Genomic DNA, 56,529 nt, shown 5'->3' with positions numbered 1-56,529 from the left:
GCCGCAGGCTGCCGACGGATGACTTCGATGAACGGAATGCTGGCGCGCGACTGTGTCTGCACGGTCTCTTTGAACACCGGCGTCTCGTCAATGGCGAGCCGCAGGTACAGGGCGATGCCAAGGAACGGGAACGCGAGCAGGAAGGGGATACGCCATCCCCAAGTGGTCATGACGTCGGGCGCCACGACAGCGAGGATCAGGAACACCAGGGAGATGAGCATGGTGCCGACGGGGGAACCGAGCTGGGGAATCGAGGCGTACAGCGCGCGTTTACGCGGTTCGGCGTGCTCGGTGGCGATCAGGATGGACCCGCCCCACTCGCCGCCGAGGGACAACCCCTGGAGAAGACGGAGCACGGTCAGCAGGATGGGTGCCCAGACGCCGATCACGCTGTAGTCCGGGAGCAGGCCGACGGACCCGGTGGCCAGGCCCATCAGCACGATGGTCCAGATGAGGGTCTTTTTGCGGCCGATCCGGTCGCCGAGATGGCCAAACAGGATGGCACCCAGGGGGCGGGCGACGAAGCCCATCGCGAAGATCAGGAAAGCGGAGAGGGTGCCCGCGAGGGGATCCTGGGCGGCGAAGAACACCTGGTTGAAGACCAACGCAGCAGCGGTTCCGAAGACGTAAAAGTCGTAGGACTCGAGGGTGGTGCCTACAAACGAGGCGGCCGCGGACTTACGGGCCATCTTGCGGTTGGCGGCCGGGGAGGGGCCAGTGGTCGCGGGGGCAGTGGTAGTAGACACGTTTCGAAATTGTCCTCGTGCCGCAGGCCGAGGCGCCACCCCTGCCGGGCAAGATCACAACCCCCCGGGATGCACATCACACCGCCCGGAGGCACCACCCCGGGTCCGCCTGGGACCCGGGATGGTGCCCCGGGACCCAGGCGGGGAGTTACTTTCTCAGGGACTGAGCGATCTGAGCCATGATCGTCGGGTCGGACAGGGTTGACGAGTCGCCGACTTCCCGGCCCTCGGCAACGTCCTTGAGCAGGCGGCGCATGATCTTGCCGGAGCGGGTCTTCGGGAGCTCGGGCACCACCAGGATGTTGCGCGGCTTGGCGATCGGCCCGATCTCCTTGCCCACGTGGTTGCGCAGGGTGGTGACGATGTCGTCGTCGTCGACGGCCGAGCCACGCAGGATCACAAACGCGACCACTGCCTCGCCTGTCGTCTCATCGGAGGCACCGACGACGGCGGCCTCAGCCACCGACGGGTGGCTGACCAGCGCCGACTCGATCTCGGTGGTCGACAGCCGGTGACCGGAGATGTTCATCACGTCGTCCACGCGGCCCAGCAGCCAGATGTCGCCGTCCTTATCGCGCTTGGCGCCGTCCCCAGCGAAGTACATGTTGTCGAAGCGGGACCAGTAGGTGTCCTTGAACCGCTGCGGGTCGCCCCAGATGCCACGGAGCATGGACGGCCACGGTTCGCGGACCACCAGATACCCGCCCGAACCGTTGGGCACCGATTCGCCCATCTCATCCACGACATCCACCGAGATCCCCGGCACTGCCACCTGCGCGGAGCCCGGCTTGGCGTGCGTGACGCCCGGCATCGGGGCGATCATGTGCGCACCGGTTTCGGTCTGCCACCAGGTATCCACGATCGGTGCACTGCCCCCACCGATCATCTCCCGGTACCACATCCACGCCTCAGGATTGATGGGCTCACCCACGGAGCCCAGTACGCGGATCGAGGTGAGGTCGTATTTCTTGGGGATGTCGCGGCCCCATTTCATGAACGTCCGGATCGCCGTCGGAGCCGTGTACAGGATGGACACCTTGTACTTTTCCACCAGTTCCCACCACCGGCCCTGATGCGGGGTGTCGGGGGTGCCCTCGTACATGAGCTGGGTGGCGCCGTTGACGAGTGGCGCATAGGCGACGTAGCTGTGCCCGGTGACCCAGCCGACGTCGGCCGTGCACCAGAACACGTCGGTCTCCGGGCGCAGGTCGAACGTGTTCTTGTGGGTGAAGGCCGTCTGCGTCAGATACCCGCCGGTGGTGTGGAGGATGCCCTTGGGCTTCCCTGTGGTGCCCGAGGTGTACAGGATGAACAGCGGGTGCTCCGAGTCGTGTCCGACGGCGGTGTGGTCGGCTGATGCACCGCCGACGGCGTCACTCCACCAGACGTCCCGACCTTCGGTCCACTCCACCGGCTCGCCGTTGCGCTTGACCACCACGACGTTAGTGACGGTGTGCCCCTCGCGTTCCAGGGCGCCGTCGACGGCTGGCTTCAACGCGCTGGGCTTGCCGCGACGGTAGGTGCCGTCCGCCGTGACGACGAGCTTGGCTTCAGCGTCATCGATCCGGTTGCGCAGAGCCTCGGCGGAGAAGCCGCCGAAGACCACCGAGTGCACAGCACCAATCCGGGCACAGGCGAGCATGGTGATGACTGCCTCGGGGATCATCGGCAGGTATACCGCCACCCGGTCACCCTTCTCGACTCCGAGCGAGAGGAACGCGTTTGATGCTTTCTTGACCTCTTCCGTGAGTTCCGCATAGGTGTAGGAGCGGGTGTCGCCGGGCTCGCCTTCAAAATGGATGGCTACACGATCCCCTCGGCCGGCCTCAACGTGGCGGTCAAGCGCGTTGTAGGCGGCGTTCACCCGGCCTCCGACAAACCATTTCGCGAAGGGAGCGTCGGAGAAGTCGAGAGCCTGGGTGAAATCTTCGTCCCAGGTGAGCAGGTCGCGTGCCTGAGCGGCCCAGAACTCCGGCCCGGCCTTGCCTTCCTCATAGAGGGAGGGCTGAGCTACGGCATTCGCCGCGAACTCTTCGGTGGGAGGAAAGCTGCGCTCCTCCAGCAGCAGATTCTCAAATGCGTCGCCTTGCGTGGTCTGGGTGTTCTCAGTCATGTTCAACCCTTCATCGTGCCGGATAGCGTTAGGCGGCGAGCCACCCGGTTCGAAACCGGCACGCAGCACCGCGATACTGCTGACCAGACTAACCGCGCGCACCGACTTTGTGTGGGCGCGCTCACATCCGCAAATGTGAATGGTCGAATTTCTGCGGTGAGCGGCGGTGAGAAGGGCGCGAGTGGACCCGGATGGCTAGTGGAGGAGAGGCGGGTTGACTACTCTGGTGACAGGAAGCAAGGCTGGCCACTGCGGCCCGCCCGGCCGCTGCGACGAATGGAATCCCGAAATGACACATCCGCACACCGATCGGTTCGCTGGCAGCAGCAGCGACAGTTCACACCGCGCCAGCGAGGCGGTTCTGGGCCCATTCACTCTCCGGGAGGCGGTGATCGGCGGTTCGGTGTTGCTGATCTTCATCGGCTCGCTGCTTCCCTTCTTCGAGGCCAATGACTGGTTCGGCAACCTGTGGAACGCGTCCTCCCTCTTCTTCCTCGGAATCGGTATCATCCTCCCGGTAGCAACTGCGGGCTTGATTGCCGCCCGGCGGCTCGGGACCGACCTGCGGATCGGTTCGCTTTCGGTCGACCAGTTCGCGTCGGTGGTGGCCGCGCTTGCGACGACCTTCTTCTTCCTGCAGACGGTCACCTCCTTCCACATTGGGCCGCTCATCTGCCTCATCGGCGGGATTGGCATGCTGGCCGCCACCGTCGGAGGCCCGCATCTGCCGATGTTCGCCCGAGATTTTGCAGGCCGTCCCAGCTCAAACGCCCACCTGATGGCCCGTAGCATCCTGCCAGCCGCACCGAAAAAGCCCAAAGCCTCCGAGCCAGTTGCGGCCGAGCAGGTTACCGAGTTCACTCCCCAGCCAGGCTCGACGGCGGCGCAGGTGCCAGCGCAGCAGCAGCGGGCTTCGGCGCAGGTCACGCCGGGACCACATCGCAGCCTGCCGCGCAGAAGAAGAGCCCAGGCATTGCCGGCAAGTTCGGATTCGGCGCCGCAGCGAAGTCCTCTTCGGGCGACCAGGGCCCGAGCAGGCCCGAGGCGCATCTGAACAGCGGGGTGGGGGCAGCAGCCGGGGTCCAGGACAAGGAACTGGCCGACGCCGATTCATCCGGCTACCCGCGGTTCGCTGATGAGGATTTCGCCCCGTATGGCACGTCCCCCGACTCGGCGCAGTCCCCCGACTCGGCGCAGTCTCCTGACCCGGCTCAGTCCCCTGACGCGGCAAAGTCGCACGACTCCGCCCAGTCGCCCGACGGCAACTCCGACGCTGGTGTCAGCTCACCGACCGCGGATCAGGCTCCGGTGGATACCGGCCAGCAGGCAACTGCAACCCGGAAAGCCGCTACCCCCGAAACATCCTCCGCAACAACTGCTGCAACCGCCGCCGCGACAACTGCGCAGCCGGTCGTGAAACGCCAGCCCAGCGAGTCCCAGGACTCTATCTCAGCGACCAAGGACGCGGACGACGACGCCCCTGTGGTGGAAGCCTTCTGGTTCGCCGTCGGTTCACCCCGCCCGGTGGTCGACGAGGCCTCGGGTGTCGAACTCTTCGTCCTGCTTCCAGGTGACTGGGAGGTGGGCATCGAGGACCGTGGCGAGGAATTTCTGGTGCAGGACAAGCGCACGGGCCGGATCGGTGTCATGCGGGATCTCACCAACATCGAGCGCGCACCGAGCGACGGCTAGGCACCGACAGTGGTCGGTACGGTCTCCGCGGGTTCCCATGATCCGTCGCCGCTCGCCATCAAGCGGCGGGCCCGCAGGATTCAACGCAGGCTGGCCGAGGAATACCCCTACGCCGTTGCTGAACTCGACTTCACCAATCCCTTTGAGCTTCTCGTAGCGACCGTCCTGTCGGCCCAGACCACCGATGTCCGGGTCAACCTCACCACCCCGGCCCTGTTCGCCAGGTACCCAGACGCCCGCCGTCTTGCTGAAGCCGACGAAATGGACCTGCAGGATCTGATCCGGCCCACCGGATTTTTCCGCGCCAAGTCGAAGAGCCTGCTGGCCTTGTCCAACCGCCTCGTCGATGAGTTCGATGGGGTGGTCCCACCACGCCTGGAAGACCTTGTCACCCTCCCCGGGGTGGGTCGTAAAACCGCGAACGTGGTACTCGGTAATGCGTTTGGCATCCCCGGGATCACTGTCGACACCCACTTCGGCCGGCTCGCGCGGCGCTTCCGTTGGACCGAGTCCGACGACGCGGTCAAGGTGGAGGCCGACGTCGCCCGCTTGTTCGACCCGTCGGACTGGACCATGCTCTCCCATCATGTGGTGTTCCACGGTCGCCGGGTCTGCCATGCACGCAAACCAGCCTGCGGCGCATGCCCCCTGGCCGCCCTCTGCCCCGCCTATGGTGACGGCGAGGTGGACCCGGTCAAAGCCGCGAAGCTGCTGAAGTACGAGTTGGCGCCGGGGCGGGAAGAGTTGCTGCAGCTGATGCGCGGGGGCGCCACACGGCGCGAACTGCAGGCCGCCGGATACAGCCTCCGAGCATGAGTGCCCGTGAACAGTTGCTGGATCTGGCGAAGCGGTCCGTGTCGCAGCCGGGGACGCTGCGCGGCATCGACCCGGCAGAGGCGCGCCACGCAGCGGTCCTGATCCTCTTCGGTATCCTCGATGACCGGCCAGCTGAGTTCCATGCGGGCGCCGTGCCCGATGATCTGGACGTCCTGCTGGTGCTACGTTCAGGGTCGCTGACGGACCATCCAGGTCAGGTGGCGTTCCCAGGGGGCCGGATCGACGACGGCGACGACGGCCCGGTGGCGGCGGCGCTTCGGGAAGCGTGGGAGGAAACCGGCGTCGACACCGCCGGGATCGAGGTGCTGGGACCGCTCCCCGAGTCTGGGCTTCCGGTCAGTAACTTCCTGGTCACACCAGTGCTCGCCTGGTGGGCCGACCAGTCACCGGTCACGGTGGTCGACGAGGCGGAGTCCGAACACGTCTTCCGGGTACCCGTGGCGGACCTGCTCAACCCGGCGGGCCGACGTTCTGTGATTGGGCACCGCAACGGCGTCACCTGGACCACCCCGGCTTTCCTGGTCAGGGACGTCACGGTGTGGGGATTCACTGCGCTACTTCTGGACGCCTTGTTTGATGACCTGGGGTGGACCCTGCCGTGGGACAAATCGGATCAGATCCCACCACCGCTCTGACCGACCAAGGCACCCTATTTGGCGTCCGCGTAGGAATCCACCACCACCACATTGACCGCAAAGTCGATGGGTATGTCCCCGAACATCAGCCGGGTCGCCGACTGTGCCGCGTCGGCGACCACCCGGCAGACCTCGTCGACCTGGGATTCGGGGACATGCAGCATCACCTCGTCGTGCAGAAAGAACACCAGTAGGTCAACGGGGGCTGGAACCGCCTTCGCGCGCAATTGACGCCGCAGTTCCGCGAGCCAGCAGAGCGCCCATTCGGCGGCGGTCGACTGGACCACAAAGTTGCGGGTGAACCGGCCACGCGATCGGGCAAGACCTTCCGCACGACGCTGCTCATCAGCGGTGGAGCTTTGCTGCGACGCCAGCCACGCGTCAGTTGCTGGGGGGCAACCGCGTCCCAGGTAGCTGCTCACCACACCACCGGCCTCGCCCGTGCGGGCAGCACTCTCCACGACCCCGATAGCCTGCGGATAGGTGCGGGCCAGTTGGGGCATCAACCGGCCAGATTCGCCGGTAGTGGCTCCGTACATCGCGCCCAACATCGCAAGTTTGGCCTTGGCCCGGTCGCCAAAGCCCTGCTCGGCAATCCCCTGATACAGGTCTTTCCCCCGGGCCGCAGTTGCCAGCGCCGAATCACGGCCGAGCGCTGCCAGAACCCGGGGTTCCAGCTGCGCTGCGTCAGCCACCACAAACCGATAGCCCGGATCGGGTCGCACCGCGTCACGGATCTGTCGAGGAATCTGGAGGGCGCCGCCACCCCTCGAGGCCCACCGCCCCGATACCACTCCGCCCACCACATACTCGGGTCTGAAGCGGCCGCCCTGCACCCAGGCATCCAACCAGGTCCACCCATTGGCGGTCAGCAACCGGGAGAGCTTCTTGTAGCGCAGCAGGGGTTCAATCCCCGGGTGTTTGTGCTGTTCCAGCTCCCAGGACCGCGTGCTGGTTACCTCGATGCCTGCCCGGTGGAGCGCTCGCAGCAGCTCCTGCGGTGAGTCAGGGTTAAAACCGGGGTTGTTCAGGTGCACCCGTAGCTCACCGGCTATCCGCTCCAGCTCAGCAGGCCGCACGCCTTCACGGGGGCGGGGACCCAGCTGCGATTCCAGCAGCTCCTCATGGAGATCACGACGCACGGTATTCCTGCGTTCTCCATCTCGGCGGCCAGGAGGGCGCCAGCCGATTCAGCCGCTAGCAGCAGCGACAGCCGTTGGGGAAACCGCCCTTCCGCAACAGCCTGCTGCTGGTGGCGGAACTCGGTGAGAACCTCGTCCGGCCCGGGTCCGCCGGGGGCGGAGGGGGTCTCGAAGAGGCTGAACTGCCCTATCGATGCGGCAACCGGGGGAAGTTGCCGCGCGGGGGCCTGATCCTGTGCGTCGGCGCTGTCCTGCAGCTTGGTGATGTAGGGCAGGTCAGCTGCGAAGCGAGAGTGCCGCAGGATGTCCCGGCACAGGCTCAGGTCATGGCACCGCTCGACGCTGATCTTTTGGTGCAGGAGCTGCGGGTACCAGTTGCGGGTGGCATCCCACACCCAACGCACCTTCTGCGCCTCAAAGTGGCGGACGGCCGCGGCAAGTTCGTCGTGCCCGACGACGACGGCCGCACCAGTGGCCGATCCCGACGCATCCGCGGGCTGCAGTACGGCGACGGCGTCGTCTGTCGACCCCCCAGCCGGCCAGACAGGGCTGCCTGGAGCGGGCGGTGAGGACACGACAACATACATGGCTCTATTGTCTCCCGCCCCACAGACAATCCTGGTCGGGCTGGCACCCCGCAAACCGCTCCTGTGGAGGCACCCGTCCTCCACAGGAGCAATTGTCGGACGCCTGTCCACATACGCCCGCTATACTGCCCGGGCATCAGCTCCGGGGCCCCACGCTTGACCCATGACAGAAGGACGTCCCTGGCTCCCGGCTTCCGGGCGGGCAGGCGTAGCGTTGGTGACCAGTTCGCAACCCATCCGGGATGAAACCGCGAGGGTCGCGGCCGCGGCAGGGCTGGAGCTGACTGTGACGACCACGCTCCCCGAAGCCCGCCAACTGCACCCCGCCGTGCTGCTCGTGGGCAGCGACAGCGCCGAAACAGGATCAGCAACTGACGGTGAGCTGATCCTGGTGGGCCTATCTGGGGAAGACGGTGCAGTGTGGCAGACAGCAGCCCGCCTCAACGCCTCCCAGGTTGCCCTGCTACCCGCTGCTGCCGGCTGGCTGGTGGAACGCTTCGCTGGCCTTCGAGCAAGCGGCCCGCGCGGTCACGTCCTCGGCGTGATGGGCTGCACGGGCGGGGTCGGAGCCAGTTCGCTGAGCTGCTGGCTCGCACTCGCCGCCGCCCGGTCCGGTCGGTCGTGTCTGCTCCTCGACGGTGATTGTGCGGGCGGGGGACTGGATCTCGCCGTATCTGATTCGCTCTCCGGTATCCGGTGGGAAGATCTCGGTGAGGTCAGCGGCACGCTCAACCCAGATCAACTAGTGGATGCGCTCCCCGTGGTCAGGGGTGTATCAGTCCTGGCCATGGGAGGTTCGCCGGCGATTGAGGCAGGGATACTCGGCTCTTCAGCTGTTAAGTCAGTGCTGGACGCGGTCCGAAGCGGTTTTGACCTGACGATCGCTGACCTTCCGTCCGGGTGGCCCTGGGGCGGACCGCTGCTTCCCTTCTGCGACGAACTGGTGCTGCTCGTCCCGGGGCGCCGTCGCCCCCTCGCTGTGGCTCATTCGATCGTGCAACAAACCCAGTTTCTCCCCGTCGGTCTCGTGGCCCGCGGCCCATTCGCTCAGGGCCTGGATCCGCACCGGGTGGCCGAGCTGGCGGGTGGGCCCCTGATCGGGTATCTTCCGCAGCTGCGCGGCGTACCCACGGCTGAACGGCAGGGACGACTCCTAACCATTGGCAAGCACCGCCGGGTGCAGGCCCTCACCGCGCAGGCGTTGGCCACGGTGCCTTTCCATGCGAGGGGAGCCAGGCCGTGAGCGATCTGACACGCAGCCGACACCGTGACAATACGCACCGTGACAATACGCGCCGAGACAGCGCGGGGCCTGACAGCGCGGGCCGTGATGATGGGAACCGTGGTGCAGCCGCGGCGATGGTGAGCGAAGTGCGCCAAGCGGTCCTTGCCGACCAGCTACCGCTCACCGGGGCTCGTCTGGCTGCCGCCGTCCAATCGACGGGCAAGCTGCTGGGGGCCACCGGAATGCTCCGGACCGTTGACCAGGTGCAGGCAGAGCTGCAGGGGTTGGGGCCGCTGCAACACCTTCTCGAGGACCTCTCCGTGACAGACATCCTGGTCAACGGGCCCGATGAGGTGTGGGTGGACGGGGGCGCCGGACTGCGGCGAACCTCCCTCCGTTTCCGTACCGATGCTGAGGTGCGTGCCTTGGCAACCCGGCTCATTTCAGCCGCTGGTAGACGTCTCGACGACGGCAACCCGTGCGTCGACGTCCGCCTGGCTGCATTTCGCGTCCATGCTGTCCTGCCACCGGTGTCCAACCGGGGCACCCTGCTGTCTATCCGCGTTCAACGCCATCGTGAGTTCACCATGGACGAGCTGATCCAGTCGGGAACCCTTGATCCGCTGATGGCCGAGGTGTTGCACGCGGTAGTGGTGCGGCGGCTGAACTTCCTGGTCAGCGGTGCAACTGGCACCGGCAAGACCACGCTCCTGTCGACGCTGCTGGCCCTGAGCGCTTCCTCTGAGCGCCTGGTGACGGTTGAGGATGCGGCTGAGTTGAACCCGCGTCATCCCCACGCAGTATCTTTGCAATGCCGCCACAATAATGCGGAGAGCTCCGGTGCAATCGACCTGGCGGAACTGGTCCGACAAGCGATGCGGATGCGTCCCGACCGGCTGATCGTCGGGGAGTGCCGTGGCGCGGAAGTCCGGGAACTCCTCGCGGCGATGAACACTGGTCACTCCGGTGCCGGCGGCACGATCCACTCCAACTCAGCTGAAACCGTCCCCGCACGGTTGATGGCCCTGGGATCCCTGGCCGGCCTGAACCGTGAAGCAATCACCCTGCAAGCCGCCAGTGCGCTGGACGTCGTGGTGCACCTGGTGCGCAGCCCGGGGGGACGGCAGGTTGCGGTGATCGGCCTGGTGGAACTTGACGACGCCGGCGCGCTAAGAGTTCGCCCCGCCCTTGTCCGGTGCGGCGGTGGATGTGAGGCGGCGCCGGGCTGGGCGCGGTTGCAGGATCTGCTCAGGATTGGACCACAGTCATGACGGGATTCGCCGTCGGCGGGTTGATGCTTGTGGCCTTTCTCATCCTCGCCGTAACGGAGGTCCGGAGGGAGGGCCAGAACAACGCTGGGGAGCCAACCGGGGTCGGGTACCGGATCGCAGCGACGCGCAACCTGACCCGACCCGCCCAAGTAGCCCCGTCGGAGCTGCCCCTGTTCGTGTACCAGCTGACAGCGCTGCTGCAGGCGGGAAGGGCGCCGCACCAGCTATGGCAGGACATGACCGTGGTGTATTCGGCGGCCGGCAGGGAACGGATCCCGGGTTCCGGTCCTGGGTTCGAACAGGTTGCGCTGCCAGTTGTTCGCGCCGCCCAGCAGGCAGCAGCAATCGGGGCTGGGATCCCGGAGGTCCTCCGGCGCGCAGCAGCTGATCCGCACGGACGCGAACGCTGGCGCCTTGGCCGAGTCAGGACCCCACCAGCGGACTGTTCAGGCATGTGGCGGGACCTGGCGGTATGCCTGGAAGTATCCGAGCGAAGCGGCGCGCCACTGGTCGAAGTCCTGGGCCGGTATGCCGCCCAGTTGGAGCAATCACTCGGCGCCGCTGCGTCACGGGCAACGGCGCTGGCCGGGCCAGCCGCCACCGCGCGTCTCCTCGGCTGGCTCCCGATCTTCGGACTTGGGCTGGGCTACCTGACCGGCGCTCAACCCCTCGCTATCCTGTTCGGGTCGCTTCCCGGGCTGGTGTTGCTGTGTACAGGGAGCCTTCTGATGGTGGGCGGACGAGTCTGGTCCAATCGGCTTGTTGCCGCTGCGGCCCGGGACGGCTGAGGTGACCGGGCTGCTGGTCTTTAGCCTGACGGGCGCGGCTTTCCTCCTGCTGACAGCGTCCCACGGGCTGGTTGGTGTGAGGTGGGGTGGCAGGGAGGTTCCCGGGCACCGGACAGGGGCACCGCCGTGGCGGTGGCGCCGCGGCGGTGAGCCGCACGCGAAGAATCAGGACGCAGACGTCCTCGACACCGCATTGATGATTGATCTTCTCGCCGCAATTCTGACCGCCGGGGCGCCAATCGGAGTTGCTCTCACATCACTCGCTGGCTCCTGTCCACCGTCGTTGGCACGTGGCCTGCGAGCCGTGGCGAGTGCCCTGTCACTAGGCGCTGATTGGGACGTGGCGTGGAACTCAGCCGTCGCCCGCTCAGATGTCCGGACGGGGGAAATCCTCGTGGTGCTCAGCAGCGCTTTGCGGTTCGCTGCACTCACCGGTGCCTCGTCAGCCGGAATTGTCCACACCCATGCATCGCAGCTCCGGCGCCGCAGAAATAGCGAAGCAGAGCAACGAGCGGCCACGCTCGGCGTCCGGCTCGTGGTGCCTCTGGGTCTTTGTTATCTCCCGGCGTTCATCTGCTTCGGGGTGCTTCCGGTGGTCTTCGCCCTGGTTCCGGTGTGGTGACGCCAGTGAATACCGAACTACTGAGACTTGTCCACATAACCCTGTTGCGGTGCCCAACGGCCGCGCACTGCCGGGCAGAGTGTGAAGAGGGCGTCCTGGCGCCCACCAGCAACCTCCCAGATACCCAGTCGGAGAGGACGGCGCAGTTCGCCGGTGCTGCAGCATACGAATACTAAGGAGAGAGATATGTCGTCCGTAAGAGGGTCAGGTTCGCAATGGAGACGTCGGGTTGCCGACCGGTGGCACCGCCTAGCCAATTCGGAGGCCGGGATGGCCACCGCCGAGTACGCGATTGCCACGCTCGCCGCGGTGGGATTCGCTGCCCTCCTCGTGGCGATCCTGTCGAGTGGGGAGGTCAGGGGCATGCTGATGTCCCTCATCAGCTCGGCCCTGAGTTTCGGGTAACTGGCTGATGCCAGGGATCAGGCCGGTGGTGATACGGCAGCGCGGTGCGGTGACGGCAGAGATCGCAATTGCGCTGCCGTCATTGGTCTTGCTCCTCGCGCTCCTCCTGGGTGCCGCAACCGCGGGACTGACACAGCTGCGGTTGGAGGAGGCGGCCCGCGCAGGTGCCCGGGAGGTTGTGCGCGGCGAGTCAACGGTTCAGGTGCAAACGACTGTGCGGCGCCTTGCAGGTGGGAACGTGCAACTTGATCTAGTGAGCGGCGGTGGCTGGTCAACGGTGACAGTCACCTCACGTCTGACCGTCCCGTTGCTGGACCAGTTGGGGTGGGAGCTGTCAGCGTCAGCAACGGCGCGCTCCGAGCTGCATAGCGGGGAGTCCGCACCCACTCTGACCGGGACAGCCGGGCGTTATCACCTACAACCCGAGGCCCCGATCGGACCAGACGCCCCGCGGATAGGTCCGGTAGGTCCCGTAGCGACGGCAGGTAGGACATGAGGAGTCTGTGCGTCGCCAGGAGCCCCCACGCTCAAACCGGCGCCGGGGCGCACGCTGAAACCTGCGCTGAAACCGGCGCTCAAACGGGCGCTGAAACAGGGGCAGGGACCGCACTGATCTGTGGGTTCGCGCTGGTGGTTCTCACCCTTATTACGGCAGTAATCTTGTTGGCCCAGGTCGGTACGGCAGCGGCACGGGCAGCTACCGCCGCTGATCTCGCGGCCCTGGCCGCCGCCGACGCATCGCGTGGATTGACCGCGGGAGATCCCTGCACTGTCGCGATGGAAACCGCTGCGGCCCATGGCGCCTACGTGCAGGCCTGTGCCCGGGAGGGCCCCGGGGGCACCATCGTGGAGGTGCGAACTTCGTTCACGGTGAAGGTGGTGATCGCCGGGTACCCGCTGCTGCCGGATGCAATGGGTCGGGCACGCGCCGGACCGCCGCCCTAGATCCGAATCCGAATCCGAATCCGCATCCGCATCCGGAACGGAAACAGGAACCTGGACAGGGCCAGGAAAGCGCCGGTCGCCGCACCTGGCCAGCGGTCCTAGCGGTGTGACGGGTTGGGGTCCTGCGCCAGGATCAATGCCAATAGTGTTGCGGCGCCGGACTTACTCAGCGGGTTGTTGCGGTTGCCGCACTTGGGCGACTGCACGCACGAGGGGCAGCCCGTGTCGCACTCGCACGCATCAATGGCGTCGAGGGTCGCCTTGACCCAGATCCGGACGGCTTCGTAGCCCCGCTCGGCAAACCCCGCCCCGCCGGGATGGCCGTCATAAACGAAGATGGTAGGGAGCATCGTGTCGGCGTGCAGTGCGGTTGAGACTCCACCAATATCCCATCTGTCGCTGGACGCCACGAGGGGTAGCAGACCGATGGCGGCATGTTCCGCGGCGTGGAGCGCACCCGGCAGATCGGCGGCGGTCAGGCCGCTGCCTTCCAGTAGCTTCTGGTCGAACTCGAACCAGACACCCTTCGTGTGAAGATCCCGGGCCCCGAGTTCGAGCGGCTCCTCACCAAGGATTTCGTTGGAGACGAAGGCCTTCCGTTGAAACGACACCACCTGCGTGGTCACCATTACCTCGCCGAACCGGATCTGTAACCCGCCCCAGTCCTGTGTCCGGCTGGTGCTGATCACTTCAATCTCGGTGATATCCCTGGCCTGGGTGTAGTAATCCGGGTTGGACCGGGTCACCATGGCGCAATGATCCTGTTCATTCAGCTCGTCGACCACGTAGGTCTGCCCTTGATGCACATAGATCGCACCGGCATGCGCCTGATAGTGGCTCTGCGGCGAATCCATGGTGCCGAGCATGGTTCCGGTCCCGGTCTCGACAATGCTGATCGGGCCGCCACCGTCGGCGCGCAGGCTGACCATCCCGGCAGCGCTTTGCGGGTGCGTCCAAAACCATCCGGCGGGCCGCTGGCGGAGGAACCCCTGGCTGACCAATTTCGCGAGCAGGTCCTCAACTCCGGAACCGAAGAGCGCGAGATCAGCCGATGTCAGCGGCAACTCGGCGGCGGCTGCGCAAAGGTGCGGGCCGAGCACATAGGGATTGGTGGGGTCAAAAACGGTAGCTTCCACCCCGACGTCGAACACTGCCTCCGGATGATGCACCAGATACGTGTCGAGTGGGTCATCGCTCGCGATGAAGGCTGCGAGCGCGTCCTGCCCCGACCGTCCGGCCCTGCCGATCTGCTGCAGGAGCGAGGCCCGGGTGCCGGGCCACCCTGCTACCAGAACGGCGTCCAGCCCGGAGATATCGATACCAAGTTCAAGCGCGGGCGTGCTGGCAATACCGAGCAGCTGCCCGCTGCGCAGCGCTGACTCCAGTTCCCTGCGCTCCTCGGGAAGGTAACCCGACCGGTACGCAGCAACCCTGCCGGGCAGGCTGGGATGAACCTCATGGAGCAGCCGCTTTGACATCGCGGCGATGCTCTCCGCTCCCCGCCGCGACTTGATGAATGCGATCGTCCGGACCTGTGCGGAGACCAAATTGGTCAACAGGTCAGATGTCTCGGCGATGACGGTCCGGCGTTTGGGGGCACCGTTCTCTCCCCGCAGATCAGTGAGTTCTGGTTCCCAAAACGCTACGGTCGTTGACCCGTGCGGGGAGCTGTCCTCCACTACCGGCGTCGCCTCACTGCCAATCAGTTTCCCGAAGGAGGCACCAGGATCGGCCGACGTGGCGGAAGCGCCAATGAAAACGGGGGAGACGCCGTAATACTCACAGACGCGCCGCAGACGACGCAGCAGATTCGCCACGTGGGAGCCGAAAACCCCACGGTAGCTGTGGGCTTCATCGACGATCACATACTTCAACCGTCGAAAAAACCTGGCCCACCAGGAATGGTTGGGCAGGATCCCGTAGTGCAGCATGTCGGGGTTCGCCAGCACCAGGTTTGCGTGGTCTCGGATCCACCGGCGGGCTGTCGGATCGGTGTCGCCGTCGTACGTTTCCGCCCGGACCGTCGGAATGTTCATGGCCTTCACTGCCGCCAACTGATCTGCGGCGAGTGCCTTGGTTGGTGCGAGATAGAGAGCCACTGAACCGGTGGGCTCCAGCGAGGTCCGGTCCCCTAACGCGGTCCGGTGAATCTCGTCGAGCACCGGCAGCTGGTAGGCAAGCGATTTCCCGGATGCCGTGCCGGTGGCCACAATGGTGTGCCGACCGCTATGCGCAGCGTTTGCTGCTATCACCTGATGCCGCCAGGGGGTAGACACGCCCAACGACGCATAGGCAGCGACAATATCGGGGTGGGCCCAGTCCGGCCACGGCTCGGTGACGGCCTGCCGGGCGGGAATCTCCCGAACATGAACCAGCTGCTCCGGTTCGGCGCCCCCACCAAGTAGGGGAATCAGGGAGTCATGAAGGGCCACCTTGCCATTGTGTCACTCCGGCGGGTGCGGAAAACCAGAAAAGGTAGGTTAGGCGCGAACCACGAAGACGTCGGCGAGATGCTGCCAGCCCAGGTACTGATACAACTGCTGGCCGTCAGCCGACGCCATGAGCAGCCCGTGTTCCACATCGTCTTCCAGCACCGCCGAGGTAAGCGCACGCATCACGTAGCTGCCGAGCCCGCGACGACGGAACTGTTCACTCGTCAGGATGCGGTCATAGACGGCGAAGCCCTGTTCCACTGCGACTGATCCGCGGGCCGCCTCCTCACCGTCGGCGGTCACGATGACCCGGCGACAGGTTGGCTCACGAAGGTGGGTAATGGAGAACACCTCATCTGGCGGGCGAGGGTCCTCGACGTCCTGACCGTCCATGTTCACGGTCATCAGTGCCTGATGGTTGTCAATCACCCTCAGGCCCAGCGGGCTGAGTAGGCCGAGTAGTTCGTCCATCCGGGTGGTCACCACGGTGAGGAGACGATTCGGGTCGGCTCTGGTTTCAGTTGCGAGCGAGAGTGCCAATTCGTCGGTGGGTTCATACAAGAAGTGCTCCTGCTGATTGCCATGATCCGTGAGGGATACGGACACCGTGCGGCCATCGTCGTGCGGCTGATAGCTCCGGCAGGAGGACCAACCGGAGATCCACGTCTTCAGCAATTTTTCGGAGAGATGTGCACTCATGAAATGACCTTAGGCTTTGTGGCTGGTATTGAACATAGGACACCGAAGCCGTAGTCGATTCGAGACCTCACCGAGGGCGGACCGTTATGCTTGACTGCGTGTCCATGAACCGCATTGTGCTGTATTACGCTTTCACCCCGCTACCCGATCCGGAGGCCGTCCGACTCTGGCAGCGGGCACTCTGCGAGAAGCTCGGGCTCCGGGGCCGAATCCTGCTATCGAAAGACGGGATCAATGGAACCGTCGGCGGCGAATTGAACGCCATGAAGCAGTATGTGAAGGCAACCCGCGAGTATCCGGCCTTCAAAAAGATGGACATCAAGTGGTCCGAGGGCGGGGCAGCTGACTTTCCCCGGCTCAGCGTCAAGGTACGAGACGAAATCGTGTCTTTCGGCGCCCCCGCGGAGCTCAAAGTCAACGAGGACGGCGTTCTGGGTGGCGGCATGCACCTGAAACCCGCGGAACTGCACCGCCTGGTGGATGCCAAAAAGGCCAGTGGTGAGGAAGTGGTCTTTTTCGACGGTCGCAACGCGCTGGAGGCGCAGATCGGCCGGTTCAAAAACGCGATCGTCCCCAATGTCGCGACCACCCAGGACTTCGTCAATGAACTCGACTCTGGTCGGTATGACGACCTGAAAGACAAACCGGTGGTCACCTACTGCACCGGGGGGATCCGCTGCGAAGTTCTGTCCAGCCTGATGATCAATCGCGGCTTCACCGAGGTGTACCAGTTGGATGGCGGAATCGTGCGGTACGGGGAGGAGTACGGTGACTCGGGCCTCTGGGAGGGGTCCCTGTATGTTTTCGACAAGCGCATGCACATCGAGTTTTCACAGGATGCAAAAACCATCGGCAAGTGTGTTCGCTGTGAGACACCGACGAACAAGTTCGAGAACTGTTCCAACCTCGCCTGCCGCAATCTGACCCTGTACTGTGCGGACTGCGCCGCTTCCCCATCGACGCTGCGCTGCCCTCAGGGCTGCGAATCCGATGAGGCCGAGGCAACCGCCGCGGGTGCTGCGTGAGGCATGCCGAGTTCACCAGCGATGTCCCTGATGCACCGCTCAGCAGTGACAAGGCGCTCCTGGCGGCCCTCACCGCCGACCTTCAATCACTCAATTACACGCCCGACGGCGTCGCCGGGCTCATCGGAGTCGAAGCCTGGGAGTCGCTCGAGAAGGATCAGCTGATCCCCGCGCTCCTCGCCTGTCGGCAAGCGGACACCGCAGCCGGGGATGAACCCACTGCTGCGGTGCTGCTGTGGCTGCTCTGCGAAACGGTACCCGAAGCCCAACTCAGCGAAGCCTTCACCCGAACCACACCAGTCGGGCTGGGCCAGCTGGGGCTGGCTGAACGGGATGGTGCGGACGGCTGGCGGGCGGTTGTCGACCTCCGCCCCTACACCTCCGACGCCGGGGGCGATCTGTGGGTGGCCAGCGACCTGGGCCAACATCAGCGGCCCGGGGTGCTCCGCCGCGATCACGTCCTCGGTATCGGCCAGGCTTCTCGCACCCTGGCCCAACTGACGGTCCGGCCTGTCGTGGACCGTGCCTTGGATCTCGGCACCGGGTGCGGCATCCAGACCTTCCACCTCCTTGGCCATGTTCGGCATGTCACTGCCACCGATATTTCGGCTCGAGCGCTTGCGTTTACCCGTTTCAACCTGCTCCTGAATTCTGAAGCGTTGGGGCTGGACCCCGATGACCTCGGAAACCGGGTCACCCTCCGGCAAGGCAGCCTCCTCGATCCGGTAACCGGCGAAACGTTCGACCTGGCAGTTTCCAACCCTCCGTTCGTCATCACGCCCCGTCGCCCGGGGGAAACCGCCGATAGCCAGTTCACCTACCGTGATGGCGGGCTGCCCGGCGACGATATTGTCTCGACACTGTTCAGGGAACTACCTTCCGTCCTCACCCCGGGTGGCACGGCCCAGCTGTTGGGCAACTGGGAAATTACCTCCGGGGCGAGATGGCACGATCGGATCGAGTCCTGGCTTCCCGCCAGTGTGGACTGCTGGGTTCTGCAGCGGGAACAGCTGACGCCGTCGGGCTACGCGCTGACCTGGCTGCGGGACGCCGCCGAAACCCGTGATCCGGACGCGTTCGTTGACCGCTACGCGGCCTACATCGACGACTTCCGGTCCCGCAACGTTGAATCAGTCGGCTTCGGCGCGGTGCTGCTTCGCACGCCAGGAGTGCCGCGCACCGGCCAGCCCGCCATCCGCCAGGCTGCCTCAGCACCGGAGGTGCCGCTCCGTCGGTTCGAGGAAATCACGCACGCGCTGGAGCAACCGATTGCCCCGCACTTCGCCGCCGGCATGGGCAGGTACGACTGGGCCGTCGAGCACGCCGGTGACCTACCCGAGCAACATTTGCTGGTGGCCGACGACGTCACCGAGGAACGCCACCAGCGCCCGGGCGCCGAACATCCCGGAGTGATCCTGCTCCGGCAAGGTGCTGGCTTCCGGCGCACCAACCTGCTGAGCACCGAGTTGGCGGGCTTCGTTTCCGCCTGCGACGGTGACCTCTCGGCCGGTCAGATCGTGATGGCTCTCAGCGCCCTCCTTGGCCAGGACGACGACGCCTTCCGGGCCGCGCTGCTGTCCGACGTGAGAGAGCTTGTCCTGGACGGATTCCTGATTCCGGCAGCAGCCAACTAACGCCGGAAGGCCACCGATCCCGGCCGCCAGCCCGGGTGCCGGGCAGCCCCGGCGAGGAGAGGTTGTGCACAGTTATCCCCCTTTTGTGACCACCGGTACACCGAAGCCGTTACCCTATTGCAGGAAGGCATGCCGCATACTGTGAAGGGTATGGGGGCTCATAGCCTGAGCCGCCCCGTTACGAAGACCGCTGAAACGCCATCAGCTCAGCGGACCTATATATAGGAGAGAAGTGCCCACTAAGGCAACGGACAAGAAGCCCGGCCGCAAGCTCGTCATTGTTGAGTCACCCGCAAAAAGCAAGACCATTGCTGGTTATCTCGGCGAGGGCTTCGAGGTCACGGCGTCCATGGGGCACATCCGGGATCTTCCCCAGCCCTCAGACCTGCCCGCCGAGCTGAAAAAGACCGGTGTCGGCAAGTTCGCGGTGGACCTCGACAATGACTTCGAGCCCTACTATGTGGTCTCGGCCAACAAGAAGAAGACAGTCGCCGAGCTGAAGGCGGCGCTCAAGGGCGCCGAAGCCCTCTACCTCGCAACTGACGGTGACCGCGAGGGTGAGGCAATCGCCTGGCACCTGCTTGAGGTGCTCAAACCCAAGGTCCCGGTCTACCGGCTGACCTTCCCCGAAATCACCAAGGAAGCCATTCAGCGGGCGCTCCTGGAAATGCGCGAACTCGACATTCCGATGGTCGACGCCCAGGAGACCCGGCGGATCCTGGACCGGCTGTACGGCTACGAAATCTCACCAGTACTGTGGCGCAAAGTGGCTCGCGGTCTCTCAGCCGGCCGGGTACAGTCGGTCGCCACCCGGCTCGTCGTCGAACGCGAGCGCGAACGGATGGCCTTCCGTGCAGCGTCCTACTGGGACCTTACCGGCACCTTCTCACCGCAGAGCGGTGACGAGCGTCAGTCCTTCGCGGCCAAACTCGTCAGCCTCGACGGTTCTCGGGTGGCGACAGGCAAGGATTTCACCGACCTCGGAGAGCTGAAGTCATCGACGGTGGCGCGGCTCGACGCCGAAACCGCTGAATCGTTGGCGGCCGAACTGCAGGACGCAGAGTTTGCGGTCCGCTCGGTCGACACCAAGCCCTACACCCGCCGGCCGGCAGCGCCGTTCACCACCTCGACCCTGCAGCAGGAAGCAGCCCGCAAGCTGCGGTTCTCCTCCCGGGTCACCATGCAGGTTGCCCAGCGCCTGTACGAAAACGGCTACATCACGTACATGCGAACCGACTCGCCAGCCCTCTCGGACCAGGCCGTCAACGCTGCCCGCCGCCAGGCATCCGAACTGTACGGTGCTGAATATGTCCCGGACGCCCGCCGCGTGTACAAGGGCAAGTCCAAGAACGCCCAGGAAGCCCACGAAGCGATCCGCCCCGCCGGTGACTCCTTCCGCACCCCAGCGCAGGTCGCTGGACAACTTCGCGGCGAAGAATTCCGGCTGTATGAACTCATCTGGAAGCGCACGGTCGCTTCCCAGATGGCTGATGCAAAGGGTTCGACGGCGACCCTCCGGTTGGGAGCCCTCGCGGCCGGCCCGGACGGAAAGACGCGTGACGCTGAATTCTCGGCCTCCGGCACCGTCATCACCTTCCGCGGCTTCATGGCTGCCTATGAGGAAGGTAAGGATGCCGGGCGCAATGAGCAGGATGCCTCGGCCGATGGCGGGCAGGAAGCAAGGCTTCCCAACCTCGCCGCGGGTGACAAGTTGGGGGCGGAGGAGGTCAACGCCGTCGGGCATGAAACCTCACCGCCGCCTCGTTTCACTGAAGCTTCGCTGGTGAAAGTCCTGGAGGAGCTGGGTATTGGCCGGCCCTCAACCTACGCCGCAACCATCTCCACCATCATGGATCGTGGGTATGTGCGGACCCGCGGGCAGGCGCTGGTCCCCAGCTGGATCGCTTTTTCGGTGGTCCGGCTTCTGGAAGAGCACTTCCACGACTACGTCGACTACGACTTCACTGCGGAGCTGGAAGAGGACCTGGACCGCATCGCCCGCGGTGAGGCTGGCCGGGTCGACTGGCTGAACCACTTCTATTACGGGGACCGCAAGGTCACCGGGCTCCACACCATCGTGAACGACCTCGGCGAGATTGACGCGCGCAAAATCAACTCCATTGAGATCGCCGAAGGCATCACACTGCGCGTCGGCAAGTTCGGGCCCTACCTGGAGAAGCCGCTCCCCGCTGATGCTGAAGAGGGAACCGAACCGCAGCGCGCCAACGTTCCTGAGGACCTGGCCCCCGATGAGCTGACTGTCGAGAAGGCCATCGAGCTGATGAACACCTCCGGCACTGAGGAACGGATCCTCGGCGAGGATCCGGACACGGGGCGCTCCATCGCGGCACGGGACGGCCGGTATGGTCCCTACGTGATTGAGCTCATCCCGGAGGTCACCGAAGAGGAGCTCGCCAAGCAGCCGGTCGAGTATTACAAGAACGGGAAACCGAAGCCGCCGAAAAAGCCGACCAAAGAGAAACCCCGCACTGGGTCCCTGTTCGCTTCAATGTCGCTGGACACGGTGACTCTCGAGGACGCCCTGAAACTCATGAATCTTCCGCGGGTTCTTGGCGTTGACGCCGAGGGCAAGGAGATTACCGTGCAGAACGGCCGGTTCGGTCCGTACCTGAAGAAGGGGACCGATTCGCGATCCATCGGGTCGGAGGAGGAGATTTTCACCATCACGCTGGAACAGGCGCTGGAGATCTACTCGCAGCCCAAGCAGCGCGGCGGGAGGACGGCCGCGCCGCCGCTGGCCGAGTTCGGCGATGATCCGGTGTCCGAGAAGCCGGTAGTGGTCAAAGACGGCCGGTTCGGCCCGTACATCACCGACGGGGTCACGAACATCACCGTTCCGCGGTCAATGGCCATTGAGGAACTGACCCGCGAACTGGCACTCGAGCTGTTGGCGGACAAGCGGGCCAAGGGGCCGGCTCCGAAGAAGACTGCCAGCCGCGCGCCCGCCAAACGCAAGGTCGCTGCACGGAAGTAGGACCTGATGGCGGGCCCTTCGGGGTCCGCCACCAGTAATAGGACGCCGTGGGGCGCGTCGTCAACGAAAGTATCGACGAGAATAATGGAATCATGCGTCTAGGCGTCTTGGATATCGGATCAAATACTGTGCATCTGCTCCTGGTGGATGCCCACGCCGGGGCACGCCCGGTGCCTTTTGCGTCCCACAAGCGGCCGCTCCAGCTTGTCGCTCACCTCGACAGCGAAGGCGCCATTAGCGATCGCGGTCAGCGTGAGTTGATCAATTTCGTCAAGGATGCACGAAAGTTCGCGAGCCGGCATGGTGCTGAGGACTTCCTCGCGTTCTGCACCTCAGCAATCCGCGAGTCGGCAAACGGTGAGGCCCTGCTGCAGCGGGTCAAAGCGGAAACCGCTGTGGTACTCCAGGAACTCTCCGGCGATCAGGAAGCGGCAATGACCTTTCAGGCGGTTCGCCGCTGGTATGGCTGGAGCCCCGGGTCCATCCTCAACCTGGACATCGGCGGCGGCTCATTCGAGATGGCGATGGGCGAGGACGAACTGCCCGAGGTGGCGATTTCCGTGCCCCTGGGAGCTGGCCGGCTCACCCGCGACTGGCTCAACGATGACCCCCCGACAGCCAAGAGCGTGAAGAACCTCCGCCGCTACATCCGCGCAACCATGAAGGACGCCGCGGCCGAATTCAAGTCCCTCGGAGAACCGCAACTGGTGGCAGGCACATCGAAGACGTTCAGATCACTTGCCCGTCTGGCCGGAGCCGCCCCCTCAGCGGCCGGACCGTTCGTCCAGCGCGAACTCCGGCTGGAAGACCTGTCCCTATGGACCAAGCGATTGGCGGCCATGTCGGTAAAGGACCGGGTGAACCTCGACGGCGTCTCGGAGACCCGGGCGCCGCAGGTCCTCGCGGGTGCCCTGGTGGCCGAGGCAGCCCTGGAGGTGTTCAAGGTCAACAGCGTCAAGATCTGCCCGTGGGCCCTGCGTGAGGGTCTGCTGCTGCGCCGGTTCGACACCTTGATGTTCGAGGCGCAGGAACCGATGCCCGCCGTCGGCGTCGGGCACGTCCAACTGAGTTCCGCCCTGCGGGACGAGCCATGGGCAGGATGAGCGGCGCTGTGAACGAGGGGACCGCGCCGGAGGGGGCCCAGGGGGTGCGCGTGGCGCTGTCCAGCGCGTCAGTCTACCCACTGGCCGTCCATGAGGCTTTCGCGGTGTCCCGCAGCCTCGGCTACGACGGGGTTGAGGTGATGGTCACCAACAACCATGTGAGCCAGAACCCCGACAAGCTCAGCGCACTCAGCCGGCAGTATGACCAGCCGATCGTCGCCATTCACGCACCAACCCTGCTGCTGACCCAGCAGGTGTGGGGCAAGGCATGGACGAAGGTGGAAATGTCAGCGGCGATGGCGGCCGAGGTGGGTGCTGGGACCGTCGTGGTGCACCCGCCCTTCCGCTGGCAGAGTGGCTACGCGGAGAACTTCGCCGAGGGGGTGCAGCGCATCACTGCTGAGTACGGGGTCACCGTTGCCGTGGAAAACATGTACCCGTGGCGGGTCCGTGGGCGTGAAGCGAAGGCGTATCTGCCGCACTGGAATCCGGTGCCGCAATCCTATGAGGCGATCACCTGGGACTTCTCGCACGCCGCAATAGCCGGGATGGACTCGTTGGAGGAAATGCGGACACTCGGCGACCGGCTGTCGCACGTCCATCTGACCGACGGCACCACCAACGGTAGAGACGAACATTTGTTGCCCGGCCAGGGGACTCAACGCTGCGCGGAATCGCTGGAGTTTCTGGTCAATTCAGGTTTCACCGGGGTTGTGGCGGTCGAAGTAAGCACGAGAAAAGCGAAAGGTGCCGACGAGCGGGACAAGTGGTTGGGGGAAACACTTGCTTTCGCTCGACGGCACCTGGGTCAGGCCAAGGAAACCTGACGGTTCATCACTCGCACCTCTAGGAGGTGTTACCAACATTAGGCCCGCTAGTTGTGAGTTAGCCGGGAGGATGCTGGTAGCCGGGTGTGTGGACGGCGGATCCGGCCCAGGGTGCGGGAGAGCTTAAAGGACGGTGCCGGTGAGCTGTCCAGGAAAGTGGGGGGCTAACCTGTGTCGCTCACCGGCACCTGAAGACCAGACCAAGGAAGTCCGGTCGTCATCTCTCGCACCTTTATGAGGTAATAACGAGTGTACTGATATTTCGCCGAAAAAGTGGCGCCGTTAGCTGGGATAACGCTGGGAATTTGTCCGTGGCAGGATGGAAACATGACCAACGTGACTGAACCAACGATTTCCTTCCTCGGCTGTGGCTCTATGAACGAGGCGATCCTCGGCGGTCTGCTCGCCGGTGGCGTGTCACCGGAGCGGGTGACGGCGACCGTCAGGAGTGCCGAACGTGCGGCCGAACTGCGCCGCGTGCACGGCATTACCGTGTTGGCGACCGCTGAGGACCCTGACGCCAACCGCACTGCAGCCGCGGGGGCCGACGTCGTCATCATGGGGGTCAAGCCGGTCGGAACGATCGCCCTGGCCCGGGAAATCGGTCCAGCGCTGCGGCCGACGACGACGGTCATCAGCGTTGCGGCAGCCATTTCCCTGGCGATGCTCGAGCTGCGCTTCCCGAGGGTCAGCCGGTGATCCGTTCGATGCCCAACACCCCATCCCGGCTGGGCAGGGGAGTGCTCTCCATCTCGGCCGGTACCCACGCGGACGCCTCACTCATGACGCAGGCGCGGGACATTCTCGGCTCCGCGGGTACCGTCGTCGATATCCCTGAGGACCAGGTGGATGCGTTGTCAGCCGTCAGCGGCTCGGGCCCGGCCTATGTGTTTTATCTGGCGGAGGCTATGGCCGCCGCGGGTGTGGAACTGGGGCTTGACCCAGGGCTGGCGAAAATCCTGGCCACAGAAACGGTGGCCGGCGCCGGGTACATGCTCGCGGAGCAGGATGCGGACCCCACCGCCCTGCGGCGAGCCGTCACCAGCCCCAACGGCACCACCGAGCAGGCCATCGCGACATTCGACCGGTTGGATCTGCCGGTCATCATTGCCGCCGGAGCCCGGGCCGCCAGCAACCGTGCCCAGGCCATCACCGAGGAGTTGGACTCCTAGCAGGCCCACGCCCCGGGCCTAAGGGCGGGCAGCGAACCGTTCCAGCAGGTCAACGTGGCCCGAAACGATCAACATGTCCCGGCTGCTCACCTTGGTGTCTGGCCGGGCGTAGGTGAAGTCCTCTCCTGGCGACTTCACGCCGACAACGGTGACGCCGTACTTGGACCGCACCGCCGATTCGCCCAACGTGAAACCCTGGGTTTCCTTCGGCGGGTACATCTTGACGATCGCGAAACCGTCGTCGAACTCGATGAAGTCGAGCATCCGCCCGCCGACCAGGTGAGCTGCACGCACACCGGCGTCGGCCTCGGGGTAGATGACGTGGTTAGCGCCAATGCGTTTGAGGATCTTGCCGTGCGCCGGGGTGATCGCCTTGACCCACAGATGGTCGATACCGAGGTCCACGAGGTTGGCGGTGATCAGCACGCTTGATTCGATCGAGGTGCCAACGCCGACGACGGCGGCGCTGAACTCCTGCGCGCCGAGCTGGCGGAGGGCATCGATATTGGTGGCGTCCGCCTCAACGACGTGGGTGAGCACCCCCGACCACTTCTGGACAAGCTGGGTGTCGCGTTCGATCGCCAGAACCTCACGGCCTTGCTTGACCAGCTGGTCGGCCGTCGCTGAACCGAAGCGGCCCAAGCCGATCACCAGTACCGGTGCGTTATGTGCTGGTCTCTCAGCCAATGATCGGCCTCTCTTCAGGGTAGTGGTACAAGGTGCTGCGCTGCCGGAGGGCCAGTGCAGATGCCAGGGTGATGGTTCCCATGCGGCCGGCAAACATCAGTGCGGACAGGACGTATTTTCCTTCCGGCGGCAATTCAGCACTGAGGTTGGTGCTGAGCCCGCAGGTGGCGAACGCTGAAATCACTTCGAACAGCACCCGGTTAAGGTCCTCCTCGGTCATCCACAGCAGAACCCCCGTGGCAACGAGGACCAGGGTCGCGCCCATAAAGATCACTGAGATGGCCACCCGCATGACGCCTTCGGGAATCTTACGCCCGTAGGCCTTCACATCCGAGTTGCCGCGTGCCTCGGCCACGATGGCGAGGAACATGACGGCGATCGTCGTGACCTTGATGCCGCCAGCGGTGGAAGCGGACCCGCCACCGGCAAACATGAGTGCATCGGTCAGCAACATGGTGGCCGACCCCATTTCGGCCTGGTCCACCAGGTTGAACCCGCCCGATCTGGTCATCACCGAGGCGAACAGGGCATGGATCACCTTGTCGCTGTTGCTGAATCCGCCGATGGTCCGGCTGTTGGACCATTCCATTGCGCCCCAGGCAATTGCCCCGGCTACCAGCAGGATCAGCGAGACGTTGACGGTCAGCTTGGTGTGCAGGCTCCATTTACGGACCCTGAGACGGTACTGGATGAGGACCAGGATGACGGGGAAGCCGAGGCTGCCCAGAAACACGCCGATCATGATGGGTATCAGAATGAAAAGATCGGTCTCGTAGGGGACCAGGCCATCCGAGTGCGGCGTGAACCCTGCGTTGTTGAAAGCGGAAATCGAATAGAACACCCCATGCCATACGGCGAGCCAGAACGGTTCTCCAAGCACCATGAATCGGGGGATCAGCATCAGGGCGAGCACAATCTCCACGACCACCGATGTGGTGATCACGATGCGCAGCAATGTTCCCACCTCGCCGAGGCGGGAGGCGTTGTTCAGCGCGGACTGGGCTAGCAGCTTCCCACGCACACCGAGCCGCTTGCTCACCATCAGCGCGAGCAGCGATGCGAGAGTGAGGGTGCCCAGGCCGCCGACGAAGATGGCGATCAGGATCACCAGTTGCCCGAAGAAGGACCAATAGGCGGCGGTTGAAACCACTGTCAGACCGACCACGCAAACCGCCGAAACCGCGGTGAACAAGGCATCGTGCAGCGGAGCGGCGACGCCGTCGCTGGAAGCGACCGGCAAGCTGAGGAGCACGGTGAAGATGAGGATGACGCTAAAAAAGATGATCAGGGCGACGCGAGCGGGGGAGCTGTTGGCCACTCCATCGATGAAATCCCGGATGCGAGCCAGCACCCTCAGGTATACGCTCTGCTCTTCCTGCAGCCAGGATGGCTGTGATCTTGCCATTGCGCTCGCTTTGCCCCGGTTCCGCGGTCTCGACTTCGGATGGATCGCTCCAAATGCCCTCCGAGTAGTAAACCACTTTCATCGGGCCAGCGTGTCCAAGCGCCCACTAAATCACGTAGCCTGTGAGTGATGAGTAGCGAATCCGCGTCGTTCCCCACCAGTGTTGTCTGGGACGAATCCATGCTGGCGTACAACTTCGGTCCCACGCATCCGATGAACCCACAGCGGCTGGCCCTTACGGCGCGCCTCGCGTCGGACCTGGGTTTGTTCGACCGGGATGGGGTGACGGTCGCTGAACCATTCGTGGCGACCGACGGGGAGTTGGGAACCGTTCACAGTTCCCACTACATCACCGCTGTGCGGACTGCTGATACCAATCCGGATCAGGCCGATCAGGCACTGGGTCTGGGAACGGCAGACAACCCGGCGTTCCCGGGAATGCACGATGCGAGCGCGCGTTTGGTCGGTGGGTCGCTGGCTGCCGCCGACGCTGTGTTGTCCGGGCGGACAGTGCATGCGGTGAATTTCGGCGGCGGCATGCACCACGCGAGCCGGTCGATGGCCAGTGGATTCTGCATCTACAACGACGCCGCCGCGGCGATCCAACGCCTGCTCGACGCTGGCACGCAGCGGGTCCTGTATATCGACGTTGACGCCCACCATGGGGACGGCACGCAGAACATTTTCTACGATGACGCACGTGTCATGACTATCTCCCTTCACGAAACGGGGATGAGCCTATTCCCCGGGACCGGGTTCGCCAATGAAACGGGCGGCGTAGGGGCGGAGGGCTATGCGGTGAACGTAGCGCTTCCGACTCTTGCCGGGGATGGTGGCCTGCTCCGGGCCTTCCACTCGGTGGTCCCGCCACTCGCCGAAGCTTTCCAGCCGGAGGTCATTCTGAGCCAGCACGGTTGTGACAGCCATGTGGACGACCCGCTGACCAATCTCAGGATCAGTATCGATGCGCAGCGCGAGATGGCAGTCAGCATCCGTGACCTCGCGTCCCGCATCTGTGAGGGACGGTGGATTGCCACGGGGGGAGGCGGATACAACGTCACCAGTGTCGTCCCCCGGGCATGGTCCACTCTGATTGCCGTTGCTGCCGGGGCGCCGATAGGGCCCAAGACCGCGGTCCCGGAATCGTGGCGTTCCTATGTGCTTGAGCACTACGGTGCCGAGGCGCCGCTGTTAATGGGTGACGGCGCCGACACCTGGTGGCGGTCCTGGGAAGTTGGCTACGACCCGAACGATGACCTTGACCGCACCGTGATGGCCACCCGTAAGGCGGTTTTCCCGCTCCACGGACTTGATCCATGGTTCGACTAGCACCGATTGCGTATATGTCGTTAGGGTAATGGAATGGTAATCGAGGATGTGTTCGCAGTCGTGGCTGAAGGTACCCGCCGCGAGATTCTCGGGTCGTTACGCGCCGGAGACAAAGCGGTCGGTGAGCTGGTGGTCGAGCTCGAGGTCAGCCAGCCCACGGTATCAAAGCACCTGAAAGTCCTGCGTGAAGCGGGCCTGGTCTCAATGCGTGCGCAGGGGCAGCGCCGCTTCTACTCCTTGAACCCGGCTCCGCTGCGCGAAATAGAGTTGTGGCTCGGATCGTTTGACCTTCCGGCCCAGCCATCGATAGCCCCTGAACTGGCGGTCGTTTCGCCTCGCCACTCGGGAGTCCTCGCAGCAGCCGTTGATCCAGCGGCCGATCCAGCCATCGACCCTGCCGGGCAGCAGGCCTTCGGCCGGACAGTCGGTCGTGCGGGCCAGCGGGCAGCCGACCTCTTCGCGCAGTTGCCGAAGCTGCGTCGACGCCGCGACTAACCGGTTGGTGGTGCGCCAGGATGATAGCCCGGCAGCACTTTCACTTTAGCCACAGCAGCCACTACAGTATGAGGCAGCGGTAAACCTTCGAATTGCAAGGCGGCACGCCGTGTGACTGCCAAGTGGTTAGTCTCAGATTGCACACGTTGGGGGTGCAGACCTCAGTGTAAGGAGCAATGTGGGATGGTAGACGCGAGCAATTTCTCAGACGTCAAATTTCTGACCGTCGCCGAAGTGGCCGACATGATGAGAGTTTCCAAGATGACCGTGTACCGCCTGGTTCACGCAGGCGAGATGCCGGCTGTGCGCTTTGGCCGTTCCTACCGGGTCCCAGAATCGGCTGTTGAACAGTTCGTTCGGGGTGCGGCGGTGGAGGGTCAGCCCGAAACCGGATAGCCCAACGGGGCCGGTCGGGGCCGCGGCTAATTAGCGGTACCCTGTTAAGGAGCGTTTTACGCGCTATCGGCTGTGCGCCTTAGGGCGAGAAGGCCGATCCGCGTAGGTAGTTGCGTTATTGTCAGCATCCGATCGTCGTGCCCACCCGGGCCGTGTATCGGAAACCGAAGATCAGTTTGTGAGGACTTTATGGGTTCAGTAATTAAGAAGCGCCGCAAGCGTATGGCCAAGAAGAAGCACCGCAAGCTGCTTCGCAAGACTCGTCACCAGCGTCGCAACAAAAAGTAAAGACAGTTTCATCGTTGGGCCTGCCACCTCTGTGGCGGGCCCAACGTCGTTAACGGGGTCTGATCAGTTCCCGCGCATCCGGGTGAAGCCACGCCAGAGCCCGTACACGGCGCCCGCCCCGGTGGCTGCTTTGAGTCCAAGGGTCGCGGCCCGGCGGCCGCTGCGGAAATCGTAGATCGGCCAGTTGTTGTCCCGTGCATGATGCCGGAGCTTGCGGTCCGGGTTGATCGCCACCGGATGCCCCACGATAGTCAGGAGGGGAATGTCGTTGTAGGAGTCGCTGTAACCCCAGCACCGTTGCAGGTTCAGTCCCTCTTTCTCGGCGAGAGCACGCACTGCAACGGCTTTTGCAGGACCATGCAGGAACTCGCCCACCAGCTTCCCGGTATACAGACCGTCAGCGACCTCGCCAACAGTGCCGAGTGCGCCGGTGAGTCCGAGACGGTTGGCGATCACGCTCGCCACTTCCACGGGAGTGCCGGTGACCAGCCATACCCGGCGACCCGATTTCAGGTGTTGCTCGGCCAAAGCGCGAGCGCCGGGCCAAATCTTGGACGCGATCATCTCGTCGTAGACTTCCTCGCCGAGCGCTTTGACGTCCTCGTGCGCGATCCCGATCGCGAAGGCCAGAGCCGCGTCGCGTACAGAGTTGATGTCGGTCATATTTTCGCCGCGCATCACGAACCGGAGCTGTTTCCAGGCCAAGCCGCTGGCGAACCTCAGGGTGAACGCTTTCCGCTGATACATTTTCCGGGCCACATGGAACAGACTCGCGCCCCGCATCATCGTGTTGTCGACGTCGAAAAAGGCGGCGTCCCCTCCCGGGCCGGGAAGGGTGGCGGCTACCCCTGGAACGGTACGCAGGGGCCCGGTACTGGCAGCGGACATAGTGTGAGTCTAAATCAATTGCGTCGCGGCGTGCGGCCCGATACCGAGCCGCACCGGATGAGGCGGTAGCTTGGATGACATGGTTTCTCCTCCCCGGCCGGAAATGCCGACAGACGGTGCGGTGAGCCCCGTCGTCGAGCTGTTGACGAAGCCCGATTGCCACCTGTGCGCTGCTGCGCGGGCGGTGGTTGCTGCGGTCTGCGAAGAGCTGGGAGTGCCCTGGCACGAATTGTCGACAGTTGATGCACCCGACCTGTTGGAGCGGTTCGCCGAGGAAATCCCTGTCCTGCTTATCGACGGGGTACAGCGAGATTTCTGGAAGATCGATGAGGCGCGCCTGCGGAGGCTGCTGACCCAGTGATCGGCCGGGAAGCCAGCTTTGTGTCGCGGGCGCCGCACCCTAAGGTGAAGATACTCACGGTGTCGGCCGGTCCGGCGTCGTGCAGACCTGCCGTACGGCGGCTGGCGGACAGCAGACGGAGTGATAGAGAGTGACGACGCCTGAACTACCAGAGCTACACCTGTCAGGGGCTGGCACTGCCGCACGGCAGATCCCGTCAGCGTCGCTGACGCGCCTGACCGTCTATCTGCGGGCACTCACCTCGTTGCTGGCGGAAGGCACCGAGCGGGTGTCCTCTGACCGGCTGGCTGAAGCGGCCGGCGTCAATTCGCCCATCCTGCGCAAAGACCTGTCCTATCTGGGGTCCTATGGCACCCGGGGTGTCGGCTACGACGTGCAATACCTGAACCGGCAGATCTCGGCGGCGCTCGGCCTGACACTCGACTGGCGGGTCGCCATCATCGGCGCGGGCAACCTGGGGCGCGCGCTGGCTGGTTACTCCGGTTTCGAATCCAGGGGATTCGAGATTGTTTCGCTGTTCGACGCCGACCAGTTGGTTGTTGGAGCGGAGGTGGGCTGGCTACGGGTGAGCCCAATCACCGACCTGGAACAGGTCCTGGAACGGACCCGGGCCAACATGGCGGTACTCGCGGTTCCCGCAGCAGTGGCACAGTCACTGTGCGACCGGTTGGTTGATGCAGGAATCACCAGCATCCTGAGCTTTGCGCCGGTAGTGCTGCAGGTGCCTGAAAGTGTCCAGCTCCGGAAGGTGGACATGGCCACCGAACTGCAGATTCTTGCCTACCACGCACAACGGGCGCAGGAACCGGACCTTGCTGCCGACGCCCGCACCCGTTCGGCGCAGTAGGTTGTGCAGGCGCTTTGAGCGCCTGGCGTGAGGGCCTAGAACTGGCCCGGAACGATCTGCTTCTGGAAGTACGGGCGGGCCGGCTTCAGGAAGGTCATGACGACGCCAGCAACGCCGAGCAGCGTGACGATGATGGTGAGAACAGTTTCCAGCGGACCCGGAGTCATGAGTTCCTGCCCCTGCAGCATCTCGTTACCTTCGAGCATCGAAGCGGACAGCAGTCCGAACAGGTAGGACAGGACGGAGAGGGCAGCCAACACGGTGGCTGTGATCCTGGCCCAGTTATGTCCCTTGCGGATGAAGATCGCGAGGAGAATGTAGACGCCCGTGAGCACCGTTGCAAACACCAGCACGAGCGCGGTGGCGACCCCGGCGCCCGCCCCTGACACGGGGGTAGTCATCACGCTCAGGATGCTGGCGAGGAAATTGAGCACGCCGGCGGCGATGATCAGCCAGAAGGCCCGCTCCACCTCTTTCGGCGCAGGGCCCTTCTCGGTGACCGACACCTGGTTCATATTCCCCGGGTAGCTGTAGCCGGAGGGTTGCGCATTCTGGTAGCCGTAAGGGGCTGGCTGTCCGTCGGTGGGGTTCTGTCCGACGGATGGCTGCTGTGCTCCCGCGTTATCGCGTGGTGGCAGGTCCTGGCCGGGATGGGGGTCATTGGGAGGTGTGCTCATTGCCGTTTCCTCTTCACTTGAGACTGGTTGATACAGACCCTGTGGGGCCACATAGCCAACCCTAGCGCGGAGCTTTGTGCAGCCGGGGGATTAAACAACAGCGGCTGCCGAACTCCAGAACGGAGTGCGGCAGCCGCTGGCTGGGGAGGTCTACTTGGCTGGAGCTACGAACGCTGCATCAAGGTTGATGGTGACTTTGTCGCCGACCAGAACGCCGCCGGCTTCGAGGGCGGCATTCCAGGTCAGGCCAAAGTCCTTGCGGGAAATGACGGTCTGACCGGAGAACCCGGCGCGGGTTGCGCCGAAGGGGTCAACTGCCACCCCGTTGAATTCGGTTTCGAAGACCACCGGGAGGGTTACGTCGCGGATCGTCAGGTTGCCTGAGAGCTGGTAGGTCTCGCCGGAACCTTCGATGGAGGTCGACTCGAAAATCATTTCGGGAAAACGCTCGACGTCGAAAAAGTCCTCGCCGCGGACGTGGCCGTCGCGGTTGGCGTCGTTGGAGTTGAAGGAAGCAGTCTTGATGGTCGCGGTGACCTTGGAGTCACTGAGTGAGGACCCGACATGAAGTGCTGCGTCGACGGTGTCGAAGTTGCCGCGTACCTTGCTGATGCCAGCGTGGCGCACGGTGAAGCCGACCTCGCTGTGTGAGCCGTCGAGGGTCCAGGTGCCGTTGTTCAGTCCTGTAGGAATTGCCATGGTGGATCTCCTGATGATGGTGCGGTCTGGGTTATGGGTAGGTGGCAGCCGGAAGGCCGTCACCTATAATAAACATGCATTTGCATCGATTATTCCCGAAGTTAGTTAAATGTTCAAATGAATCTGCGCCGGATCGGCTTCGGCGGATTTAGCTGACCGACCGAACTCTGAGAAACTGGACCTATGTCCCTAGCTACTGTCCACCTCGTCCGTCATGGCGAGGTCCATAATCCAGAGCGTGTACTTTACGGGCGACTCCCGAATTTTCACCTCTCGGAGCTGGGCCAAAAGATGGCTCAGCGGGTTGCAGGTCACTTTGCGGCCCGGGTTGCCGGCGGGGCGAGCGTTGTCCGGTTGGTAGTGTCCCCACTGACCCGGGCGCAGGAAACTGCCGCTCCGATTGCCGAACGGCTCGGCCTTGAAATTGTGACGGACGACAGGGTTATTGAGGCCTACAGCCGATTTGAGGGCATGTCCCAGGTGGCCCAGCAGTTGCGGAACCCCCGGCACTGGCCGTTGCTGGCCAACCCATTCCGGCCATCCTGGGGTGAGCCGTACAGCCAGCAGGTAGAGCGCATGATGGCCGCAGTGGGTGATGCCCGGCGGGCCGCCGTCGCGCTCGCTGAAGCAAATGGGTCGGCGGGTCCAGCCGAAGTAATCCTGGTGGGCCACCAACTGCCCATCTGGGTGTCCCGCCTTGCCGCGGAGAACCGGCGGCTATGGCACGATCCCCGAGATCGCGAGTGCACCTTGAGCTCGATCACGTCCCTGGACTTCGACGGCGGGCGCCTGATTGGGGTGCGCTATGAAGAGCCAAGCGCGGACCTCCTGCCCGGTGCGGCAAACCTGCCGGGAGCGTAGTAGTATTACTACACGTTGTAGAACTGTGGAAGAAGCTGTGAAAAACTCTGACCGATCCGCCCGGCGCCCGAAAAGGCTCGGGACAGCACTGGCTATTGGGCTGTCCGCCGCGATTGCCCTTTCGGCGTGTGCCGCTGACGATCCGTTGGCTCAGCAGGCGGCCGTGGGTGACAACAAGAACTACATTGCCGGCGACGGCTCGGTCACCGAGTACGCCGTGGGCGACCGGGGTGAACCTGTCACGCTTACCGGCACGAAATACGATGGCACCGTCGTCGACTCGGCGGACTGGGTGGGGGATGTGACGGTGGTGAACTTCTGGTACGCGGCCTGTGCGCCCTGCCGCGAGGAAGCACCGGACCTGGTGGCGCTGCACGACGAGTACCAGTCGGCGGGGGCCCGGTTCTACGGGGTCAACATCCGGGATACGGAGAAGACCGCCGAGGCTTTTGAACGGAGCTTCGAGATTCCCTACCCGAGTCTCGATGATCAGGACGGCGGGGTGCTGCTGGCGATGACCAGCTATGTTCCCCCTCAGGCAGTGCCCACCACGCTGGTCATCGACAAGGAAGGTCGGGTGTCAGCGCGGATTCTCGGGCTCGCCGACAAGACCACGCTCGGGGCTCTCATCGAAACAGCACTGGCCGAGTAACTGACAGTGAATCTTCCCCTCCACCTGAGTGCCGTCGTCGGCGGCTCCCTTCCGCTTGCCCCCAGCAACGCCTTCGCCGATACGGTGCTGAACGGCTCAATGCTGCTTGCCCTGCCGGTTGCACTCCTTGCCGGTCTGGTGTCCTTCGCATCGCCCTGTGTCCTCCCGCTGGTGCCCGGCTACCTGGGCTATGTCACGGGACTGACCGGTGTCGACCTTGAGCAGCAGAAGCGCGGCCGGATGCTGACCGGGATCGCCCTGTTTGTGTTCGGATTCTCGGTGGTCTTCATGGCGTACGGTGCCCTGTTTGGCCAGCTGGGAGCCTGGATGGTTGGTTCCGAAAGCTGGCTTATCCCTGTCATGGGACTGGTGGTGGTGCTGATGGGACTCATCTTCATGGGTGGATTCTCCTGGTTCCAAACCGAAAAGAAGTTGCAGACCAGGGTGCCTACCGGGCTGTGGGGGGCGCCGCTGCTCGGCCTGACGTTCGGGTTGGGCTGGGCCCCGTGCATCGGCCCCACTCTCTCTGCTGTGCAGTTGCTCGCGTTCTCCAACGACGACGCCAGCGCGGCGAAGGGCGCAGCACTGACCTTCGTGTATTGCCTGGGTCTGGGCCTTCCCTTCCTGCTGATTGCTCTCGGCGTGCGACGTGGAATGGGAGCGATGGCCTTCTTCAGGAAACACCGGCTGTCCCTGCAACGGTTCGGCGGCGGGATGCTGGTGGTCGTCGGCTTGCTCATGGCTACCGGGGTCTGGACCCTGTGGATCAATGAACTGCAGAACTGGCTTGGCGGGGTGACCCTCCCCATCTAATGACAACTGATCCCAACGAAAGGGGGCAGACAATGACCCCCGACACTCCCGAAGGCGGAAAGCCCGACGTCGCGCTGCCAGCGCTCGGCTTCCGCGGCAGCCTCCGCTGGGGCTGGACCCAACTGACCAGCATGCGCACAGCCCTGTTCCTGCTGCTCCTGCTTGCTGTCGCCGCCGTTCCGGGGTCCCTGTTCCCGCAGCGCCCGGCAAACCCCGCAGTAGTCACCCAGTACATCCAGGACAACCCCGACACCGGGCCGATCCTTGACTGGTTCCAGCTGTTCGACGTCTACTCCTCGGTCTGGTTCTCGGCCATTTATCTGCTGCTGTTCATTTCCCTGATCGGCTGTGTCATCCCGCGCACGCTGGTTCATGGCCGCGCGATGAGGTCGAAGCCGCCCCGGACGCCCCGGAAACTATCCCGGATGCCGATCTACGGCACCCTCGTGCTGCCCGCCGGAGCGCAAGCCCATGGCTCCCGGCTCACCGCGGCGTCCGCCGCCGCCGACGCCGCAGCCTTGCTGAAGAAGCGCGGTTACCGGGTGGACCTCCGGGACGCAGAATCGGCTCAGCCCTCGGTTGGAGCCGAACGCGGCTTCCTCAAGGAGGTCGGCAACCTCGTCTTCCACTTCTCCCTTATCGGTGTTCTGGTGTCAGTCGCCGTCGGCGGCCTGTTTGGCTACAGCGGGCAGAAAATCATCGTTGAAGGTGACAGCTTCGTGAATACCCTGGTTGGTTACGACGCGTTCACCCCCGGGGCCAATTTCAGCGCCGGCCAGCTTGAACCGTATTCGCTGCGACTGGACAATTTCGACGTCCAGTTCGACCGGCAGGAAACTCACTACGGCCAGCCGCTCGACTTCACCGCCAACGTCACCACCAAGGATGGGCCGGAGGCCGACGAGGTCGAGCAGGTCCTGAAGGTCAACTCGCCCCTGAAGATCGGCGGCACGGGTGTCTACCTGGTCGGTAACGGGTACGCGCCGATAGTGACGGTCCGTGACGGCAACGGAGACATTGCCATGCAGGGCCCGGTTGTCACCATCCCGCAGGATGGGCTCTTCACCTCCCTCATCGTGATCAAGGCTCCCGACGCCGCCCCGGACCAGCTGGGGTTTGTCGGCTTCTTCCTCCCCACCGCTTTTGTCGGCGAGGACGGCGTCGCCTTCTCCCGCGACCCGGATCCGTTCAACCCCCAGCTCAACCTCAACTCCTACTACGGCGATCTTGGCCTCGACGACGGCGAACCGCGCAGCGTTTACGTGCTCGACACCGAGGACCTGACGGAGCTCAACAGCCGCACCAGTGACGAAGGCGGAATCGTCCTCGGCGCCGGCCAGACTTATGACCTGCCGGATGGCAGGGGGTCCGTCTCCTTTGACGGCCTGGACCGCTACATTGCGGTCGACATCCGCCACGATCCGGGCCAGCTGGGAGCCTTGGTTTTCTCCTCCCTGGCACTTGCGGGTCTAAGCGCGTCACTGTTCATCGGACGCCGCCGGGTCTGGGTGCGCACCGGCACCCATGAGGACGGTCGCACCATGGTCGAGTACGGGCTGCTGGCCCGCGGCGAAGACCACCGCCTGACCGGCGAGGGCGCCGCAATCGAAAAAGCGCTTCGCGCGCAGTGGCTGGTGGATGAGCCGACCAAGGAGCAAGATGGATTCACCAAGCCATCAGGCAATGGCGAAACCACCACTTACGCGTCAGACAGTACGGCCACCGAACACGCATCACACCAGGTAGGAAACGGTAAGGACAGCTAATGCAAACAATCAACCAGGCTCTGGGTGAGTTCAGCGAGCGTTTCATGCTGCTCGCGGCCCTGACCTACACGGTCGCTTTCATTGTCTTCACGCTTGACCTGGTGAAGAGCAGCAAGCGAATCCGGGCGGTCGAGGAAAACCTCGCCGCTGCGCAGGAAGCTGACCAGATGGCGCTGGTGGGCGCAGACCGGAGCAGCCGCCCAGGCGTCCGTGCCGGTTCAGCTGGCGTTGCCGGTGACGCCACCGCCGATGACACTATGGACTACGCGGGTCGACGGAAACTCGCGAGAATCGCCGTCGTGCTGACGGTGATTGCGGCACTGATCCACGCCGCCGGTGTCATCTCACGGGGCCTTGCGACGAACCGGGTGCCCTGGGGCAACATGTACGAGTTCTGCACCACCGGAGCGCTCGTCGTAGTGGTGGTCTTCCTGCTGGTCCTGATCCGTAAGGACCTCCGTTTCCTCGGGACCTTCGTCGTCGGCCTCACCCTGGTGATGCTGTGCGCGGCGACGATCGGTTTCTTCACACCGGCAGGCAACGTGGTTCCCGCCCTGCAGAGCTACTGGCTCGTCATCCACGTATCGGTCGCGGTGGTGTCTTCTGCACTGTTCACCCTGACGTTCGCCATGTCGGTGTTGCAGCTTATTCAGACCAGCCGGATCCGCAGGCTCGCCGCCGGGGGTACCGACCGCGCCCCGTTCATGCGCCTGGTCCCGTCGGCGCTCAGCCTGGAGAACCTGTCCTACCGGATCAACGCCGTCGCCTTCGTGATGTGGACCTTCACCCTGATGGCCGGCGCAATCTGGGCGGAAGAGGCCTGGGGCCGGTACTGGGGCTGGGATGTCAAGGAAGTGTGGACCTTCGTCATCTGGGTGGTATTCGCGGGCTATCTGCACGCACGGGCCACCCGCGGCTGGACCGGAACCCGCGCAGCCTGGCTCTGCATCATCGGGTACCTGTGCATCGTCTTCAACTTCACGATCGTGAACATCTACTTCTCGGGCCTGCACAGCTACGCCTAGACCGGGTCCGCAAGGGCGCAACCAGACAAAAAGTGCAGCTACGCCCACGGCGTAGCTGCACTTTTCTGTGTGCCGTCGGTCGTTGCGGGGCCGGTGTGGTGAGCAGCCTGGTGTGGTGAGCAACCTGGCCTGGGACGCGACCTGGCGTGGTGACCAACCCGGGCCGGCGGGGTCAACCTGGACATCGGTGTGGGACATGCCGCATGTTGCCCTCGAATGTCTTGATTCCTGACCGATCCGGTCCCGACGCCGGTCGCTCGCCGTCGCAGGCTGGTCCCGACGCCGGTCGCTCGCCGTCGCAGGCCGGTCTCGACGCTGGTCTCGACGCTGGTCCCGACGCCGGTCGCTCGCCGGTTGCGAGCCGACCGCGGGGCTGCTGGGCGTGCCGGGACGGGTGTCAGGCGGTCTGGCTGCCCGGTTCGGAGTCGGTGTCGCCGTCGTTCTTCTGCTTGTCTTCGCGAGCCTTCTTCTCCTGCGCCGCGCGGAGTTCCTGCTCCTTACGGCGCAGCTCCTTCTCGCGGGCGTCCTGCCGACGCTTCGCCTCAAGGTTCCGAAGGAACTGAGGGTCGTCATCCGGGGCGGTGGGATGCCTGGGCGCGGGGCGGGACCGTCCACGGGGGCTGGTGGGGCGGGAGCGACCGAACAGGAACCAGAGCCCTGCCCCGAGCAGTGGAACCAGGACGATCGTCACGATCCACGCGGGTTTGGAAAGGCTGCGCACCGAGTGCGCCTTGGTCATGATGCAGTCGATCAGTGCGTAGACGATGACGGCAACTGCAACGAGGATAAGAAACAACAACAGGCGAGGCATCTATCAATTGTAGGCGAGTAAACTTGATGAGTGCCCTTCTTCAAATTCACTGCCCTACGCCTCGGCCTCGTCGTGGTTTTCTTCGTCATTTCCTACTGGCTCGGCCTTGGCGCCATCTTCTCCGCGGTTGTCGCGGCGATTCTGGCCTGGTGCGTGACCTACCTCTTCTTCCGGGAAATGCGTGACGCCGCATCGGCGTCGTTGCAACGCCGGTTCAGGGACGGTGCGCCACCGCAGCGCAACCTTTCCGAGCTCGACGACGCCGCCGCCGAGGACGCCTACGACCCCAACGCCACGATCAACGCAGACCGCAAACCCCGACCCTGAGCGAAACCGCCACCGGGCGCCTGCCGGGTAGATACGCCCGCTGGCTCTGTGGGCTGTCCGGCGCTGCAGCGAGGCCAGCAGGAGTAGCTAGCCCAGCACAGCAGCTAGCCCAACACAGCGGGTAGCCCAGCACAGCGGTCAAGCCAGCACAGCGGTCAGGACCACTCCGGCCCCGAAAAGCACACTGAACCCGAGATTGATCAGCCCGGTCATCTTGAGGACCGGGATCAAGCTTCGGCGTTTTTTGCCCTTGAGCATCAGCCAGCTCGGCATCAGGCAAGCGGGGATGAGCAATAGCACCAGGAGCACCCACGGGTAGTCGTAGACCATGAACAGGGGCAGCAGGAGTGCCACGGCGAGCATCATCACGTAGGTGATCCGTGCTGCGGTATCGCCCAGCCGGACGGCGAGCGTGATTTTCCCGGCTTCACGGTCTGTCGGGATGTCCCGAACGTTGTTGGCCATCAGGAGTGCCATGGCAATGATTCCGGTGCTGATGGCGCCGATCCAGGCCACAGCGCTCAGCTGGCCCGCCTGCGTGTAGGTGGTTCCGAGCGTCGCGACCAGACCGAAGAACACAAACACGAACACATCGCCCAGCCCCATGTACCCGTATGGGTTGCGGCCGCCGGTATAGCCCCAGGCAGCAGCCACGCAGCCCACTCCCACCAGCAGCAGGAACCAGGTCTGCGAAAGCACAATCAGGCTCGTCCCAGCGACCATGGCCAGCGCAAAGCAGGCAAAGGCAGCCCACTTCACCTGCCCGGGACGGGCGGCGCCGGAACCGGTGAGACGCAGGGGGCCCACCCGGTCGGCGTCGGTACCTCTGACGCCGTCGGAGTAGTCATTGGCGTAGTTGACGCCGATCTGCAGCATCACAGCGACCACTGCGGCCAGCAGGGCGTTGACCGGTTTGAAGGCGCCAAGGTCGAACGCTGCAGCGCAACCCACGATCACCGGGGCAATCGCCATGGGGAGGGTTCGCGGGCGGGCGCCCTCAAGCCATTGTGCGGCAGTAGCCACAATGCAATCCTTTTCGTCGGGGAAGTAGGGGGAGTAGTGGGTTACGCGCTGGCGCGTTCGAGCAGAGCCCGAACCGCCAGCCGGTCGGGTTTACCGTTGGGCAGGAGGGGAAGCGACCCGAGGGTCAGAATGATCCGGGGCGCCGCGTGCGACCCGAGGGCCGTCTTCGCGTGTTGGCGCACCTCATCCGGGTTCACGTGGCCGACGACGACGGCGGCCACCTCAGTGCCCCACTCGGCGCTTTCGATGCCCAGCACCAGTGCTTCCTGAACGCCCGGGAACCCTTCGATCGCTGACGCGACGGCTCCGGCCGAGACCTTTAATCCACCGGTGACAAGCACATCGTCCACCCGTCCGGTAAGGCTCAGCACACCATCGGTGATGGCACCGGCGTCGTCGGTCTTGAACCAGCGGCGGCCGGAATTGAACTGGAACCGGTCGGCGCTGAGCTCGGGCTGCCCCAGGTAGCCATCGGCGAGCACCGGTCCGCTGATCCACAGCCGGCCATCCTCGGAGAGGAGGTCCACGCCTTCCAGCGGGACGCCGTCGTACACGCAACCGCCGCAGGTTTCACTCATGCCGTACGTGAGCACCAGGTTCAGTCCGTGTTTGCGCGCTTCGCTGCGGAGGGTTTCGGACGCTGGGGCGCCGCCCAGCAGGATGGCGTTGAACCGGCGCAGCACCTGGAGCGTTTCAGGACGTGGGTCCTGGAGCAGGCGGTGCAGCTGGGTGGGGACCAGCGACGTGAACCGGACCTTGTCGGTCAGTTCGCCGGCGGCCGCAGTGAAAGCCTCCGCGCTGAACGGGGCGGAGAGGTCCATCGCCCAGGGCCGGGTGCCGGCGTAGAGCGACCGGACCAGCACCTGAAAGCCCGCCACATAGTGCACGGGCAGGGTGAGGAGCCACTGGCCCTCAGCCTTCAGCGCGAGGGCGGTCCCCATCGCCGAAGCGGCGAGCGCATCGACGCTGAGCATCGTCTGCTTCGGGACGCCGGTCGAACCCGAAGTGCTGAGCACGGCGGCGATCTCGTCGTTCGACAGTTCACCGTCGAAGCGCTGGTCCGGGTCGGCATGGGGCGCGACGGCGGGGCCTTCACCGGCCAGCGCAGCGGCCAGTGGGGTGAGGAGGGCATGAGGGTCAGCCTCGGGCGGGGTGTGGATCGGTAACAGTTCCATGATTGGCCTAGAAATAGTAGGGGTAAGCGGACCAGTCGGGTGCCCGCTTTTCCAGGAAGGCTTCCTTACCCTCGACCGCTTCGTTGGTCATATACGCCATCCGGGTCGCTTCGCCAGCGAAGACCTGCTGGCCCGCGAGGCCGTCGTCGGCCAGATTGAACGCGAATTTGAGCATGCGGATTGCCTGCGGGCTTTGCCGGGCAATGTCCGCTGCGTACTGCAGTGCCGTGTTCTCCAGTTCGTGGTGGTCCACGGCCTCGTTGACCGCGCCCATCGCGACCATTTCTTCGGCTGAGTACTCCCGGGCGAGGAAGAAGATCTCGCGAGCCTTCTTCTGCCCGATCTGGCGGGCCAGCAGCGCCGAGCCATAACCGGCGTCGAAACTTCCCACCGTGGCATCGGTCTGCTTGAACTTGCCGTACTCGCGGGAGGCGATGGTCAGGTCAGCCACCACATGCAGACTGTGCCCGCCGCCGGCCGCCCACCCATTGACGACGGCGATGACCACCTTCGGCATGGTCCGCATCAGCCGCTGCACCTCAAGAATGTGGAGCCGGCCGGCCCGTGCGGGATCGACGCTTTCACTGGTCTCGCCGTCGGCGTACCGGTATCCGTCGCGGCCGCGAATCCGCTGGTCGCCGCCCGAGCAGAACGAGTGGCCGCCGTCCTTCGGGGATGGCCCGTTGCCGGTGAGCAGTACGGTGGCGACATCGGAGGTCATTCGCGCATGGTCCATCGTCCGGTACAGCTCATCGACGGTCCCGGGGCGGAACGCGTTGCGCACCTCGGGCCGGTTGAAGGCGATCCTCACCGTTGGCAGGTCTTTGACCTCCCCGCCGGGGCCCCGTTCGACCTGTCGGTGGTACGTGATGTCCTCGAGATCGCCGAACCCGGAGACGAGTCGCCAGCGGGCAGGGTCGAAGAGGTCAGAAACCTGTGGGGGAAGGTCGATAGTCACCCATCGAGTCTAGCTTTGTGCCGAGCGGTTGGCATGAAGAGGGTCCGCCGTTGGCCAGCGGTCTCGTTATCCCGGGGCCCTGGCGTATTTTTTCGGTGTTTGGTTAGCTAAGCCAATGCTGGCTGCCAGAGGGGCGGCCGCCGAAGGGAGAGCCGTGAAAGTCACCAAGATCCTGGCAATCGTTGCAGTCTCGTCTTCAACCATGTTCGTTGGCGCGTCGACCGCGATGGCAGCAACGGACGACATCGTGTTCGTCCCGTTCGACCAGGCGACGGTAGTAGACCCGGACACCGTCACCTTTGTCACCGGGGGCGTGATCGCAGCCGACGGTACAAACCTGTGCGCGGTCAACCCTGGGTCCATCGTGTTCCCGGATGGAACGTACCCCTGCTTCATCGATTTTCGATCCCCCGACCCGGACCCCGCACCTCAGGTGGGCCAGATGCCGGTGGGCGGCGTCGACACCGGGGTGGCTACGCCCGCCGGTCGGCTAGCAGCGGCAACCCCTGCCGCGGCGGGCATCGCCGCTGCTGGTGGTCTCGCTGCAGCCATCGTGTTGTTGCGTCAACGCGCCGTTCGGAGCTAAGAGTCCTCACCCGAGGCAGAACTCATTGCCCTCAGGATCGACCATCGTGTACCAAACGTGGGGGCCTTGGTTCGCCTGGTAGAGAAACTGGGCACCCCGGCCCTCAAGCCGGGCCCTGAGCTCGTCTTTATCGTCACAGTCGAGGTTGATGTCCAGGTGGCAGCGGTTCTTGACAGTCTTCGGTTCAGGCACTGGCTGAAATAGCATCCGTAGCCTGCCCTTGTGGCTATCCTCCCCGGGGCGGCAGATGGCTGCGCCGTCGCGCCACACGCGCACCCCTTTGTGCACAATGAGCTCATCCGGCTGGGCCCAGCCCTTGGCCAGCACATCGTCGATGAAGGTCTGATCGGTGGGTTCCACCACCCACCCGAGCGTTTCAGCCCACCAGTCCGCCTGATCGTGGGTGTTGGTGCAGTCGAGGGTGATCTGGATGTTGTAGGTCATGGACCGACTTTAGGGACGGACGGGGGCGGGCACTACCTCATCGCGGTCAGTAGCTGTCCGTGTGAGGCTCTGCTTTGGCGGTTGTTTCGGCGGTTCTCCAGTTTCTCGACGCTGAGGCGACACCCGGGACGCCCTGGGTGATGACCGCGGCGTAGCCGCTGATCAGAGCAGTCGCTTCGAGCACCGTGACCTCGAGCGTGCTGGGCCGACCCATCTCGATCCCTTGACGGATCGTGAAGCTCGCGCCCGCAGCTATCCGACCCTGAGCCCTCAGGTACCCGGCGAACGCTGCGGCCGCGGCACCGGTAGCGGGGTCTTCAACCACCCCGCCCCAGGGGAATGGATTCCGCGCCTGCCAGAGGCCGGGACCGGCGGGAGCTATCAGGGTTACCGTGATCCACGTATGCGTCCGACAGAGTTCCTGCAACGCAGCGAAGTGGTAGTCCAGAGTGCCAAGCGTTTCGGCATCCCTGACGACGACGACCGGATGGAGATTGCCACCAAATCCGATCCCGGGAAGATAATCGGGATGGAGCACCTCCCCTGTCCACCGCAGGCTGCTCAGGAGCAGCTCAAGATCGGTGGCAGCCAGCGGTGAGCAGCTGATCGGCGGGCTCTCCAAAGAGCCCTGAAAGCCTCGACGGTCGCGTGAAGCCCTGACGTTCACCGGTCCCACCTTGGTATGCAGCGTATAGGCGCCCAGTCCCGCGTCTTCCCCCAGTGCCACCGCCGTCGCGATTGTCGCGTGACCGCAGAAGTCCACTTCGCCCACCGGCGCAAAGTAGCGGATCGGAATCGGGGAACCGGCGGTGATGGGTCCGGTGAGGAAGGCCGTTTCGCTGTAGCCGACGTCGGAAGCTATAGATTGCATTTGATCGTCAGAAAGATCCGCGGCCTCCATCACCACCCCGGCCGGGTTACCTCCCGCGGCTGAGGTGCTGAAGGCTGAGTAGCGTCGGACGGCAGGCGATGCGGATATCACTGATGGGGGGTGCTTCGATTGGTGGTCACACCCACATTTTGTCGAAAATCCACCGTCAGCGCGACAGGGCAGCCGGGGGTGTGCCCCGGTGAGGTTGACGGCTTGCCCACACCGGGGCACGCTGGAGCCATGAGGAAGTAGCCTTGCACCTGCCTGTTCGGCCGGCGCCAACCGCCCGCTTCGAACCCGCGCGCCGCGACGCCTGCGCACTTTCCGATATCGCGAGGAACTCCTTTGACCGAACATATCCAACTTTCCGACGTGTCCCACGGCTATGGGGACCGCCTGCTGCTTGACCACGTCGACCTGACCGTCGGCCGTGGTGAACGGGTGGCAGTGGTCGGGGAGAACGGCGCCGGCAAGTCCACGCTGATGCGCCTGGTGGCCGGGCTCGAAACCCCCGATGGCGGACACATCTCAGTGCACGGAGCGGTCGGTCACCTGCCGCAGACACTTGACCATGCGCCGTCCGACACCGTCCAAACCGTGATTGACGCGGCCCTGAGCGGAATCCGGGCCCTCGAGGCGGAGCTGAGGAGGCGTGAAGCCTCCCTGGAATCGGCTGATCCAGACGAGCTGGAACACTACGGGGCACTCCAATCCGAATATGACCTGCATGAGGCTACGCCGTCGACTCGCGGGTTGACGCAGCCCTCAGCCAGCTGGGGCTGGGCGGCCTGGAACGGGGCCGCACCCTTGACACGCTCTCCGGCGGAGAACAGGAGCGCCTTGCGCTGGCTTGCCTGCTCGCCGACCCGGCCGCCATCCTCCTGCTGGACGAACCCACCAACCATCTTGACGACGACGCCGTCAGCTGGCTGGAACGGGAGCTCGCCGCCCACCGGGGCGCGGTCGTCGCCGTGTCCCACGACCGATCGTTCCTGCGCACCTTCGCGACGACCATCATTGAAGTGGACGGCGACCGCAGGGAACTCCGGCGGTATGGCGATGGATACGAGGGATACCTCCGGGCCAAGGTTGCTGAACGCAATCGGTGGGAACAGGAATACCAGCAATGGCTGGACGCCAAGGAAGCCGAACGAATGAAAGCCGCAGCGGTGGAGGGGCGGATGGGTTACGGGCGTCGACGCGACGGCGACAAGATGGGCTACGACTTCAAACAGGGCACCGTGCAGGAAGCCATCACCAGCCAGAAGCGAAACGCGCAGGAGCGGCTGCGGCGGCTGGAGGAGCGGCCGGTGGATCGACCGCCTCAGCCTTTGGCGCTGTCCGCCCAGTTCGGCGGGCAGTCACTGGCTGGGCCGGTGATCACTCTTGAGGGCGTCGCGGTCGGTGATCGTCTGGCAGTGGGTTCGCTGACGGTAGGAGCGGGGGAGAACCTCCTGGTTACCGGTCCCAACGGAGCGGGTAAAACGACTCTGCTTGACGTCGTGGCCGGGCTCTGCCCGGTGCAGGAGGGCACAGTGGTCCAGCGGGGCAGGCTCGGATACCTTCCGCAGGAGCTGCCCCCGCACCCCCGCCCGTCGATGCGGCTCCTGCCGGCCTTCGCCTCGGGTCTGCAAGGCGACCTGGACGAACACGCCGACCGCCTCCTCAACCTTGGCCTGTTCCGCAGCGCCGACTTCCTGGTTCCCGTCGGGACCCTTTCCGCGGGCCAATACCGCAGGCTTGCACTGGCTCGCCTGCTGGTGGGGCGCTACGACGTCATCCTGTTCGACGAACCCACGAATCACCTCGCCCCGGTGTTGGTGGGGGAGCTCGAAGAGGCTCTGGCCGGGTACGACGGCACCCTCGTCGTCGTCAGCCACGACCGCGAACTCCGGCGGTGGTTCACCGGTCTCCCCGGCGCGAAGGAGTTGCGGCTTGAGGCCGGCCGGGTCGCGGGTCCGCCGGAATAGTTGCGGCACCGCACACAAGCGGTGGGGCAACGCCAGCTTTGCGGGGGAGCCACTTTTCCGGACACATCTGTAATATAGAACGAACGGTCAGTAATTAGGCTGATCGTGTGACTTACACAATCGTTGATGATTCTGGAGGCAGGCATGGCCGAGGCATTTCTGGTCGGCGGGGTACGCACCCCGGTGGGACGCTACGGCGGAGCGCTTTCCGGGGTCAGGCCCGATGACCTCGCAGCGCTCGCGATCCGCGAGGCGGTGGCCCGCGCAGGTATCGATCCCGGGGAAATCGACGAAGTGATCTTCGGCAACGCCAACGGCGCCGGCGAGGAGAACCGCAACGTCGCACGCATGGCCTCGCTGCTCGCCGGACTCCCGGATACCGTTCCCGGAATCACCGTCAACCGGCTCTGCGCCTCAGGGTTGTCAGCCATCATTATGGCCTCCCACATGATCAAGTCCGGCGCCGCCGACATTGTGGTCGCCGGCGGCGTGGAATCCATGAGCCGTGCGCCCTGGGTGATGGAGAAGCCGGCCAAGGCGTTCGCCAAGCCGGGGGACGTGTTCGACACCTCGATCGGCTGGCGGTTCACCAACCCGTTGTTCGCGGCACAGGACAAGACCACCTACTCCATGCCGGAAACCGCAGAGGAGGTCGCCTCGGTGGACGGCATCACCCGCGACGACGCCGACGCCTTCGCCCTGCGGTCCCACCAGCGGGCACTCGCCGCGATTGAGGCGGGCCGCTTCCGCGACGAGATTGTGCCGGTGCAGACCCGCCACGGCAAGCGCGAGGTCACCGTCGACACCGACGAAGGACCCCGCGCCGAGACCACCCTCGACGTGCTCGCCGGACTTCGCCCGGTCGTCAAGAAGGACGGGGTGGTCACCGCAGGCAACTCCAGTTCACTGAACGACGGTGCCTCCGCCGTCGTCGTCGCCTCCGAAGCGGCAGTGAACCGGCTGGGCCTCGCCGCCCGCGCCCGCATCCTTGACGGTGCATCGGCGGGCGTCCCGCCGGCCATCATGGGCATCGGCCCGGTTCCGGCCACACAAAAGGTACTCCAGCGCACCGGGCTGAGCATCAGCGATCTGACCTCCGTCGAACTCAACGAGGCCTTCGCCACCCAGTCCATCGCCTGCATCCGCCGGCTCGGACTCGATGAGGAACTGGTGAACCGCGACGGCGGTGCTATCGCTCTCGGCCACCCCCTCGGATCGTCGGGGTCCCGGCTCGCGATCACGCTGCTCGGCCGCCTGGAACGCGAGGCACGCGGTGAGGGCCGGGCGATCGGGCTGGCCACCATGTGCGTCGGTGTGGGGCAGGGCACCGCCATGCTGCTGGAGCGCGTCTGATGGACCAGTTCACCACGCTGCGGGTCACTGACGACGGCGACCGCCTCACCGTCCAACTGCACCGCCCCGAGGTCCGTAACGCCATCGACCAGACGATGGTCGATGAACTGCATGCTGTGTGTGAGGCGCTGGAGAAGCGGCCGCGGATCCTCATCCTCACTGGAAGTAACGGCGTGTTTGCCTCAGGCGCCGACATCGCCCAGCTGCGGGAGCGACGCCGGGACGATGCGCTCGCCGGGATCAACTCCACCCTCTTTGCCCGCATTGCCCGGCTCCCCCTGCCGGTCATCGCCGCGTTGGACGGGTATGCCCTCGGCGGAGGCGCCGAGTTGGCCTACGCCGCTGACTTCAGGATCGGCACGCCCAGCCTGAAGCTCGGTAACCCTGAAACCGGCCTCGGGATTCTGGCTGCCGCGGGCGCCACCTGGCGGCTCCGGGAACTGGTCGGCGAACCACTGGCGAAGGAAATCCTCCTCGCCGGGCGGATCCTGGGCGCCGATGAGGCCCTCGCTGCCAGGCTGATCACCGAAATCCACGAACCCGAGGCCCTCCTCGCGGGCGCCAATGCGCTCGCCGACCGGATTGCACGGCAGGACCCACTGGCCGTCCGCATCACCAAATCCGTGTTCCACGCTCCGCCCGAGGCCCACCCGGTCATTGACCAGTTAGCCCAGGGAATCCTGTTTGAATCCGAGGCGAAGTTCGACCGGATGCAGGCATTCCTCGACAGGAAGAAAAAATGACTACAGCAATCCCCAGCGCAGCCCACATCCCCGACATCGTTGGCGTCCTGGGTGGCGGCCGGATGGGCGCGGGTATCGCCCACGCCTTCTGCACAGCGGGTGCCACCGTTGTCGTCGTCGAGCGCGACGACGACGCCGCCGAGGCGGCACGGCAGCGGGTCCTCGACGGACTCGGCAAAAGCGTGCAGCGCGGGACCACATCGGAGGATCTCCAGACACTCTCGGCACGGGTTTCCGTGTCGGTTGACTACGCGGCGTTCGAAACCTGCGGGCTGGTGGTGGAAGCGGTCCCCGAGGACGCCGAGCTGAAGGCAGCCGCCCTCACAGCGGTCGAGGAACGGTTGACGTCCAACGCATGGCTGGCGACCAACACGTCGTCCCTATCGGTGAGCTCACTGGCCGGGAAGCTCCAACGGCCGGAGCGGTTCTGCGGGCTGCACTTCTTCAACCCGGTGCCCGCCTCAACGCTGATCGAGGTGGTCCTGGCCCAGCAGACCTCCGACGAGCTCGCCGACGCAGCGCGCGGCTGGGTGGAACTGCTCGGGAAAACCCCGGTGGTCGTCAAGGATGCGCCCGGCTTCGCCAGTTCCCGGTTGGGCGTCGCAATCGCCCTCGAGGCGATGCGGATGGTCGAGGAGGGTGTCGCCTCGGCCGAAGACATCGACACCGCCATGGTGCTGGGCTACAAACACCCGGTAGGTCCGTTGCGTACCACCGACCTGGTGGGCCTGGATGTCCGGCTCGGCATCGCTGAATATCTCGAATCAACCCTGGGGGAACGCTTCGCGCCGCCGCAGCTACTGCGGGACAAGGTGGCCCGCGGCGAGCTCGGCCGGAAGTCAGGTAAAGGGTTCTTCGACTGGACCGAGTGAGCCGGAAACGGTCGAAGAACACCCCTCCGCCGGTGCCCCGGCGCTACCGCCACAGAGTATTCAGGTTCACTGCGCTGCGGATCGCCTTGAAATAACCGGACTCGTATCCCTTGGCATTCGGGTGCAGGTCGTCGATGGCGGTGAACCCGGTATACGTGATCCACGGATCCCGGGTGCCAATACCGTGGCCTGTGAACCTCTTCACCACGTCCACATACTGCAGTCCGTTGGCTTCGGCGGTGTGCTTGATGACCGCGTTGAGCGCATCGGTACCGTCGTTGAACAACTGCTGCGCCTCGGTACTGAGCAGTACCTCCGATCCGGACTTTGGCGAGAACAGGTGCGGGTACCCGGTGACCACAATTGTGGCGTTCGGCGCGGCAGTGCGCAGCTCCCCGTACAGGTCATCGAGTGCCGCGGCCAGGCTGGTCTGCGCCTGGATCGTGCGGCCGTCGATTACCATTTGGCAGATCTCGAGTACCTGCGTGGCACACGCCCCCACTACGCCCCCAAAATCCAGGTCGTTGCCGCCCGCCGACACCGTGACGAGGTCCGTCTCAGCACCGATCAGCCCGTTGAAAACGAGTCCTGCCAGCTGCTCAGGGACGTCGGGTACCGCATCGGTGGGGTTTGTTGCGGCCTTCGCCCCGGAACAGGTGGCGTTGTAGGTCAACTCGATTTTGCGTTGCTCGTCGAGGAGCGCCGGCAGCCCCAGCGGTGACTGCCCGCACACATTGGCGTAGAAGCCCGCGCCGAACCCGGCAGCGTAGGAATCGCCCAGGGCCACATAGTCGGCCGGGACCGGGGGGCCCTGGGTATGAGCGGCGGCGGGACCCGCGATCGTGCTGGCCAACAGGCCGACCGATAGCGCCGCCGCAGCGGCAGAACGTCCGAACAGGGAGTGACGGGGAGTTTTCATGGCTGAAAGATACACCTGCAGTAGCTTTCTGGAAACAGGCCAGGAAAGAAGCCTGCACCCGGACTGGCCACAAATTGTTAGAGTGTGGTCATGACCTCCCAGCCGGGCCACACCGCTGATCCTGCCGCGGCCGAAGCCCGTGCCGTCCGGTGGGACGGCGCCGTCAACGCTCGGGATCTCGGCGGTCTCGGCGGGGTGATCCTACCCGGCCGCATGTACCGGATGGGGCGGCACGAATGGCTTTCCTCAACTGGCTGGCGACAGGCGTACGACGACGGCGTCCGCACCGTGGTCGACCTGCGCAACCCCGGCGAGTTCGGACGGCGCCCCGGTGACCCGGCTGTCGCTGCTGACACTCTGACCCGCTTCACCATCGTGAACCGTCCCACCGAGGACCAGTCCGACGCCGACTTCATGGAACTGGTTGGGCCGTACCTGAGCTCCCCGGAGCACTACCGGGAGAACCTGCGGCGCTGGCCTGAGAAGATCGCCGCCGTGGTGCAGACAGTGATCGATGCACCCGACGGCGGCGTGATCATCCACTGCTCAGCTGGCCGGGACCGCACCGGCATGGTGACAGCCGTCATGCTGTCGGCGGCGGGCGTATCCGCCGATGAGATCGTGCAGGACTATGCCCTGGGAGTCCGCGGAATCAACCAGTTCTTCGCGACGCAGGAGACGCCGAAGGAGCCGCCGGCGTCCAAAGACGAACTGCAGAAGCGGCTGGACCGTTCGGCAGCGCACCTGCATCAGCTGCTCTCCCAACTCGACGCGGCCCAGTACCTCCTGGACGCCGGCCTGACCCCGTCGGCAGTGGCGGCGTTGAGGAACCGGTTGACCTCGGGTGCCTAGCGGCGGTCGATGATCAGATTGGTGATCCGCAGGCTGCACAGCCGCGCGCCGTCGTCGTTGGTCAGCACCACCTCGTGGGTGGTGAGGGTGCCGCCCAGGTGGATGGGGGTCGCTGTGATGGTGACCAATCCTTCGCGGGCGGACTTGTGATGGGTGGCCGACACGTCGACGCCGACGGCGGTCTTTCCCATGGTGCTGGCGTGGATGACTGCCGCCCAGGACCCCACAGCCTCGCCGACGGCGAGCGACGCGCCGCCGTGCAAAAGCCCGAAGGACTGCCGGTTGCCTGCCACCGGCATAGTGGCGACCACCCGCTCAACCGACTGCTCGAGGATTTTCACGCCCATCTTCTCGTCGAGTTCGCCGAGCTGGATCTGCCAGGTCTGGTGAGTCACCGAAGGGCTCCTTTGAGGGATGTGGAAAGGCCAGTTAATGTACGCTGGACATATTACCGAACGTCCGTTCAGTTATCCTCCTCACGGAGGGCGGGCGCCGCTACCCACAGGTGAAAGGCAAGTCGACGATGACTTCAACAGCCGTACGCGTGCAGACAGTTCCCAGCTTCATCGAGGATGCCTGGTGGACGCCAGACGCTACCTCCCTGACAGAACGCAACAGCGCCGAAGTCCGGGACGCGAGCACCGGTGAGACGCTGGCGGTGGTCAGCACCGAGGGACTCGACGTCGCCCGGGTAGTCGACTATGCCCGGACCACCGGGCAGCAGACCCTCGGCAAGTTCACCTTCCACCAGCGCGCACTGATGCTCAAGGCGCTGGCTCAGTTCCTCAACGACCAGCGCACCTCGCTGTATGAACTGTCGGCCCGGACCGGTGCGACGAAAATCGATTCCATGGTCGACATCGACGGCGGAATCGGGGTGCTCTTCACCTTCGGATCGAAGGGCCGCCGCGAGCTGCCCAACTCCAACGTCGTGGTGGATGGGCCGCCGGAAACCCTCTCGAAGGACGGCACCTTCCTCGGCGAACACATTTACACGCGCATCCCGGGCGCGGCCGTGCAAATCAACGCCTTCAACTTCCCAGTCTGGGGCATGCTCGAGAAGCTGGCTCCGGCCTTCCTGGCCGGCGTTCCCACCATCGTCAAACCGGCGACACCAACCGGGTACCTGACCGCCGCCGTCGTGAAATTCATCATCGAGTCCAACATCCTCCCGCAGGGCGCGCTGCAGCTGATTTCCGGATCCGCCCGGGACCTGCTCGACTACCTGGACTACCGGGATCTGGTCTCGTTCACGGGGTCGGCGTCGACCGCCAACAAGCTGAAGTCCCACGACAACGTGGTGCACGGCGGCGTCCGCTTCACCTCCGAAACCGATTCGCTCAACGCGGCCATCCTGGGCGAGGACGCCGTCCCGGGCACCCCCGAGTTTGACGCCTTCATTAAATCCCTCGTCACCGAGATTACGGTCAAGGCCGGGCAGAAGTGCACGAGCATCCGCCGCACCATCGTGCCCAAGACCCTGGTGAACGACGTCGTCGCCGCCGCCCGGGACCGCATCGAACAGCGCATCGTGCTCGGCGACCCGCGTGCCGAGGGCGTCACGATGGGCGCCCTGGCCTCCCTGGACCAGCTCAGGGATGTCCGCTCCGCCGTCGAAACCATGATCGCCGCGGGCGGGGAGCTCGCCTACGGCACGCTCGACGCGCCCCGTGTCACCCGGGCCGACGGCACCGTGGACACCGCCGTCGAGGGCGCCTTCATGTCCCCGGTACTGCTGACCTGGGAGAACGCCGAAGCCATCGAGCTGCACACGGTTGAAGCGTTCGGCCCGGTCGCTTCGGTCATCGGGTACGACGACGCCGCGCACGCCGTGCGGCTCGCCGCCCTGGGCGCCGGATCACTCGTGGCGACGGTTTGCACCAACGACCCCAACGTGGCCCGGGAGCTGGTTCTTGGCATCGCCGCCCACCACGGGCGCGTGCTGATGCTCAACCGGGAAGACGCCCGCAGCTCCACCGGGCACGGCTCGCCCGTGCCGCACCTGGTCCACGGCGGTCCGGGCCGCGCCGGCGGTGGCGAGGAACTCGGCGGCATCCGCTCGGTGCTGCACCACATGCAGCGCACGGCCATCCAGGGCTCCCCGAACATGCTCACCGCGGTCACCGGGGTCTGGCATACCGGTGCTGAGCGCCGTTTTGACGGCACCCACCCGTTCCGGAAGGATCTTGCCGCCCTGCAGATTGGCGACGCCATCCGCTCGGACCTGCGGCAGGTAACCCTTGAGGACATCACCGCGTTCGCCAACACCACCGGGGACACCTTCTACGCGCACACCAACGAGGAAGCCGCAGCCGCGAACCCGTTCTTCCCGGGCATCGTGGCACACGGCTACCTGCTGTTGTCCTGGGGTGCGGGGCTGTTCGTCGATCCCGCTCCGGGGCCGGTCCTCGCGAACTACGGGCTGGAGAACCTGCGGTTCATCACCCCGGTCGCTGCCGGGGACTCCATCCGGGTCACCCTGACGGCCAAGCGGATTACCCCGCGCGAGGACGAAGAATACGGGGAAGTGGCCTGGGACGCTGTGCTGCACAACCAGGACGACGAGATCGTCGCGACCTACGACGTCCTGACCCTCGTCGAGAAGTAGGCCGAGCCGAGCCCTCCGCCGAGCGGTCAGCTCCGGTGGGTGCGGAGTGCCCTCCCGCCGTAGCAGGCGGGAGGGCTGTTGCGGGGGTGTGCGGGCTAGGAGCGGTGGAGTCCGTCGAAGACCATGGTGATGACGTCGTCGGCCAGCTTCTCGGGCGACACTGCACCGCCGGGTTTGTACCACTCGACAATCGAGTTGATCGTGCCGAACAGCAGGCGGGTGGTGGTGCGCGGGTCGATGTCGGACCGCAGGGAACCTTCGGTCCGTGCCGCGTCGACCAGCGCCGCCACCTGCCGGTCAAAGGCACGACGGCGCTCCAGGGCGCCCCGCTCCACCTCCGTGTTCCCGCGCAGCCGCAGCAGCAGGGTGACGAAGGGGAGCCGCTCGATCAGGACGGCGATGGTGCCCCGCAGCACGAACTCCAGCCGGGCATCGGCCTTGCCCGAGGTCGCTGCGGGATCGGTCAGCACCGCCTCCAGCCCGCCCAGCGCATGATCCAGCGCCAGACGCAGCAGGTCCCCTTTGGAGGGGACGTGATGGTAAATGGCTGACTTGCTGATCCCCAGGTTTTCGGCGAGGACGCCCATCGACGTGGCTTCGTATCCGTGCCGGTTGAACACGTCGACGGCGATGGTGAGGACAGCCTGCTGGTCATAGCCGGGCCGGCCGCGCCGGTTGGCCGCCGGGGGAGCGGTTGGCATCAGGCGCCGGCCTTGGGCCGCAGGTCGTAGATCCGCCGGAGTTTGCCGCTGGACCGGGCGAGCGAACCGGGCTCGGCGATGGTGACGGCGCAGCTGGAGCCGATGTGAATCTTGATCTGTTCGCTGAGGGTGCTGGCAGCGGTTTCGGCGTCGTGCGCCGAGACTCCCTCACGCGGCTCGATCTTGACGGTCATCGCATCCATCCGCTGGCCTTCAGGCCGCGTGATTTCCAACTGGAAGTGCGGACTGAGCGCTGGGATGCGCAGTGCGATTTCCTCGATCTGGGTGGGGAAAAGGTTGACCCCGCGGAGGATGATCATGTCGTCGCTGCGTCCGGTGATGCGGCCCATCCGGCGCATCCCGGGCCGTGCGGTGCCGGGCAGCAGCCGGGTCAGGTCGTGGGTGCGGTACCTGATGATGGGCAGGGCCTCCTTGGTGAGGGAGGTGAAGACCAGCTCGCCGTGTTCGCCGTCGTTGAGCACGTTGTCGGTGAACGGGTCGATGATCTCGGGGCGGAAATGGTCTTCCCAGATGTGGGAGCCGTCCTTGCTCTCGACACATTCGCCTGCCACGCCCGGGCCCATCACCTCGGACAGGCCGTAGATGTCGCAGGCGTCGAACCCCATCCGGTTCTCCAGTTCGTGGCGCATCTCCTCGGTCCAGGGCTCAGCGCCGAGCACAGCCGTTTTCAGCGAGGTGCTCGCGGGGTCGATGCCCGCGGCTGCCATGGCGTCGAGGATGGTGAGTAGGTAGGTGGGGGTGGCGAGGATGGCGTCGGGCTCGAAGTCCTTGATGAGCTGGACCTGGCGTTCGGTCTGCCCACCCGAAATGGGGATGACGGTGCAGCCGAGTTTTTCGGCACCGAAGTGGGCGCCGAGGCCGCCGGTGAAGAGCCCGTAACCGTAGGCGTTGTGCACCTTGTCGCCCTTCTTGACCCCTGATGCCCGCAGGGACCGCGCCACGAGGGTGGCCCAGCGGTCCAGGTCGCCAGCAGTGTAGCCGACCACTGTGGGCCGCCCTGTGGTGCCCGACGACGCGTGGATGCGTGCCACCTGGGGCTGCGGGACGGCGAACATGCCGAACGGGTAGGTGCGCCGCAGGTCCTCCTTGGTGGTGTACGGGAAGAGCGACAAATCGCTGAGTTCTTTAAGATCCGTCGGGTGAACCCCTGCCGCATCGAACTTGTCCTTGTACAACTGGACCCTGTCGTAGGCATACTGCACCGTGTGCTGGAGCCTGGTCAGCTGCAGGGCTTCGATCTGGTCCCTCGACATCAGTTCCTCGGCGTCGAGGGTTGAGGGATCGGCGGCTGAGGCCTTGAGTGCCGTGCTGGTCATGGGAGGCTCTTTTCTGTGGTGGTGACAGCGGCGCTGCTGGGCTTGGCGAGCTGGGGATTGGGGATGGTCCGGGAACGGCCGCGGAACTCGGCAATCGCCCGGGTACCGTTCTCGTTTTCCGCGGAGACGGAAATGTCGTAAAGGCCGCTACGCCCGGCTGAGGCGCGCCGGTTAGCGGTGGCGGTCAGCAGATCCCCGGGATGGGCCGAGGCCAGGAAGGTGACGTCCGCGCCCGAGGCGACGGTAATGGTGTCCGTTTCACCGATGGGGTTGCAGGCCAGGGCGAAGGCCGAGTCGGCGAGGGCAAAGACCATCCCGCCGTGGGCGATGCCAAACCCGTTGAGCATGTCGGGGCGAAGGCGCATGGTGATGATCGCGTGGCCATCGGCCAGGTCGACGACGTCGATGCCTAACCAGCGGGAGGCATGATCCTGCTCGAGGATAGGATGCGTGTGTCGGGCACCGGTGTCCGCCATTGGAGCCTCACTGTTTTGACCGGACAAGCTGACCGGTCTGGTTATTAGTGACCGAATGGTCATTAGGTAATTCACTTAGGTAATACCGGCAGGCGGCGCGGTGTCAAGCGATGGTCCAGCGCCAAAGACCTTCCCCTAGCCCTTTATGGGCCACCTCGGAGATAACGATTGCATTACGGCCGTTCGTGCCGTGGGCCCCTGACTAGGCGCGATGGTGACGGGGCGGTCGTATGTCAAGTGCGTGGAAGCGCTCCCACTTGACATGAGACGCAGGTCACTCAAGGATGATTCCAGGGCGTGAGAGCGCTCCCATGACGATTCAGGTCATCACCCGACAAAGGAGTCACCCCGTGCACAATCGAGCAAGATTCACCGCGCTATCAGCCAGCGCAGTTTGCCTAGCCCTCGCCGTCTCAGCC

The 56,529-nt window shown here is 64.8% G+C and carries 55 protein-coding genes and 4 pseudogenes (1 of these 59 only partly in view); 38 read left to right on the top strand and 21 right to left on the bottom strand.

Annotated features, from left to right (window positions below; all coding sequences use genetic code 11):
* Both DDA93_RS10520 and acs read right to left on the bottom strand, forming a co-directional pair.
* Positions 1-746: the 5' portion of an MFS transporter gene (locus DDA93_RS10520; protein ID WP_116778739.1), read on the bottom strand. 601 nt of this gene lie to the left of the window's left edge; 746 of the gene's 1,347 nt are visible here — the first part of the coding sequence; its start codon is at positions 744-746; its stop codon lies off the left edge, out of view.
* A 148-nt stretch (positions 747-894) separates the two neighbouring features.
* The gene (gene acs, locus DDA93_RS10515; RefSeq protein WP_019483158.1) at positions 895-2,859 is read right to left on the bottom strand and encodes an acetate--CoA ligase; all 1,965 of its coding nucleotides are present in this window, start codon (positions 2,857-2,859) and stop codon (positions 895-897) included.
* Between the two features lie 289 nt (positions 2,860-3,148).
* On the opposite strand from acs, the gene DDA93_RS10510 reads away from it, so the two are divergent.
* Genes DDA93_RS10510 through DDA93_RS10495 form a run of 4 tightly spaced genes read left to right on the top strand, consistent with a single transcriptional unit; the run spans position 3,149 to position 6,023 of the window.
* Positions 3,149-3,913 (top strand): hypothetical protein, encoded by a 765-nt coding sequence (locus DDA93_RS10510; RefSeq protein ID WP_116778738.1) that lies wholly within the window; start codon positions 3,149-3,151, stop codon positions 3,911-3,913.
* Between the two features lie 8 nt (positions 3,914-3,921).
* Entirely contained in the window at positions 3,922-4,551 is a 630-nt protein-coding gene (locus DDA93_RS10505) for a hypothetical protein (RefSeq protein WP_116778737.1), read from the top strand.
* A 9-nt stretch (positions 4,552-4,560) separates the two neighbouring features.
* Positions 4,561-5,367 (top strand): endonuclease III, encoded by an 807-nt coding sequence (nth, locus tag DDA93_RS10500; RefSeq protein WP_116778736.1) that lies wholly within the window; start codon positions 4,561-4,563, stop codon positions 5,365-5,367.
* Positions 5,364-6,023: a CoA pyrophosphatase gene (locus tag DDA93_RS10495; protein WP_116778735.1), complete on the top strand. Its 660-nt coding sequence runs from the start codon at positions 5,364-5,366 to the stop codon at positions 6,021-6,023. Before nth ends, DDA93_RS10495 begins: the two co-directional genes overlap by 4 nt.
* Positions 6,024-6,037: 14 nt before the next feature.
* On the opposite strand, the pseudogene DDA93_RS10490 reads toward DDA93_RS10495, so the two are convergent.
* Positions 6,038-7,752 (bottom strand): annotated as a pseudogene (locus DDA93_RS10490) (bifunctional 3'-5' exonuclease/DNA polymerase).
* Positions 7,753-7,915: 163 nt separating this feature from the next.
* Here DDA93_RS10490 and ssd point away from each other — a divergent pair.
* The 7 genes from ssd to DDA93_RS10455 all read left to right on the top strand — a co-directional run bounded on the left by ssd (position 7,916) and on the right by DDA93_RS10455 (position 13,008).
* Positions 7,916-8,995 (top strand): septum site-determining protein Ssd, encoded by a 1,080-nt coding sequence (ssd, locus tag DDA93_RS10485; protein ID WP_116778734.1) that lies wholly within the window; start codon positions 7,916-7,918, stop codon positions 8,993-8,995.
* A gap of 116 nt (positions 8,996-9,111) precedes the next feature.
* Positions 9,112-10,248, top strand: a complete 1,137-nt coding sequence (locus tag DDA93_RS10480; RefSeq protein WP_019483163.1) for a TadA family conjugal transfer-associated ATPase — start codon at positions 9,112-9,114, stop codon at positions 10,246-10,248.
* Entirely contained in the window at positions 10,245-11,036 is a 792-nt protein-coding gene (locus tag DDA93_RS10475) for a hypothetical protein (protein ID WP_116778733.1), read from the top strand. The genes DDA93_RS10480 and DDA93_RS10475 overlap by 4 nt, the downstream gene beginning before the upstream one ends.
* A complete protein-coding gene (locus DDA93_RS10470; RefSeq protein WP_243400594.1) occupies positions 11,011-11,658 on the top strand; it encodes a type II secretion system F family protein in 648 nt (215 codons plus the stop codon). The genes DDA93_RS10475 and DDA93_RS10470 overlap by 26 nt, the downstream gene beginning before the upstream one ends.
* A gap of 186 nt (positions 11,659-11,844) precedes the next feature.
* Complete coding sequence (locus tag DDA93_RS16805) at positions 11,845-12,063, top strand: DUF4244 domain-containing protein (protein WP_243400593.1); 219 nt, start codon at positions 11,845-11,847, stop codon at positions 12,061-12,063.
* 49 nt (positions 12,064-12,112) lie between these two features.
* A complete protein-coding gene (locus DDA93_RS10460) occupies positions 12,113-12,559 on the top strand; it encodes a TadE family type IV pilus minor pilin (RefSeq protein ID WP_243400592.1) in 447 nt (148 codons plus the stop codon).
* Positions 12,556-13,008, top strand: coding sequence for an Rv3654c family TadE-like protein (locus tag DDA93_RS10455; RefSeq protein WP_116778731.1), 453 nt, complete (start codon positions 12,556-12,558; stop codon positions 13,006-13,008). The genes DDA93_RS10460 and DDA93_RS10455 overlap by 4 nt, the downstream gene beginning before the upstream one ends.
* Positions 13,009-13,106: 98 nt before the next feature.
* On the opposite strand, the gene DDA93_RS10450 is transcribed toward DDA93_RS10455, so the two are convergent.
* Positions 13,107-15,440 (bottom strand): DEAD/DEAH box helicase, encoded by a 2,334-nt coding sequence (locus tag DDA93_RS10450; RefSeq protein ID WP_116778730.1) that lies wholly within the window; start codon positions 15,438-15,440, stop codon positions 13,107-13,109.
* A gap of 48 nt (positions 15,441-15,488) precedes the next feature.
* On the bottom strand, positions 15,489-16,139 hold the full coding sequence (locus DDA93_RS10445; protein WP_133185489.1) for a GNAT family N-acetyltransferase: 651 nt from the start codon (positions 16,137-16,139) through the stop codon (positions 15,489-15,491).
* Between the two features lie 98 nt (positions 16,140-16,237).
* On the opposite strand from DDA93_RS10445, the gene DDA93_RS10440 reads away from it, so the two are divergent.
* The 6 genes and pseudogenes from DDA93_RS10440 to proC all read left to right on the top strand — a co-directional run bounded on the left by DDA93_RS10440 (position 16,238) and on the right by proC (position 24,895).
* Positions 16,238-17,164 (top strand): rhodanese-related sulfurtransferase, encoded by a 927-nt coding sequence (locus DDA93_RS10440; protein ID WP_116778766.1) that lies wholly within the window; start codon positions 16,238-16,240, stop codon positions 17,162-17,164.
* Positions 17,161-18,798 (top strand): class I SAM-dependent methyltransferase, encoded by a 1,638-nt coding sequence (locus DDA93_RS10435; RefSeq protein ID WP_116778728.1) that lies wholly within the window; start codon positions 17,161-17,163, stop codon positions 18,796-18,798. Before DDA93_RS10440 ends, DDA93_RS10435 begins: the two co-directional genes overlap by 4 nt.
* 232 nt (positions 18,799-19,030) lie before the next feature.
* Positions 19,031-21,793, top strand: coding sequence for a type I DNA topoisomerase (gene topA, locus DDA93_RS10430; protein WP_019483173.1), 2,763 nt, complete (start codon positions 19,031-19,033; stop codon positions 21,791-21,793).
* Positions 21,794-21,885: 92 nt separating this feature from the next.
* Entirely contained in the window at positions 21,886-22,896 is a 1,011-nt protein-coding gene (locus DDA93_RS10425; protein ID WP_116778727.1) for a Ppx/GppA phosphatase family protein, read from the top strand.
* Positions 22,884-23,723: a sugar phosphate isomerase/epimerase gene (locus DDA93_RS10420; RefSeq protein ID WP_116778726.1), complete on the top strand. Its 840-nt coding sequence runs from the start codon at positions 22,884-22,886 to the stop codon at positions 23,721-23,723. Before DDA93_RS10425 ends, DDA93_RS10420 begins: the two co-directional genes overlap by 13 nt.
* A 327-nt stretch (positions 23,724-24,050) precedes the next feature.
* Positions 24,051-24,895, top strand: a pseudogene (gene proC, locus DDA93_RS10415) (pyrroline-5-carboxylate reductase).
* Between the two features lie 18 nt (positions 24,896-24,913).
* Here the strand turns inward: proC and DDA93_RS10410 are convergent.
* Both DDA93_RS10410 and DDA93_RS10405 read right to left on the bottom strand, forming a co-directional pair.
* Complete coding sequence (locus DDA93_RS10410; protein WP_019483177.1) at positions 24,914-25,582, bottom strand: TrkA family potassium uptake protein; 669 nt, start codon at positions 25,580-25,582, stop codon at positions 24,914-24,916.
* The gene (locus DDA93_RS10405) at positions 25,575-26,987 is read right to left on the bottom strand and encodes a potassium transporter TrkG (protein ID WP_026041135.1); all 1,413 of its coding nucleotides are present in this window, start codon (positions 26,985-26,987) and stop codon (positions 25,575-25,577) included. The genes DDA93_RS10410 and DDA93_RS10405 overlap by 8 nt, the downstream gene beginning before the upstream one ends.
* A 129-nt stretch (positions 26,988-27,116) precedes the next feature.
* Here DDA93_RS10405 and DDA93_RS10400 point away from each other — a divergent pair, with 129 nt between their 5' ends.
* From DDA93_RS10400 to DDA93_RS10385, 4 genes are all read left to right on the top strand, one after another.
* Positions 27,117-28,316 (top strand): acetoin utilization protein AcuC, encoded by a 1,200-nt coding sequence (locus DDA93_RS10400; protein WP_116778725.1) that lies wholly within the window; start codon positions 27,117-27,119, stop codon positions 28,314-28,316.
* A 33-nt stretch (positions 28,317-28,349) separates the two neighbouring features.
* On the top strand, positions 28,350-28,811 hold the full coding sequence (locus DDA93_RS10395; protein ID WP_116778724.1) for a metalloregulator ArsR/SmtB family transcription factor: 462 nt from the start codon (positions 28,350-28,352) through the stop codon (positions 28,809-28,811).
* Between the two features lie 183 nt (positions 28,812-28,994).
* Positions 28,995-29,207, top strand: a complete 213-nt coding sequence (locus DDA93_RS10390) for a helix-turn-helix domain-containing protein (RefSeq protein WP_019483181.1) — start codon at positions 28,995-28,997, stop codon at positions 29,205-29,207.
* Between the two features lie 189 nt (positions 29,208-29,396).
* Complete coding sequence (locus DDA93_RS10385; protein WP_003792170.1) at positions 29,397-29,495, top strand: AURKAIP1/COX24 domain-containing protein; 99 nt, start codon at positions 29,397-29,399, stop codon at positions 29,493-29,495.
* Between the two features lie 63 nt (positions 29,496-29,558).
* Here the strand turns inward: DDA93_RS10385 and DDA93_RS10380 are convergent, their stop codons facing one another.
* Positions 29,559-30,383 (bottom strand): HAD-IB family hydrolase, encoded by an 825-nt coding sequence (locus tag DDA93_RS10380; protein ID WP_019483182.1) that lies wholly within the window; start codon positions 30,381-30,383, stop codon positions 29,559-29,561.
* Between the two features lie 79 nt (positions 30,384-30,462).
* Between DDA93_RS10380 and DDA93_RS10375 the strand changes: the two genes are divergently transcribed.
* Positions 30,463-30,744 carry a glutaredoxin family protein gene (locus DDA93_RS10375; RefSeq protein WP_237715298.1) on the top strand — a complete coding sequence of 94 codons (282 nt, stop codon included), beginning with the start codon at positions 30,463-30,465 and terminating at the stop codon, positions 30,742-30,744.
* Between the two features lie 130 nt (positions 30,745-30,874).
* Positions 30,875-31,591 carry a redox-sensing transcriptional repressor Rex gene (locus tag DDA93_RS10370; RefSeq protein ID WP_019483184.1) on the top strand — a complete coding sequence of 239 codons (717 nt, stop codon included), beginning with the start codon at positions 30,875-30,877 and terminating at the stop codon, positions 31,589-31,591.
* Between the two features lie 35 nt (positions 31,592-31,626).
* Here DDA93_RS10370 and DDA93_RS10365 read toward each other — a convergent pair whose 3' ends face one another.
* Complete coding sequence (locus DDA93_RS10365; RefSeq protein ID WP_019483185.1) at positions 31,627-32,268, bottom strand: hypothetical protein; 642 nt, start codon at positions 32,266-32,268, stop codon at positions 31,627-31,629.
* Between the two features lie 150 nt (positions 32,269-32,418).
* Entirely contained in the window at positions 32,419-32,967 is a 549-nt protein-coding gene (locus tag DDA93_RS10360) for a YceI family protein (protein WP_019483186.1), read from the bottom strand.
* 183 nt (positions 32,968-33,150) lie between these two features.
* Here DDA93_RS10360 and DDA93_RS10355 point away from each other — a divergent pair, with 183 nt between their 5' ends.
* The 5 genes from DDA93_RS10355 to ccsB all read left to right on the top strand — a co-directional run bounded on the left by DDA93_RS10355 (position 33,151) and on the right by ccsB (position 38,084).
* Complete coding sequence (locus DDA93_RS10355) at positions 33,151-33,828, top strand: histidine phosphatase family protein (protein WP_024476749.1); 678 nt, start codon at positions 33,151-33,153, stop codon at positions 33,826-33,828.
* A gap of 37 nt (positions 33,829-33,865) precedes the next feature.
* On the top strand, positions 33,866-34,480 hold the full coding sequence (locus DDA93_RS10350; RefSeq protein ID WP_019483188.1) for a TlpA disulfide reductase family protein: 615 nt from the start codon (positions 33,866-33,868) through the stop codon (positions 34,478-34,480).
* Positions 34,481-34,579: 99 nt separating this feature from the next.
* On the top strand, positions 34,580-35,293 hold the full coding sequence (locus DDA93_RS10345) for a cytochrome c biogenesis protein CcdA (protein ID WP_050994964.1): 714 nt from the start codon (positions 34,580-34,582) through the stop codon (positions 35,291-35,293).
* A gap of 32 nt (positions 35,294-35,325) precedes the next feature.
* A complete protein-coding gene (locus DDA93_RS10340; protein WP_019483190.1) occupies positions 35,326-37,059 on the top strand; it encodes a cytochrome c biogenesis protein ResB in 1,734 nt (577 codons plus the stop codon).
* Positions 37,059-38,084, top strand: coding sequence for a c-type cytochrome biogenesis protein CcsB (gene ccsB / locus DDA93_RS10335; protein ID WP_019483191.1), 1,026 nt, complete (start codon positions 37,059-37,061; stop codon positions 38,082-38,084). The genes DDA93_RS10340 and ccsB overlap by 1 nt, the downstream gene beginning before the upstream one ends.
* A gap of 397 nt (positions 38,085-38,481) precedes the next feature.
* Here ccsB and DDA93_RS10330 read toward each other — a convergent pair whose 3' ends face one another.
* On the bottom strand, positions 38,482-38,895 hold the full coding sequence (locus tag DDA93_RS10330) for a PLD nuclease N-terminal domain-containing protein (RefSeq protein WP_019483192.1): 414 nt from the start codon (positions 38,893-38,895) through the stop codon (positions 38,482-38,484).
* 30 nt (positions 38,896-38,925) lie between these two features.
* Here DDA93_RS10330 and DDA93_RS10325 point away from each other — a divergent pair, with 30 nt between their 5' ends.
* Positions 38,926-39,222: a DUF4229 domain-containing protein gene (locus DDA93_RS10325; protein ID WP_019483193.1), complete on the top strand. Its 297-nt coding sequence runs from the start codon at positions 38,926-38,928 to the stop codon at positions 39,220-39,222.
* A gap of 138 nt (positions 39,223-39,360) precedes the next feature.
* On the opposite strand, the gene DDA93_RS10320 is transcribed toward DDA93_RS10325, so the two are convergent.
* The 3 genes from DDA93_RS10320 to DDA93_RS10310 are packed head-to-tail and all read right to left on the bottom strand — an operon-like array spanning position 39,361 to position 42,378.
* A complete protein-coding gene (locus DDA93_RS10320; RefSeq protein ID WP_116778722.1) occupies positions 39,361-40,245 on the bottom strand; it encodes a 1,4-dihydroxy-2-naphthoate polyprenyltransferase in 885 nt (294 codons plus the stop codon).
* A gap of 41 nt (positions 40,246-40,286) precedes the next feature.
* On the bottom strand, positions 40,287-41,420 hold the full coding sequence (locus tag DDA93_RS10315) for an AMP-binding protein (protein WP_019483195.1): 1,134 nt from the start codon (positions 41,418-41,420) through the stop codon (positions 40,287-40,289).
* A 7-nt stretch (positions 41,421-41,427) separates the two neighbouring features.
* A complete protein-coding gene (locus tag DDA93_RS10310; protein ID WP_019483196.1) occupies positions 41,428-42,378 on the bottom strand; it encodes a 1,4-dihydroxy-2-naphthoyl-CoA synthase in 951 nt (316 codons plus the stop codon).
* Positions 42,379-42,532: 154 nt separating this feature from the next.
* On the opposite strand from DDA93_RS10310, the gene DDA93_RS10305 reads away from it, so the two are divergent.
* Positions 42,533-42,964 carry a hypothetical protein gene (locus tag DDA93_RS10305; RefSeq protein ID WP_116778721.1) on the top strand — a complete coding sequence of 144 codons (432 nt, stop codon included), beginning with the start codon at positions 42,533-42,535 and terminating at the stop codon, positions 42,962-42,964.
* A 6-nt stretch (positions 42,965-42,970) separates the two neighbouring features.
* Here the strand turns inward: DDA93_RS10305 and DDA93_RS10300 are convergent, their stop codons facing one another.
* Complete coding sequence (locus DDA93_RS10300) at positions 42,971-43,408, bottom strand: VOC family protein (RefSeq protein WP_019483198.1); 438 nt, start codon at positions 43,406-43,408, stop codon at positions 42,971-42,973.
* Positions 43,409-43,454: 46 nt separating this feature from the next.
* A complete protein-coding gene (locus tag DDA93_RS10295; RefSeq protein ID WP_165802615.1) occupies positions 43,455-44,390 on the bottom strand; it encodes a PhzF family phenazine biosynthesis isomerase in 936 nt (311 codons plus the stop codon).
* 261 nt (positions 44,391-44,651) lie between these two features.
* Between DDA93_RS10295 and DDA93_RS17120 the strand changes: the two are divergent.
* The 6 genes and pseudogenes from DDA93_RS17120 to DDA93_RS10275 form a co-directional block, all read left to right on the top strand.
* A pseudogene (locus tag DDA93_RS17120) lies at positions 44,652-44,765 on the top strand (ATP-binding cassette domain-containing protein); the annotation flags it as partial.
* A gap of 287 nt (positions 44,766-45,052) precedes the next feature.
* Positions 45,053-45,121: pseudogene (locus tag DDA93_RS16795) on the top strand (hypothetical protein); the annotation flags it as partial.
* 129 nt (positions 45,122-45,250) lie between these two features.
* Positions 45,251-46,249 carry an ATP-binding cassette domain-containing protein gene (locus DDA93_RS16790; protein WP_243400591.1) on the top strand — a complete coding sequence of 333 codons (999 nt, stop codon included), beginning with the start codon at positions 45,251-45,253 and terminating at the stop codon, positions 46,247-46,249.
* Between the two features lie 144 nt (positions 46,250-46,393).
* Positions 46,394-47,602 carry an acetyl-CoA C-acyltransferase gene (locus tag DDA93_RS10285; RefSeq protein ID WP_116778720.1) on the top strand — a complete coding sequence of 403 codons (1,209 nt, stop codon included), beginning with the start codon at positions 46,394-46,396 and terminating at the stop codon, positions 47,600-47,602.
* Positions 47,602-48,345, top strand: coding sequence for an enoyl-CoA hydratase/isomerase family protein (locus DDA93_RS10280; RefSeq protein ID WP_116778719.1), 744 nt, complete (start codon positions 47,602-47,604; stop codon positions 48,343-48,345). Before DDA93_RS10285 ends, DDA93_RS10280 begins: the two co-directional genes overlap by 1 nt.
* Complete coding sequence (locus tag DDA93_RS10275; protein WP_116778718.1) at positions 48,342-49,217, top strand: 3-hydroxyacyl-CoA dehydrogenase family protein; 876 nt, start codon at positions 48,342-48,344, stop codon at positions 49,215-49,217. The genes DDA93_RS10280 and DDA93_RS10275 overlap by 4 nt, the downstream gene beginning before the upstream one ends.
* A gap of 43 nt (positions 49,218-49,260) precedes the next feature.
* Here the strand turns inward: DDA93_RS10275 and DDA93_RS10270 are convergent, their stop codons facing one another.
* Complete coding sequence (locus DDA93_RS10270; RefSeq protein WP_133185488.1) at positions 49,261-50,136, bottom strand: SGNH/GDSL hydrolase family protein; 876 nt, start codon at positions 50,134-50,136, stop codon at positions 49,261-49,263.
* A gap of 90 nt (positions 50,137-50,226) precedes the next feature.
* On the opposite strand from DDA93_RS10270, the gene DDA93_RS10265 reads away from it, so the two are divergent.
* Positions 50,227-50,988: a tyrosine-protein phosphatase gene (locus DDA93_RS10265; RefSeq protein ID WP_133185486.1), complete on the top strand. Its 762-nt coding sequence runs from the start codon at positions 50,227-50,229 to the stop codon at positions 50,986-50,988.
* On the opposite strand, the gene DDA93_RS10260 is transcribed toward DDA93_RS10265, so the two are convergent.
* Entirely contained in the window at positions 50,985-51,335 is a 351-nt protein-coding gene (locus tag DDA93_RS10260; RefSeq protein ID WP_083850861.1) for a hotdog fold thioesterase, read from the bottom strand. The two genes, DDA93_RS10265 and DDA93_RS10260, sit on opposite strands and share 4 nt — an antisense overlap.
* A gap of 176 nt (positions 51,336-51,511) precedes the next feature.
* Between DDA93_RS10260 and paaZ the strand changes: the two genes are divergently transcribed.
* Positions 51,512-53,596, top strand: coding sequence for a phenylacetic acid degradation bifunctional protein PaaZ (gene paaZ / locus DDA93_RS10255; RefSeq protein WP_116778715.1), 2,085 nt, complete (start codon positions 51,512-51,514; stop codon positions 53,594-53,596).
* Between the two features lie 95 nt (positions 53,597-53,691).
* Here the strand turns inward: paaZ and DDA93_RS10250 are convergent, their stop codons facing one another.
* From DDA93_RS10250 to paaI, 3 genes are read right to left on the bottom strand one after another with little or no spacing between them, the layout of a single operon-like run.
* The gene (locus DDA93_RS10250) at positions 53,692-54,297 is read right to left on the bottom strand and encodes a TetR/AcrR family transcriptional regulator (protein WP_019482382.1); all 606 of its coding nucleotides are present in this window, start codon (positions 54,295-54,297) and stop codon (positions 53,692-53,694) included.
* Entirely contained in the window at positions 54,297-55,634 is a 1,338-nt protein-coding gene (gene paaK / locus DDA93_RS10245) for a phenylacetate--CoA ligase PaaK (RefSeq protein WP_116778714.1), read from the bottom strand. The genes DDA93_RS10250 and paaK overlap by 1 nt, the downstream gene beginning before the upstream one ends.
* Positions 55,631-56,110 (bottom strand): hydroxyphenylacetyl-CoA thioesterase PaaI, encoded by a 480-nt coding sequence (paaI, locus tag DDA93_RS10240; protein ID WP_116778713.1) that lies wholly within the window; start codon positions 56,108-56,110, stop codon positions 55,631-55,633. Before paaI ends, paaK begins: the two co-directional genes overlap by 4 nt.
* Between the last annotated feature and the right edge of the window lie 419 nt (positions 56,111-56,529).

Origin of the sequence: Arthrobacter sp. Bz4, from assembly GCF_003075455.1 — a bacterium.
Lineage (GTDB): Bacteria > Actinomycetota > Actinomycetes > Actinomycetales > Micrococcaceae > Arthrobacter_D.
This window is presented reverse-complemented; position numbering and strand designations above follow the sequence as displayed.

Coding starts and splice junctions, on each gene's coding strand:
- acs (WP_019483158.1), bottom strand. CDS start 2,859: ATGACTGAGAACACCCAGACCACGCAAGGCGACGCATTTGAGAATCTG.
- DDA93_RS10510 (WP_116778738.1), top strand. CDS start 3,149: ATGACACATCCGCACACCGATCGGTTCGCTGGCAGCAGCAGCGACAGT.
- DDA93_RS10495 (WP_116778735.1), top strand. CDS start 5,364: ATGAGTGCCCGTGAACAGTTGCTGGATCTGGCGAAGCGGTCCGTGTCG.
- ssd (WP_116778734.1), top strand. CDS start 7,916: ATGACAGAAGGACGTCCCTGGCTCCCGGCTTCCGGGCGGGCAGGCGTA.
- DDA93_RS10480 (WP_019483163.1), top strand. CDS start 9,112: ATGGTGAGCGAAGTGCGCCAAGCGGTCCTTGCCGACCAGCTACCGCTC.
- DDA93_RS10475 (WP_116778733.1), top strand. CDS start 10,245: ATGACGGGATTCGCCGTCGGCGGGTTGATGCTTGTGGCCTTTCTCATC.
- DDA93_RS16805 (WP_243400593.1), top strand. CDS start 11,845: ATGTCGTCCGTAAGAGGGTCAGGTTCGCAATGGAGACGTCGGGTTGCC.
- DDA93_RS10455 (WP_116778731.1), top strand. CDS start 12,556: ATGAGGAGTCTGTGCGTCGCCAGGAGCCCCCACGCTCAAACCGGCGCC.
- DDA93_RS10445 (WP_133185489.1), bottom strand. CDS start 16,139: ATGAGTGCACATCTCTCCGAAAAATTGCTGAAGACGTGGATCTCCGGT.
- DDA93_RS10425 (WP_116778727.1), top strand. CDS start 21,886: ATGCGTCTAGGCGTCTTGGATATCGGATCAAATACTGTGCATCTGCTC.
- DDA93_RS10420 (WP_116778726.1), top strand. CDS start 22,884: ATGGGCAGGATGAGCGGCGCTGTGAACGAGGGGACCGCGCCGGAGGGG.
- DDA93_RS10405 (WP_026041135.1), bottom strand. CDS start 26,987: ATGGCAAGATCACAGCCATCCTGGCTGCAGGAAGAGCAGAGCGTATAC.
- DDA93_RS10400 (WP_116778725.1), top strand. CDS start 27,117: ATGAGTAGCGAATCCGCGTCGTTCCCCACCAGTGTTGTCTGGGACGAA.
- DDA93_RS10395 (WP_116778724.1), top strand. CDS start 28,350: ATGGTAATCGAGGATGTGTTCGCAGTCGTGGCTGAAGGTACCCGCCGC.
- DDA93_RS10390 (WP_019483181.1), top strand. CDS start 28,995: ATGGTAGACGCGAGCAATTTCTCAGACGTCAAATTTCTGACCGTCGCC.
- DDA93_RS10385 (WP_003792170.1), top strand. CDS start 29,397: ATGGGTTCAGTAATTAAGAAGCGCCGCAAGCGTATGGCCAAGAAGAAG.
- DDA93_RS10380 (WP_019483182.1), bottom strand. CDS start 30,383: ATGTCCGCTGCCAGTACCGGGCCCCTGCGTACCGTTCCAGGGGTAGCC.
- DDA93_RS10375 (WP_237715298.1), top strand. CDS start 30,463: ATGGTTTCTCCTCCCCGGCCGGAAATGCCGACAGACGGTGCGGTGAGC.
- DDA93_RS10365 (WP_019483185.1), bottom strand. CDS start 32,268: ATGAGCACACCTCCCAATGACCCCCATCCCGGCCAGGACCTGCCACCA.
- DDA93_RS10360 (WP_019483186.1), bottom strand. CDS start 32,967: ATGGCAATTCCTACAGGACTGAACAACGGCACCTGGACCCTCGACGGC.
- DDA93_RS10355 (WP_024476749.1), top strand. CDS start 33,151: ATGTCCCTAGCTACTGTCCACCTCGTCCGTCATGGCGAGGTCCATAAT.
- DDA93_RS10345 (WP_050994964.1), top strand. CDS start 34,580: ATGCTGCTTGCCCTGCCGGTTGCACTCCTTGCCGGTCTGGTGTCCTTC.
- DDA93_RS10340 (WP_019483190.1), top strand. CDS start 35,326: ATGACCCCCGACACTCCCGAAGGCGGAAAGCCCGACGTCGCGCTGCCA.
- ccsB (WP_019483191.1), top strand. CDS start 37,059: ATGCAAACAATCAACCAGGCTCTGGGTGAGTTCAGCGAGCGTTTCATG.
- DDA93_RS10330 (WP_019483192.1), bottom strand. CDS start 38,895: ATGCCTCGCCTGTTGTTGTTTCTTATCCTCGTTGCAGTTGCCGTCATC.
- DDA93_RS10315 (WP_019483195.1), bottom strand. CDS start 41,420: ATGGAACTGTTACCGATCCACACCCCGCCCGAGGCTGACCCTCATGCC.
- DDA93_RS10300 (WP_019483198.1), bottom strand. CDS start 43,408: ATGACCTACAACATCCAGATCACCCTCGACTGCACCAACACCCACGAT.
- DDA93_RS10285 (WP_116778720.1), top strand. CDS start 46,394: ATGGCCGAGGCATTTCTGGTCGGCGGGGTACGCACCCCGGTGGGACGC.
- DDA93_RS10280 (WP_116778719.1), top strand. CDS start 47,602: ATGGACCAGTTCACCACGCTGCGGGTCACTGACGACGGCGACCGCCTC.
- DDA93_RS10275 (WP_116778718.1), top strand. CDS start 48,342: ATGACTACAGCAATCCCCAGCGCAGCCCACATCCCCGACATCGTTGGC.
- DDA93_RS10270 (WP_133185488.1), bottom strand. CDS start 50,136: ATGAAAACTCCCCGTCACTCCCTGTTCGGACGTTCTGCCGCTGCGGCG.
- DDA93_RS10265 (WP_133185486.1), top strand. CDS start 50,227: ATGACCTCCCAGCCGGGCCACACCGCTGATCCTGCCGCGGCCGAAGCC.
- DDA93_RS10260 (WP_083850861.1), bottom strand. CDS start 51,335: ATGGGCGTGAAAATCCTCGAGCAGTCGGTTGAGCGGGTGGTCGCCACT.
- paaZ (WP_116778715.1), top strand. CDS start 51,512: ATGACTTCAACAGCCGTACGCGTGCAGACAGTTCCCAGCTTCATCGAG.
- DDA93_RS10250 (WP_019482382.1), bottom strand. CDS start 54,297: ATGCCAACCGCTCCCCCGGCGGCCAACCGGCGCGGCCGGCCCGGCTAT.
- paaK (WP_116778714.1), bottom strand. CDS start 55,634: ATGACCAGCACGGCACTCAAGGCCTCAGCCGCCGATCCCTCAACCCTC.
- paaI (WP_116778713.1), bottom strand. CDS start 56,110: ATGGCGGACACCGGTGCCCGACACACGCATCCTATCCTCGAGCAGGAT.